Annotated in this window: 46 protein-coding genes; 30 read left to right on the top strand and 16 right to left on the bottom strand. The window is 65.6% G+C overall.

The window, feature by feature from the left end; genetic code table 11:
• A partial coding sequence (locus QTH97_RS33255) for an aldehyde dehydrogenase family protein (protein ID WP_286572862.1) occupies positions 1–145 on the top strand: 145 nt, incomplete at its 5' end.
• 21 nt (positions 146–166) lie between these two features.
• Here the strand turns inward: QTH97_RS33255 and QTH97_RS33250 are convergent.
• Both QTH97_RS33250 and QTH97_RS33245 read right to left on the bottom strand, forming a co-directional pair.
• The gene (locus QTH97_RS33250; protein ID WP_286572860.1) at positions 167–469 is read right to left on the bottom strand and encodes a hypothetical protein; all 303 of its coding nucleotides are present in this window, start codon (positions 467–469) and stop codon (positions 167–169) included.
• Between the two features lie 161 nt (positions 470–630).
• Positions 631–1,608, bottom strand: a complete 978-nt coding sequence (locus QTH97_RS33245; protein WP_286572859.1) for a Bug family tripartite tricarboxylate transporter substrate binding protein — start codon at positions 1,606–1,608, stop codon at positions 631–633.
• Between the two features lie 256 nt (positions 1,609–1,864).
• On the opposite strand from QTH97_RS33245, the gene QTH97_RS33240 reads away from it, so the two are divergent.
• Complete coding sequence (locus QTH97_RS33240; protein ID WP_286572858.1) at positions 1,865–2,131, top strand: hypothetical protein; 267 nt, start codon at positions 1,865–1,867, stop codon at positions 2,129–2,131.
• A gap of 36 nt (positions 2,132–2,167) precedes the next feature.
• A complete protein-coding gene (locus tag QTH97_RS33235; RefSeq protein ID WP_286572857.1) occupies positions 2,168–3,478 on the top strand; it encodes an NAD(P)-binding domain-containing protein in 1,311 nt (436 codons plus the stop codon).
• Between the two features lie 51 nt (positions 3,479–3,529).
• Here QTH97_RS33235 and QTH97_RS33230 read toward each other — a convergent pair whose 3' ends face one another.
• The 3 genes from QTH97_RS33230 to QTH97_RS33220 all read right to left on the bottom strand — a co-directional run bounded on the left by QTH97_RS33230 (position 3,530) and on the right by QTH97_RS33220 (position 7,531).
• Positions 3,530–3,928: a cupin domain-containing protein gene (locus QTH97_RS33230; protein ID WP_286572856.1), complete on the bottom strand. Its 399-nt coding sequence runs from the start codon at positions 3,926–3,928 to the stop codon at positions 3,530–3,532.
• A 180-nt stretch (positions 3,929–4,108) separates the two neighbouring features.
• Complete coding sequence (locus QTH97_RS33225) at positions 4,109–6,484, bottom strand: arylsulfatase (RefSeq protein ID WP_286572855.1); 2,376 nt, start codon at positions 6,482–6,484, stop codon at positions 4,109–4,111.
• A 69-nt stretch (positions 6,485–6,553) separates the two neighbouring features.
• Positions 6,554–7,531, bottom strand: a complete 978-nt coding sequence (locus QTH97_RS33220) for a tripartite tricarboxylate transporter substrate-binding protein (RefSeq protein WP_286572854.1) — start codon at positions 7,529–7,531, stop codon at positions 6,554–6,556.
• 146 nt (positions 7,532–7,677) lie between these two features.
• Here QTH97_RS33220 and QTH97_RS33215 point away from each other — a divergent pair, with 146 nt between their 5' ends.
• Positions 7,678–9,522, top strand: coding sequence for a GAF domain-containing sensor histidine kinase (locus QTH97_RS33215; protein WP_286572853.1), 1,845 nt, complete (start codon positions 7,678–7,680; stop codon positions 9,520–9,522).
• On the opposite strand, the gene QTH97_RS33210 is transcribed toward QTH97_RS33215, so the two are convergent.
• On the bottom strand, positions 9,519–10,274 hold the full coding sequence (locus tag QTH97_RS33210; RefSeq protein ID WP_286572852.1) for an ABC transporter substrate-binding protein: 756 nt from the start codon (positions 10,272–10,274) through the stop codon (positions 9,519–9,521). The genes QTH97_RS33215 and QTH97_RS33210 overlap by 4 nt on opposite strands.
• Before the next feature lie 413 nt (positions 10,275–10,687).
• Here QTH97_RS33210 and QTH97_RS33205 point away from each other — a divergent pair, with 413 nt between their 5' ends.
• The 8 genes from QTH97_RS33205 (at position 10,688) to QTH97_RS33170 (ending at position 16,219) form a co-directional block, all read left to right on the top strand.
• Complete coding sequence (locus QTH97_RS33205) at positions 10,688–11,011, top strand: cell envelope biogenesis protein TolA (RefSeq protein WP_286572851.1); 324 nt, start codon at positions 10,688–10,690, stop codon at positions 11,009–11,011.
• Positions 11,012–11,023: 12 nt separating this feature from the next.
• On the top strand, positions 11,024–11,437 hold the full coding sequence (locus QTH97_RS33200; RefSeq protein ID WP_286572850.1) for a hypothetical protein: 414 nt from the start codon (positions 11,024–11,026) through the stop codon (positions 11,435–11,437).
• A 36-nt stretch (positions 11,438–11,473) separates the two neighbouring features.
• A complete protein-coding gene (locus tag QTH97_RS33195) occupies positions 11,474–12,322 on the top strand; it encodes a DUF2092 domain-containing protein (protein ID WP_286572849.1) in 849 nt (282 codons plus the stop codon).
• Between the two features lie 20 nt (positions 12,323–12,342).
• Positions 12,343–12,942 (top strand): hypothetical protein, encoded by a 600-nt coding sequence (locus tag QTH97_RS33190; RefSeq protein WP_286572848.1) that lies wholly within the window; start codon positions 12,343–12,345, stop codon positions 12,940–12,942.
• Positions 12,943–12,950: 8 nt separating this feature from the next.
• Entirely contained in the window at positions 12,951–13,367 is a 417-nt protein-coding gene (locus QTH97_RS33185; RefSeq protein WP_286572847.1) for a YidH family protein, read from the top strand.
• Positions 13,368–13,377: 10 nt separating this feature from the next.
• Positions 13,378–13,776 carry a hypothetical protein gene (locus tag QTH97_RS33180; protein WP_286572846.1) on the top strand — a complete coding sequence of 133 codons (399 nt, stop codon included), beginning with the start codon at positions 13,378–13,380 and terminating at the stop codon, positions 13,774–13,776.
• A gap of 61 nt (positions 13,777–13,837) precedes the next feature.
• Positions 13,838–15,328, top strand: coding sequence for an arylsulfatase (locus QTH97_RS33175; RefSeq protein ID WP_286572845.1), 1,491 nt, complete (start codon positions 13,838–13,840; stop codon positions 15,326–15,328).
• A 69-nt stretch (positions 15,329–15,397) separates the two neighbouring features.
• On the top strand, positions 15,398–16,219 hold the full coding sequence (locus tag QTH97_RS33170; protein ID WP_286572844.1) for a transporter family protein: 822 nt from the start codon (positions 15,398–15,400) through the stop codon (positions 16,217–16,219).
• Between the two features lie 30 nt (positions 16,220–16,249).
• On the opposite strand, the gene QTH97_RS33165 is transcribed toward QTH97_RS33170, so the two are convergent.
• Positions 16,250–16,837 (bottom strand): hypothetical protein, encoded by a 588-nt coding sequence (locus tag QTH97_RS33165; protein WP_286572843.1) that lies wholly within the window; start codon positions 16,835–16,837, stop codon positions 16,250–16,252.
• A 325-nt stretch (positions 16,838–17,162) separates the two neighbouring features.
• Between QTH97_RS33165 and QTH97_RS33160 the strand changes: the two genes are divergently transcribed.
• A complete protein-coding gene (locus QTH97_RS33160; protein ID WP_286572842.1) occupies positions 17,163–17,915 on the top strand; it encodes a hypothetical protein in 753 nt (250 codons plus the stop codon).
• Positions 17,916–17,958: 43 nt separating this feature from the next.
• Here the strand turns inward: QTH97_RS33160 and QTH97_RS33155 are convergent, their stop codons facing one another.
• Together QTH97_RS33155 and QTH97_RS33150 are read right to left on the bottom strand one after the other, a co-directional pair.
• The gene (locus QTH97_RS33155) at positions 17,959–18,354 is read right to left on the bottom strand and encodes a tautomerase family protein (protein WP_286572841.1); all 396 of its coding nucleotides are present in this window, start codon (positions 18,352–18,354) and stop codon (positions 17,959–17,961) included.
• A 148-nt stretch (positions 18,355–18,502) separates the two neighbouring features.
• Positions 18,503–19,606, bottom strand: coding sequence for a substrate-binding domain-containing protein (locus tag QTH97_RS33150; RefSeq protein ID WP_286572840.1), 1,104 nt, complete (start codon positions 19,604–19,606; stop codon positions 18,503–18,505).
• A gap of 138 nt (positions 19,607–19,744) precedes the next feature.
• On the opposite strand from QTH97_RS33150, the gene QTH97_RS33145 reads away from it, so the two are divergent.
• From QTH97_RS33145 to QTH97_RS33125, 5 genes are read left to right on the top strand one after another with little or no spacing between them, the layout of a single operon-like run.
• Positions 19,745–20,227: a formate dehydrogenase subunit gamma gene (locus QTH97_RS33145; protein WP_286572839.1), complete on the top strand. Its 483-nt coding sequence runs from the start codon at positions 19,745–19,747 to the stop codon at positions 20,225–20,227.
• A complete protein-coding gene (locus QTH97_RS33140) occupies positions 20,224–21,804 on the top strand; it encodes a formate dehydrogenase beta subunit (protein ID WP_286572838.1) in 1,581 nt (526 codons plus the stop codon). The genes QTH97_RS33145 and QTH97_RS33140 overlap by 4 nt, the downstream gene beginning before the upstream one ends.
• A 9-nt stretch (positions 21,805–21,813) precedes the next feature.
• Positions 21,814–24,678: a formate dehydrogenase subunit alpha gene (fdhF, locus tag QTH97_RS33135; RefSeq protein WP_286572837.1), complete on the top strand. Its 2,865-nt coding sequence runs from the start codon at positions 21,814–21,816 to the stop codon at positions 24,676–24,678.
• Positions 24,679–24,698: 20 nt separating this feature from the next.
• On the top strand, positions 24,699–25,502 hold the full coding sequence (fdhD, locus tag QTH97_RS33130; protein ID WP_444813506.1) for a formate dehydrogenase accessory sulfurtransferase FdhD: 804 nt from the start codon (positions 24,699–24,701) through the stop codon (positions 25,500–25,502).
• A 14-nt stretch (positions 25,503–25,516) separates the two neighbouring features.
• Entirely contained in the window at positions 25,517–25,729 is a 213-nt protein-coding gene (locus tag QTH97_RS33125) for a formate dehydrogenase subunit delta (RefSeq protein WP_286572835.1), read from the top strand.
• A 42-nt stretch (positions 25,730–25,771) separates the two neighbouring features.
• Here the strand turns inward: QTH97_RS33125 and QTH97_RS33120 are convergent, their stop codons facing one another.
• The 4 genes from QTH97_RS33120 to QTH97_RS33105 form a co-directional block, all read right to left on the bottom strand.
• A complete protein-coding gene (locus QTH97_RS33120; RefSeq protein WP_286572834.1) occupies positions 25,772–26,374 on the bottom strand; it encodes a sugar transferase in 603 nt (200 codons plus the stop codon).
• A gap of 53 nt (positions 26,375–26,427) precedes the next feature.
• Positions 26,428–27,231, bottom strand: a complete 804-nt coding sequence (locus tag QTH97_RS33115) for a hypothetical protein (protein ID WP_286572833.1) — start codon at positions 27,229–27,231, stop codon at positions 26,428–26,430.
• 1,130 nt (positions 27,232–28,361) lie between these two features.
• A complete protein-coding gene (locus QTH97_RS33110) occupies positions 28,362–28,706 on the bottom strand; it encodes a hypothetical protein (protein WP_286572832.1) in 345 nt (114 codons plus the stop codon).
• On the bottom strand, positions 28,703–29,035 hold the full coding sequence (locus tag QTH97_RS33105; RefSeq protein ID WP_286572831.1) for a hypothetical protein: 333 nt from the start codon (positions 29,033–29,035) through the stop codon (positions 28,703–28,705). Before QTH97_RS33105 ends, QTH97_RS33110 begins: the two co-directional genes overlap by 4 nt.
• A gap of 160 nt (positions 29,036–29,195) precedes the next feature.
• Between QTH97_RS33105 and QTH97_RS33100 the strand changes: the two genes are divergently transcribed.
• The 8 genes from QTH97_RS33100 to QTH97_RS33065 all read left to right on the top strand — a co-directional run bounded on the left by QTH97_RS33100 (position 29,196) and on the right by QTH97_RS33065 (position 37,218).
• Positions 29,196–29,393, top strand: coding sequence for a hypothetical protein (locus QTH97_RS33100; RefSeq protein ID WP_286572830.1), 198 nt, complete (start codon positions 29,196–29,198; stop codon positions 29,391–29,393).
• Positions 29,353–30,279 carry a DUF6502 family protein gene (locus QTH97_RS33095; RefSeq protein WP_353655691.1) on the top strand — a complete coding sequence of 309 codons (927 nt, stop codon included), beginning with the start codon at positions 29,353–29,355 and terminating at the stop codon, positions 30,277–30,279. The genes QTH97_RS33100 and QTH97_RS33095 overlap by 41 nt, the downstream gene beginning before the upstream one ends.
• The gene (locus QTH97_RS33090; protein ID WP_286572829.1) at positions 30,276–31,613 is read left to right on the top strand and encodes a DUF5666 domain-containing protein; all 1,338 of its coding nucleotides are present in this window, start codon (positions 30,276–30,278) and stop codon (positions 31,611–31,613) included. The genes QTH97_RS33095 and QTH97_RS33090 overlap by 4 nt, the downstream gene beginning before the upstream one ends.
• A gap of 17 nt (positions 31,614–31,630) precedes the next feature.
• Entirely contained in the window at positions 31,631–31,912 is a 282-nt protein-coding gene (locus QTH97_RS33085) for a hypothetical protein (protein WP_286572828.1), read from the top strand.
• Between the two features lie 368 nt (positions 31,913–32,280).
• Complete coding sequence (locus QTH97_RS33080; protein ID WP_286572827.1) at positions 32,281–32,595, top strand: hypothetical protein; 315 nt, start codon at positions 32,281–32,283, stop codon at positions 32,593–32,595.
• A 180-nt stretch (positions 32,596–32,775) separates the two neighbouring features.
• The gene (locus tag QTH97_RS33075) at positions 32,776–33,648 is read left to right on the top strand and encodes a hypothetical protein (protein ID WP_286572826.1); all 873 of its coding nucleotides are present in this window, start codon (positions 32,776–32,778) and stop codon (positions 33,646–33,648) included.
• Between the two features lie 41 nt (positions 33,649–33,689).
• Entirely contained in the window at positions 33,690–35,606 is a 1,917-nt protein-coding gene (locus QTH97_RS33070; protein WP_286572825.1) for a coiled-coil domain-containing protein, read from the top strand.
• A gap of 136 nt (positions 35,607–35,742) precedes the next feature.
• Positions 35,743–37,218 carry a DUF1254 domain-containing protein gene (locus QTH97_RS33065; protein WP_286572824.1) on the top strand — a complete coding sequence of 492 codons (1,476 nt, stop codon included), beginning with the start codon at positions 35,743–35,745 and terminating at the stop codon, positions 37,216–37,218.
• A gap of 25 nt (positions 37,219–37,243) precedes the next feature.
• Here the strand turns inward: QTH97_RS33065 and QTH97_RS33060 are convergent, their stop codons facing one another.
• Entirely contained in the window at positions 37,244–38,929 is a 1,686-nt protein-coding gene (locus QTH97_RS33060) for an AMP-binding protein (protein WP_286572823.1), read from the bottom strand.
• A 161-nt stretch (positions 38,930–39,090) separates the two neighbouring features.
• Between QTH97_RS33060 and QTH97_RS33055 the strand changes: the two genes are divergently transcribed.
• On the top strand, positions 39,091–39,627 hold the full coding sequence (locus QTH97_RS33055; RefSeq protein ID WP_286572822.1) for a GrpB family protein: 537 nt from the start codon (positions 39,091–39,093) through the stop codon (positions 39,625–39,627).
• Positions 39,628–39,649: 22 nt separating this feature from the next.
• Here QTH97_RS33055 and QTH97_RS33050 read toward each other — a convergent pair whose 3' ends face one another.
• A complete protein-coding gene (locus QTH97_RS33050; protein ID WP_286572821.1) occupies positions 39,650–40,963 on the bottom strand; it encodes an ABC transporter substrate-binding protein in 1,314 nt (437 codons plus the stop codon).
• A gap of 215 nt (positions 40,964–41,178) precedes the next feature.
• Here QTH97_RS33050 and QTH97_RS33045 point away from each other — a divergent pair, with 215 nt between their 5' ends.
• Positions 41,179–42,486, top strand: a complete 1,308-nt coding sequence (locus tag QTH97_RS33045; RefSeq protein WP_286572820.1) for a ClC family H(+)/Cl(-) exchange transporter — start codon at positions 41,179–41,181, stop codon at positions 42,484–42,486.
• 12 nt (positions 42,487–42,498) lie between these two features.
• Here QTH97_RS33045 and QTH97_RS33040 read toward each other — a convergent pair whose 3' ends face one another.
• Positions 42,499–43,890, bottom strand: coding sequence for a patatin-like phospholipase family protein (locus tag QTH97_RS33040; RefSeq protein ID WP_286572819.1), 1,392 nt, complete (start codon positions 43,888–43,890; stop codon positions 42,499–42,501).
• 177 nt (positions 43,891–44,067) lie between these two features.
• Here QTH97_RS33040 and QTH97_RS33035 point away from each other — a divergent pair, with 177 nt between their 5' ends.
• Positions 44,068–45,549, top strand: coding sequence for an MBL fold metallo-hydrolase (locus QTH97_RS33035; protein WP_286572818.1), 1,482 nt, complete (start codon positions 44,068–44,070; stop codon positions 45,547–45,549).
• Between the two features lie 200 nt (positions 45,550–45,749).
• Positions 45,750–46,233, top strand: a 484-nt coding sequence (locus QTH97_RS33030; protein WP_286572817.1) for a hypothetical protein, incomplete at its 3' end; no start/stop codon positions are given.

The following is a 46,233-nucleotide window of genomic DNA, read 5'->3' as shown; positions in this document are numbered from 1 at the left end:
GATGGTGAACCTGCCGACGGCGGGGGTGGACTACCACGTGCCCTTCGGCGGCCGCAAGGGATCGAGCTACGGCCCGCGCGAGCAGGGCAGGTACGCCCAGGAGTTCTTCACTGTCGTGAAGACGGCCTACACGTTCGCCGGTTGAGCCCTCGGCCGAAGAGGCGTGTCACGGCACGCGCTGATAAGTGCCCTTCGGCAGGCACTTGTTGGCGCCGGTGACGTCGAGCCTGGAAAACTCGAAGTCGGACTTGATCGCGTAGTCCTTGCCCGTATGCGAATGGCTCGGGCGGGCCCGGGGGCGGAACTTCTTGTCGGGACAAAGACTGGACACGAACTCGTTGCCCAAACGCCCACCGGCACGCCATTCGATGGTGACTGCGCCATTCACGTACTTTCCTTCGAAGTCGTCGAAGGCCAGTGCGCCGGACGACGCACCGCAGAGAACCACCGCAAGGATCGACTTGTTCATGAGCTTCCTCGAGCAAGGCATTGGGGGGAGCGCGGGCCGCAAGTCTGCCACGCTGAAGGCGAAACGTCTTGCGGCTTCACCGGATCACGCATCCGCAGCCGAGACCCGAAGAGGCCATCGCATGGCCCGACCGGCGGGGACGCTCCGTCCAGAACTCGTCGCTATTGCGGCACCAGCCCGGCGGCTTTCACCAGCTCGGCATGGATGCGGGTCTCCTCCGCGATGACCTGCCCGAGGGGCTTGGTGTCGTCGATCGCCGGCTCCATGCCCACCTCCAGCAGCCGGGCCTTGACGTCGCCGCGAAGCAAGGTCTTCACGGACTTGTCGAGCCGATCCAGGATCGGTTGCGGAGTCTTGGCTGGTGCCAGCAGTCCGATCCATGCCGACAGCACCACGTTGTCGACGCCGCCTTCGCGCAGCGTCGGGATGTCCGGCGCCGAAACCGATCGCTTCTCGCTCAACACGCCGACCGGGTGCAGCTTGCCGGCCTTGATATGCGGCAGGGCCTCCGGCAACGGCGCGAACACCATGTCCACGACGCCGCCCATCAGGTCGGTGATCGCCGGCGCGCCGCCCTTGTACGGGATGTGCATCAGCCGCGCGCCGGTACGGCTCTCGAACATGAGGCCCGCCAGATGCTGCGGGCTCCCGTCGCCCGACGACGCGTAGGTCAGCTTGCCGGGATTGGCCTTGGCCGCCGCCAGCACGTCGGCCACGCTTGCGAACCGCGACTTGTCGCGCACCACCAGCACCATGGACTGGTTGACCAGCTTGGTGACCGGCGCGAAGTCGGTTTCGGGGTTGTACGGCAGCGTCTTGAAGATGCTCTTGTTGGTGGTCAGGAAGGATGCGGGCGACACCATGATGGTGTAGCCGTCCGGTGCCGCCCGCGACACCAGCGGCGTGCCGATCTGGCCGGAGGCGCCCGCCTTGTTGTCGACCACGAAGGGCTGCCCCAGGTCGGCCGCCAATTGCTGGCTGACCAGCCGCGCCACCATGTCCACGCTGCCACCTGCCGGCAGCGCGACGATGACCTTGACCGGACGGCTCGGATAGCTGTCCTGCGCCGAGGACGGAGCGACCGCGATCAGGCCGGACGCGGCGCCAAGCGCCAAGAGGATGGATCGGGCAAGGGCCATGGGTGACGGATCGCTTTCATGCTTGGGAAGATGCCCCGGCGCTGCCGGGGTGCCGCGTTCGGCGGAGTCTGCCACGCCGGAAGTGAGCCGTCTTGCAGGTTTTGTGCCGGTCGAACCGGTCCGCAGATGCGCTCCGGCGCTCCCTGGCGCGAATGTCAATGAATGTGACGGCAGGCCGGACTGTGAATTTGTCACTTCCCATTCCCCTCGTTGGGGAGTTCAATGCCTAACTTCGCAACACCCAGGAGCGGCCGCGATGACAAAGGAACTGCAACTGATCGTGGACCAGCCCTGCGCAGGGCACTTCTACTGGACGATCGTTTATCTGGGCGCGCGCGGCGAGGACCACTCCGTCGTCGATTACTCGCGCGGCCCGCTGCCGACTCGCAGTTCGGCAATGGATGCCGGCATGACGGCACTTGCCGGGCACCAACGGGCAGGCAGCCCCTGGCTGGGACAGACCTCGGGCGCCCGGTTCGGCTGGAACCTGGATACGGTCCCCGGCACGCTCCTGCAGGCCTAGCCATTCGGGCATGACGCCGCTTTTTCCGGCCTCCGAATGAACGCGCAAGCGCCTTCGACCGACGAGCCGCTGGACCTCCTCATCATCGGCGCAGGCATCGGCGGTGTCCTGAGCCTCTACTACGCGCGCAAGGCCGGCCTGAATGCGTTGCTGCTGGAGCGCCAAGCCGTGGTCGGCGGCCTCTGGGCGACGCTTCCGCCGTGGCAGGACATCCAGTTCGGCCGTTGCGACTGGACCCTGGGCGACCTGCCGATCGCCGGCGAGGACCAGGCCAGCATCCGCGACAACATCCAGGCATGGGTCGACCGCTTCGGCCTGGCGAGCTCGATGCGGCTCGGCACCGAAGTCACGCGCGCCATCCGCATCGGTGGGGAATGGGTCGTCGAGACGGCGGACCACACTTTCCGCGCGAGGCACCTGATCAGCGCGACCGGCGCCCACAACCGTCCCTTCATCCCCGAGCCCGAGCGCGAATCCGTCGCATTGCGCGAGCTGCATTCATCGCAGTTGCGCGAAGCGTCGGATCTTCGAGGACGCGACGTGGTGGTGGTCGGCGGCGGTGCGTCCGCCTATGACTTGCTCGACCTGTGCTTCGAGCACGAGGCCCGCCGCGTCATCTGGGCCTACCGGCACCCGCGCTGGATGATGCCGAGCCTCAGGCCGAAGAGCGAAGCGGGCAGCCCGCGCAGAATGGCCAAGGCCCAGATGGAGGGCGCCAGCGTCGACCAGCTCAGCGTTGGCTTTCATGCGGAGCTCGTCGCCCGCTATGCCAAATTCGGTCTCCAGGACATCCAGCCGGAGGGCGCATTCGATCTGGGGCGTCATCAGCTGATCCCGGCGCGATGGCGAATGATCGGGAACTTCCCGAAGATCGAGCGCCATCGCGCCGAAGTGACACGGATTCAAGGCCGCTCCGTGACGCTCTCGACGGGCGCGACGGTGGATGCCGATCTGCTGCTCTGGGCCACGGGCTATGAGATCGACCTCGGCTTCTTCGCGAATGAAGCGCTGTCCGGCATCCGCCGGCACGAGGAACTGGTCGCGCAATGCGGCTGTGGCGTGCTCGCGATGGCCGAGCCCGGCCTCTACTTTCTGGCCGCGGGACTGGAATCGACCGGCGTCGCGCCCTGGGCCTACGCGATGATGATCCGCACGCTCATGTCGCACCTGCGCGGCGAGGCCACGCTGGAGCCGGTGCCGCTCACACGCAAGATCAACCACTTCCACTACGTGCCGTTCCTGGCCGCACGCGATCCCGTGAATTTTCCGGAGGGGCGATGGGAGGAGGAGTTCCGGCAACTCGCGTCGGTGCATCCGCCGCTGGAGCCGCTGCCGATTCCGGCCTGAGGCCTTGATTGGAGATCGCGGCAGCTCGACCGCCGACGCCGCGGGAGAGCCTCAGTCGTTGACGGTCTCGTGGTCAGCGGGCATGAGGATTTCGAGCAGCTCGCAGTCGTCCGACCAGCCGATCACCGTGTGGCGAATGCCAGGGGGTTGCACCCAGCTCGATCCGGCGACCAGGCGTTGCGGCCCGATGCCTTCGAAGTTCGTCTCGAACCAGCCCCTCAAGCAGTAGACCATCTGGAACTGCACGTTGTGGTGATGCCGCTGGCTGAGTTCCGCGCGAAAGGGCGTGATCATGCGGATCACGTGGGCTTCAGCCAACCCGTTCGTCGCGGTTGCAACGCCCAGGTCGCGATAGGACGAGTAATCCCGCAAGCCATCGGTCCTGAAGGCGGCCTCGTCGTGGTGGCTGATGACGAAGCGCTGCGGTGCATCACGTAGCGAGAGTTCCATCGGATTCTCCGGAAAGAGGGTGGGACCGGCACTCTGATCCCTCGATTGGAATGGCGCAAGCGCGGCGCCGGGAAATCACCCGGTCGACTCAAAAGCGACGCGCAAGATGCGCGGCTCCGCACAGCGCGCAGATGCAGCGCGCAGATGCAGCGCGGAGAGGCGGGGCCGCAACCGACGCAGCTACTGCCGCGCCATCGCGATGCGGATCGCTTCGTCGGGCGAGACCAGGTGGTCCGCGCTGTCCGCGGCGTCGCCGATGGCGAGCAGCACTCCCCTGACGCGACCGTTGAACTCGTTGCCCAGGGGGCCGTAGTCCGGTGACACAGGTGCGCCGGTGTCCTGGCCCACGTCGCAGCCATCGTCGGCGGAGAACACCATGGCCTGCGTCATCGGTACGGACCCTTCGCCGACCTGCTTGCCGTCGACGAACAGCGTCACCTGCCCACCCTTGCCCAGACCGCCGCCGGCGTACGCGAACTCCATGCGCACCTGGTGCTCGCCTTGTGGAAGCGTCTCCGAGGCTTCGACGAAGTAGTGGTTCACGCCCGCCACGTTGTAGCAATACTTGAGCTTGCCGTTGAGGGCGTAGAGGCTCCAGCCGCCGATGTTCGCGCCCTGCGCGATGATCACGCCCTGCGCGCCCGAAGCTGGCACGTCGATCTCGGCGGTGACCGAGTGCGACTTGTTCTTGATGCTCAGGACGCAGTTCTCCGACAGCCGCCCCATTCCGCCGAACAGGAGTTGGCTCGTTCCCTTGATCAGCACCGGCCGTCCGGCCGTGTCCGGGTTCATCTTCTCGACGACCCGGTCGTCCAGCGGCAGCACCTTGTAGCGCGCCGCCTCGATCAGCCACAAGCGCTGCAACTCGTGAAGCTTCTCCGGCATCTGCTTCGACAGATCCTTGGCCTGGCTCCAGTCCTTGGTGGTGTCGTAGAGCTCCCAGACATCGTCGTCGAACGGGACGGTCTTGCGCCCTACGAGGATCCACGGCGTCCCATGCTTGGTGACCGCGGTCCAGCCCTTGTGATAAATGCCGCGATTGCCGAACATCTCGAAGTACTGCGTCTCGTGACGTTCCGCCGCGCTCGCGTCGTTGAATGTGTAGAGCATGCTGACGCCTTCCAGCGGATCCTGCGCCACGCCATTGACCGAAGCCGGCTCGGGCAAGCCTGCCGCTTCGAGGATCGTCGGCGCGATGTCAATCACGTGATGGAACTGCGAGCGCAACTCCCCCTTGCCCTCGATGTGGCTTGGCCAGTGGACGATCGTGCCGTTGCGTGTGCCGCCCCAGTGGGAGGCGACCTGCTTGGTCCACTGATACGGCGTGTTCATCGCATGGGCCCAGCCCACTGCATAGTGGTTGTACGACTCCGGCCCGCCGAGCTTGTCGTACCGCTCCATGAGGAACTCGGGCGTCTCCAGCGCCGCCAGGCCGTTGAAGTTGGCCATCTCGTTGTATGCGCCGTTCAGCGTGCCCTCGGCGGATGCGCCGTTGTCGCCGACGATGTAGTACACGAGCGTGTCATCGAGGATCTTCAGGTTCCCGAGTTGATCCAGCAGGCGGCCGACGTGATGGTCGGTGTACTCCATGAAGCCCGCGTAGACCTCCATCTGCCGGCGCAGGATGGGCTTGAGCGCCTCCGGCATGGCGTCCCACGCCGGGATCTCCTCGTGGCGCGGGGTCAGCTCGCAGTCTTCCGGCACCACGCCCAGCGCCTTCTGGCGGGCCAGGGTCTCCACGCGGAGCTGGTCCCAGCCGCCGTCGAACTTGCCCTTGTACTTGTCGGCCCATTCCTTCGGCACGTGGTGGGGCGCGTGCGTCGCACCGGGCGCGAAGTAGGCGAAGAAGGGCTTGTCCGGTGCCAGGGCCTTCTGCTGGCCGATCCACGCGATGGCCTTGTCGGTCATGTCCTCCATCAGGTGGTATCCCTGCTCGGGCGTCTTCTTCGGCTCGACCGGCGTGGTCCCTTCATACAGGGTGGGATACCACTGGTTCGCCTCGCCGCCGATGAAGCCGTAGAAGTACTCGAAGCCGCCGCCGCCCGTGGGCCAGGCATCGAAGGGCCCGACCGAACTGGTCTCCCATACCGGCACCTCGTGGCACTTGCCGAACTGGGCCGTGGAGTAGCCGTTGAGCTTGAGGGTCCGCGCCAGCGGCGACATGGAGTTGGGCAGGACCGAGCTGTAGCCCGGCGCGCCGGTGGCGATCTCGGTGATGCCGCCCATGCCGCAGGAGTGGTGGTTGCGGCCGGTCAGGAGCGCCTGGCGTGTCGGCGAGCAGAGCGCGGTGGTGTGGAAGCGGTTGAACTTCAGCCCGCCCGCCGCGAGCTTCTCCGCGTTCGGAGTCTGGCAGGGGCCGCCGAACGCACTGCTCGAACCGAAGCCGGCGTCGTCGATGAGGATGATCAGCACGTTGGGCGCGCCCTTGGGCGGGCGAAGCTGGTCGATCGGCGGAAAGTGCGTGTCGGGGTCCTTGGCGTCGTAGGTGATGAGCCTGGGCCTCGATGTGTTTCGCATCGGGAGATGCGTACGAATCGGCTTGTCTTGACTGTTCATGAGCGCCTCCTCGGTGAAACCGGGCGAGGAGCGTACTCCGAACGCTTCCGGTGTGCCACTGCCGGCCGATCAATCGCCGCGGAACCCGGACGCCTTCACGATCGGCCCCCAGCGTGCAATGTCGGCGGCCAGGATGTCGCCGAACTCGCGCTGGGACGTGCCGGTCGGCGCCAGGCCGAAGGAGATCAGGAGGTCCCTCAACTCCGGAGCGCGAACGGCGCCGACGAGGGCGGCGTTCCACTGGTCGACGATCGGCGCTGGCGTCCGCGCGGGCGCGAAGACGCCCGTCCATCCCCGGGCCACGATGCCGGGCAGGCCCTGCTCGCTGAAGGTCGGGACATCGGGCAACTGCTCGATGCGCTTCGAATCCGACGTGGCAAGGACGCGGATCCGTCCCGCCTTGTGGAATTCGATGAAGTCCGACAAGCCTCCAATGCCGGCGGGGATGGTTCCTCCGGCCAGCTCCAATGCCATGGCATTGCCGCCCTTGTAGCCGACATGCGTCATCTCGACGCCGGTCTCCTTCACGATCACCAGGCCCAGGAAATGGGGCAGGCTCCCGGCGGCGCCAGTGCCGAAGAAGGACTTGCCGGGATTCGCCTTCGCCCACTGGATGAATTCCGGCATCGTCCGGGCCGGATGGTTGGCGGGTACGGCGAGGCCATAGGCATAGGTGGCGACCTGGCAGACCGGCACGAAATCCCTGATCGGGTCGTAGTTCACGTCCTTGAACACCAAGGGCGCCAGCACGGGCACGACGATCGGCAGCAGCGCCACCGTCGAGCCGTCGGCCGGCGCATTCTTCAGGATGACCGCCGCGATGCGTCCGCTCGCGCCCAGCCTTTCCTCGACGACCACGGGACGGTTCATCCGCACCCGGGCGCCCTCGGCAAGTTGCCGTGCCACAGCGTGGGTGGCGCCATCACCCAGCGAAATGAGCAGCCTGGCGGGCTCCGTGCCGCCGACCTGGGCAATGGCTTCGGCCCAGCCTCTCGCACCCGCATGGATCACAAGGGCGGATACCAGCATTCTTCTGGACACGCGCATGCATCACCTCCTCGGCCGGAGCTGGCGGCGGGCCAGCATACGCAGGACGCGCCGCGACTGGAATATGCCAATGGGCATGCGCCGCGGGCTTCCTGCCGGGGGACCCGAGCGGTATGCTCGCGGCGTCTTCCACCCTCGATTCCTCCATGCGGCGGACCCAGGATCCTGAATCCAGCGGAGACGAGTCCTCGCCTCTTTCCGCTGCCGATCTGCTGGGGTTCGAGCGGCTGCTGCTGCAGTTGTCGGTCCGGTTCATCAACCTGCCGGTGTCCGAGATCGAGGACGCCATCGGCGAGAGCCTCTCGCAAGTCGTCAAGGCACTCCATATCGACCGGTCCACGCTGACGCGCCTGGTTCCGAACCTGGGCTTGTTCGAGGCAGCCTACTCGTGGGCGGTCGAAGGGGTTTCTCCGGTCCGAAGGCGGTTCGTCAGCGAGGATTCGCCGTGGTCCATCGCCATGGCGCGTGCCCGGAAGCCGGTCGTCTTCGATTGCCTGGCCGACCTGCCCCCCGAGGCGCACATCGACAAGATGTCGTACCAGCTCATGGGGCTGAAATCGCACGTGAACATGCCCATCGTCGTGGGCGGGCAACTCTACGGTGGACTGAGCTTCGGCTGCGTTCGGCAGGAGCGCCACTGGACGCCCGACATCCTGTCCAGGATGCGCCTCCTGGGCGACATCTTTGCCAGCGCACTGGCCCGCAAGCTGGCGAAGGAAGAACTGGACCTGGCGATGGGCCTGGAGCGGGTGGCGAGCTCGACGCTCGCATCGCTTGCGCTGGCGGAGCGACCCGGCAGCGAGACGATCGAGGCGGGCCTGCGGCAGATCGCCGAGTTCGCGGGCGTCGAGTACGTGGGGATCTGGCAGGGAGTGGGCACAGGCAGCGAACTCGCCGAAACAGGGCATTGGCTGGCGCAAGGCTTCCTGGCGCGTCGCACGGCCGACTTCATCCAGCACCTGCCGTGGCTCCATGCCCGGGTGCTGGGCGGCGAGGTCGTGCGGCTTCACCGCGTGGAGGATCTGCCGGCGGACGCGCAGACGGATCGCGCCACGCTCATGCGCCACGGCATCCGCTCGATCTTCGCCATGCCGATCTCCGCCGCCGGGCAGACGACCGCCGCCCTGGTGATGGCCAGCATCCTGATGGAACGCGAGTGGCCGGAGGCGCTCCTGCCCGGCACGAGCCTGCTCGCCGAGGTCTTCGCGCATGTGCATGCACGCCGCGTGATCGAGGAGCGAGGCCGCGCCGCGAACGATGAGGCGGCGCTGTGGCGGGAGCGGCTCGCGCTCCTGGTGCGCCTGGACACCATCGGCGAGATGTCGCTGGCGCTGTCCCACGAGCTCAAGCAGCCGGTGGGGGCGATCGAGAACTACGCCCTGGCCGCACTTCGGCGCCTGGGCGAAGGGACGGCGGACCTGCAACGGGTCAGCGACCTGGCCGAGAAGATCATCGGCCAGGTCACGCGCGCCAGCGAGATCGTGCTGCGAATGCGCGGCGTGGTCCAGGACCCCGAGCTCCACACGTCGAGCTTCGGCGTCATGCGCATGATCGGCGAGTGCATCGAGGCAGTGCGGCTGGATTGCATCGGCCGCCGGATCTCCATCCGCTCGCATGCCGCGGAAGACCTGCCGGAGGTGCGCGCCGATGAAGTGCATATCCAGCAGGTGATCCTCAACCTGCTGCGCAACGCCATCGAGGCGATCGACATGCATGCGGACGCGCGGCGAAGAGAGATCGTGGTCGAGGCCTCCCTGCACGACGATCGCGCCGTGCTCGTCAGCGTCGCCGACAGCGGCGTCGGCATTCCCGAGGACGAGATCGAACGCGTCTTCGAGGCCTTCTATTCGACCAAGTCAACAGGCCTCGGCGTCGGCCTTCCGATCTGTCGACGTCTGGCGGAGGCCAATGGCGGTTCGCTGTGGGCGGCCCGCAACCCCGAAGGAGGCGCCAGGTTCTTCCTCACGCTCCCGACGCGCGCGGTGCACTAGCCCTGCGCAGGGTCTGCGGAGGCAGCCGGCGCCACGGACGCGCCCTCGATGCCGTGGCGCTGCAAGGCGTCGGCGATGAAGCCGCTGGCCTTCATCTCTTCGACGAATGCACGGAGTTCGAGTGCGGCGCCGGCGCCTCTTGCCTTGGGCACGCCCATGGCTTGCTGGATCACCATGAAGCGCCCGGGCAACAGGCGGAGTCCGGCGTGCTTGCGGCAATCCGATTCCAACTGCTGCTTCACGCCCGCCGCCACGTCCAGTTGCTGCTCGATGAAGGTCTGGACGACCGTGGGCGAGGTCGGTGCCCGGACGATGTGCGCCTGCTTGAGTTCGCGCGTGAGGAAGAGGTCATAGGCACTTCCCTTGCCCACCGCGACCAGGCAGCCTTCGCGATCCACTTCCTCGTTGTCCTGCAACGGGGACTTGTCCCTGACGAGGTAGCTGCCCTCGATCAGCAAGTAGGCGGCGCTGAAGGCGATCTCCGCGCCACGGACCGGATCGATGGCGAAGAACCCGATGTCGGCCTCGTCGTTGGCCACCGCCTGCACCGACTTGCCGGCCGAGTCGAAGACGACGAAGTCGACGCCGACGCCCAGGCGTTGCGCGAACGCGCGCGCCAAGTCGATCGAAACGCCCGCCGGTTGGCCTGTCGCCTTGTCGGTGTTGGCGAGGATGGGATTGCCCAGGTTGATGGACGCGCGCAGCACGCCCCTGGGCGTGAGGGCCTGGATGACTTCGCGATCGGTGCTCATGGGGATGCCTCCTCGGACCCAGGGTGTTCGGGCCGCATGGACACGAATTGTCCGATCACTTCGCTGCCGTCGCCAGGCGCGCGCTGCCGCGACAGCGCCCATCGCTGTTCCTGGACCTGGAGGTGGCCGGAGGCGGGGAGCTCTTTCGGGGCACGCGCGACGTGCGCCCGCTCGACCGCGATTCTGGAACCGGCGGCTCCGGCGGCAAATCCCGGTAGCTACGTAGGCCACGTACGTGGGATAGGTGGCCGCTCGTCTGGATTTGCCGCAGTGCCGCTTCCAGAATGATTTCCGCCAGGCCATCGCGCATGTACCGAACTGGCGCAAGGCAACGCCCCTGGGGGCCGGACCCCTGAAAGGGATCTCTCCACGGCCAAAGAGGCGCTTCAATTCATTCACCGAGGAACACGCAAATGAGCAAACTTCTCGCAGCCATGATCGCCGGCCTGTTCGCCGCCGGCGCCTACGCGCAAAACCCGCCGGGCACGACGTCGCAGGAACAGGTGATCACCAACAGCAAGCCGCAGCAACGCGCGCAGGACAAGGCCAATGCGCGCCCGCAGGACAAGGTGAAGAAGCCGACCGGCGACTGGGCGAAGTCGCCCGAGAACGATGCCATCGGCACAGGCAAGGCCGCCGCCGCCGGTCAGGCACGCGTCGACACGCGGGACGAAAAGCATCCCAACAGGAAGCAATCGAGGCAGGGCGGCACGCCCGACATGCCCGGCGCCAAGTAAGCCCGCACGACCATGAAGCACCTGCCTGATCTCTCGAAGAAGGTTGCCGCGGCCGCGCTGATCGCGTTGGCCGCGGGCTGTGCCACTACCGACACGCTCAACAACGACAACCTTGCGATCGCTGCCGGCTTCAAGGTCATCACGCCCAAGAAGCCGGATCAGCAGGCGATCCTCGCCAAGCTGCCCAAGGACAAGGTCTCCCCCGTCACCTACCAGGGCTCCACCTACTACGTCCTGCCGGACTCGATGAACAACCTGGCCTATGTGGGCGGCCCTGCGCAATACCAGGACTACCAGCGGCTGCGCGTCGCCAAGCAGTTGAGCAACAACAACCTCGAGGCGGCGCAGATGAACGAGATGGATTCCATGGACTGGGGCGGCTGGGGCGGTTGGGGTGGTCCTGCGTTCATCGGTTTCCGCCGCTAGCCACGAGCCGAAGTACAGCGACGGAAGGAGATCCCAGTGAATCGCCCATGCCAAATCCTCTCCAAGGCCTTGCTGGTGGCCATGAGCCTGGCCTTCGTCGCCGAAGCGAGCGCCCAGCGCGCGCCTGCCGCCGCTTCCGCACCGAAGAGCAAGGCAGCCAGGCCCGCGCCGCAGCTCGAAGCCAGGGCGATGGAACTGCTGCGGGCGATGAGCAGCGCCCTCACCGCGTCGTCGTCGATGGCGTTCACCGCCGTCGCGACCTATGAGAGCCCCACCAGCATCGGCCCGCCGCTGGCCTTCACGACGACCTCCGAAGTCCTGGTGCAGCGGCCGAACAAGCTGCGCGTGATCACGGGCGGCGACGGCAAGCGGGCGGAGTACTACTACGACGGCAAGACCTTCACTGCCTTCGCGCCTTCCGAGAATCTGGTCGCCGTGGCACCCGCGCCACCGACCATCGATGCCGTGCTGGAAGCGGCGTTCAAGAATGCCGCGATCTACTTCCCCTTCGCCGATGTGCTGGGCGCCGACCCCTTCAAGAACATCACCGAGGGCCTGACCAAGGCCTTCTACGTCGGCGACTCGAAGGCGGTCGGCGGCACGACGACCGACGTGATCGCCGTCGTCACCGACGAGCTGTTCATGCAGATCTGGATCGGCGCCGACGACAAGCTGCCGCGCCGGTTGCGTGCCACCTATCGCGGTGATCCGCTCCTGCTGCGCCACCAGGTCGACCTGTCGAACTGGAAGCTCGACCCCGTCGTGGCCGCGGAGGCCTTCGCATCGGTCAATGCGGCCAACGCGAGGAAGATTCCGTTCGCCGCGCCGCCCGCGCCCCCGGCTGCCGCCCGGGCACGCAGCGTCAAGGCGAGCAAGGCGCCATGAGGCGCGCGGAAGGACTCGACATGAAAACGATGAAAGCCATCCTTCCCCTGCTCGCCGCGGCCCTGCTGGGCACGGGATTCCATACATCCGCCTCGGCCTGGGCGCGTGCGAACGGCTGGGGCGGCCACACGACGGGCGGGTTCGGTGGCTTCACCCACGACAACGCCTACGGCGGCAGCACCACGCACAGCTGGTACGGCGGCACCAGCCATACCAACCGCTACGGGGGAACCACCACCGGCGCCTACGGCATGGGAGCCGTGCACACCACCGCCGGCGGCTTCACCACCTACCACCCGCCGGGCTACGGATACGGGGGCTACGCGCCTTACTACCGGCCCGTGGGCGTGCCCTACTACCACCCGGGCTGCTACGACTGCGGCGCTGCCGTCGCGGCGGGCGCCGCCGTCGGACTCGCGGCGGGCGCGGTGGCGGGTGCCGCGGTCGCCCAGGCCAACACGATTCCCGCCTACCCGCTGGGCACCAGCTTCTCCACGCTGCCGACGGGCGCGGTCTATGTGGATCGCGCAGGCGTCACCTACTACCAGGTCGGCACCTCGTGGTTCAGACCCTCCTTCGGCGCCAACGGCGTGTACTACAGCGTCGTGCCGGCACCTTGAGTGCGCACATGAACGACAGTCCACCCGCGCCGCCGCCAAAGACATCCAGCGAGCTGGCGCAGCTCAACACCGACCTGGCGATCGACCGGACGGTGATGGCCGCGGACCGGTCGCTCATGGCGTGGGTGAGGACGGCACTCTCCATGATCAGCTTCGGCTTCACCATCTACAAGATCATCGAGGGCTTCCAGCACGAAGCGGCGGCCCACACCATGAAGGCCGAGATGCCGCGCAACATGGGCCTCTTCCTCACCGGCCTGGGCACCGTGGCCATGGTGATGGGAACGATCGAGTACTGGCTGCGGCTCAAGCATCTGCGCGAGAACAAGCACATGCGCGTCATGCAGCCTTCGTTCGTGATGGCGCTGATCATGTCCGTGGCGGGGCTGTTCATCTTCGCCGGCATCGCCTTCAGGTTGCTTTGAAGGGGCGGCCATGATGGACATGATGCTGGACGTCTGGATCCGTATCTGGGACGACATCACGAGCGGCCGCCATGCGCCGCTGGCCTTCCGCTTCATTCTCCAGCCGGCGGTGGCGGCCTTCTTCGCCTACAAGGCCGGCAGGCAGGACGCACGCGACGGCCGGCCGCTCTACCTGTGGGCACTCGTGCGCGACCGTGCGCAACGCAGGGCGTTGCTGCGCGAAGGCTGGCAGCACATCGGCAAGGTCTTCATCGTGGCCATCGTCATGGATGCCGTCTACCAGTTCATCTCGGTGCGATGGTTCTATCCGGGCGAGGCCGTGATCGTCGCGGTGGTCCTCGCGGTGCTGCCCTACCTGGTGTTTCGCAGCCTGGTCAATCGCATCCTGCGCCGCCGACCGCACGCCTGAGTCATATCCCCAGGGCAAGTTCCGAGGTGACCTGGCACCTCATCAACGTTGAGGAAGAACCATGACGACGAAGAAGCCCAACATCCTGATTCTTTGGGGCGATGACGTGGGCTGGTGGAACATCAGCTACAACAGCCGGGGCCAGATGGGCTATCGCACGCCCCATATCGATCGCATTGCCAATGAAGGCGTCGCGTTCACCGACTACTACGCACAGCAGAGCTGCACCGCGGGCCGGGCGGCATTCATCACCGGCCAGAACCCCATCCGGACCGGCCTGACCAAGGTCGGCATGCCCGGTGCCGATGTCGGCCTGCAGAAGGAGGACCCGACCCTCGCCGAGCTGTTGAAGCCGCACGGCTACGCATGCGGGCAGTTCGGCAAGAACCACCTAGGCGACAAGGACGAGTACCTGCCGACCATGCACGGCTTCGACGAGTTCTTCGGCAACCTCTACCACCTGAATGCCGAGGAGGAGCCCGAGGATCCGGACTACCCGAAGGATCCCGCATTCAAGAAGCGCTTCGGTCCGCGCGGCGTGCTGCATTGCCTGGCCGACGGCAAGGGCGGGCAGAAGATCGAGGACACCGGCGCATTGACGAAGAAGCGCATGGAAACGATCGACGACGAGACGACCGAGAAGGCGCTCAAGTTCATCGACAAGTGCCACGCGGACGGCACGCCGTTCTTCCTCTGGTACAACACCACGGCCATGCACTTCAGGACGCACTGCGCGGAGAAGCACAAGGGCAAGAGCGGCGGGCAGGGCGACTACAACGACGTGATGGTCGCGCACGACGAGCACATCGGCGAGATGCTCGACAAGCTCGACCAGCTCGGCATCGCCGACGACACGATCGTCATGTACTCGACCGACAACGGTCCCCACTACAACAGCTGGCCCGATGCGGGCATCACGCCGTTCCGGGCCGAGAAGAACACCAACTGGGAAGGCGGCTGGCGGGTACCGTGCTTCGTTCGCTGGCCCGGCAAGTTCAAGGCCGGCACGGTCATCAACGGCATCGTGTCCCACCAGGACTGGGTGCCGACGCTGCTGGCTGCCGCCGGCGAGGAAGACATCAAGGAGAAGCTCCTCAAGGGCTGCAAGGTCGGCGAGAAGGACTTCAAGGTGCACCTCGACGGCTACAACATGCTGCCCTACCTGAGCGGGCAGGCAAAGGAGAGCCCGAGGGAGTCGTTCTTCTACATCAGCGATGACGGCGACATCATGGCCATCCGCATGAAGGACTGGAAGGTGGTGCTGATGGAGCAGCGCGCGAAGACCCTGCAATGCTGGTTCGAGCCCTTTGTCAGGTTCCGGGCGCCGAAGATGTTCAACCTGCGGCGCGATCCGTTCGAGCGGGCCGACGAGAACTCGAACACCTACTGGGACTGGGTCATCTCGCACGCCTACATCGTCTACGCGATGCAGGGCGCGGTGTCGCAGCAGATCGATGCGTTCGTGAAGTTCCCGCCGCGCCAGAAGCCGGCGGCGTTCAACCTCGACGAGGTGATGCGGAAGTTGCAGGAATCATCCAGCGCCGCCCATTGAAACCCCCGAGGCGCCTGCGGCGCCTCCCCCTCAAGGGGGCGATGCGATGAATCCGACCGGAGAAACTCCATGCACCACCCCGCCCCGATCCAGGTGTTCGCGCTGTCCGGCTTGGCCGCGGCCCTCTTCGCCGCACTGCCGGCGCGCGCGGAGATGAGCGCCGAAGAACTCGCGAAGCTCGCGCAGAATCCGGTCGGCAACATGATCAGCGTGCCGTTCCAGAACAACACCAATCTCAACTACGGGCCGGAGAGAGGAACGCAGAACATCCTGAACATCCAGCCCGTGATCCCGATCTCGGTGAACAAGGACTGGAACATCATCACGCGGACGATCGTGCCGGTCATCTGGATGCCGTCGCTGGGCCCGGGCATCGGTAGCACCAGCGGCGTCGGCGACACCGTGCTCACCGCCTTCCTCTCGCCCGCCAACCCCGGCAAGTGGATCTGGGGCGCGGGCCCCGTGGTCCAGATCCCCACCAACAGCAGCTCGGAGCTGGGCAACAAGAACTGGGGGCTGGGCCCGTCGGCTGTCGTGCTGCACCTCGACCACGACAGCCCGTGGGTCTACGGCGCGCTGTTCAACAACATCTGGTCGGTGAGCAGCAGCAAGCAGGGCGGGTCGTACAACACCTTCCTGCTGCAGCCCTTCATCAACTACAACTTCGCGGGCGGCTTCTATCTCACCACCGCGCCGATCATCACGGCCGACTGGAAGGCCGACAGCAGCCAGCGATGGACGGTGCCGCTCGGTGGCGGCATCGGCAAGATCTTCCACCTGGGGAAGCTGCCGGTGAACACGCAGCTCTCGGCCTACTACAACGTCGTGAAGCCGGACAACGGCGCCAACTGGCAGATCCGGGTCCAGGCGCAGTTCATGTTCCCCAAGTGATCGGGGACCGACTGCGCGCCCCCTCCGCTGCTAGCCTTTTCTCACCACCGAGGTGGCGATGGCCTGCGTGATGGTCATCTTCATCTGGTCGCCGACCTTGACGCCGCCGAGCATGGCCGGGTCCTTCACCTTCACCTCGGTGAAGTGACCGAACGGACCCCGGACCATCACCGTGCCCTTGGCCTGGTCGATCGCCCAGATGTTCGACACCAGCGTGGTCTGCTTCATCGCAGCACCGCCGGGAAGCTGCCCGGCCTGGGCACGGTCCATGGCACGCGTCTGCGTGGCCATGCGGATCCCGTCTCCCTTCTGGAAGTCGAGCGCCACGGCCTGGATGTAGGTGGCTTCCACCATGTCGCCCACCTTGACCTGGGCGAAGTTCTTGACGCGCTGATCGACCAGCACGGCGAATTCATTGCCTTCCGGTCCCTTCAGCGTCGCGATGCGGTTCTTCGGGTCGATCGCGGTCACCTGCGCGGAGATCGTGACCTCCTTCATCATTTCGCGAAGATCGAGCACCGTGGGATTGGCCGAAGGCGTGTTCGGTTGCGCCAGGGCCGGCGCGGTGAATGCCAGCGCCGAAGTCAGGGCGAGTATTGCGTAGTGGGTTGATTTCATTTCGCGCTCACTTTCAGATGGATCAGGCACACGTCAAGCGCTCGCTACCAGGCATCTCCTGCACTGATTGCGCGCACCCCGGGTCGCTGATTCTCGACATTGCAGCGCAGTGCGCCATCCGAACGCCTACGCATGGACACGTACGTGACGGGGGCTCGATCCGGCCGCACGTCGAGCCGCCAGGCTGGACCCGCTTCGTTGCTGTGGCGGGATAACCTTTTTGACGATGCCGTTGACTGGATAGCTCTCGCCATTCCGATCAAACGATGCCAATGTCCTGCCGACACACGCACGGGGAGGTCGTACCCAGTTGAGGAGATGAACCATGATGCCTGTTCTTGCTGCCGTGTTGTTGGCAGGCTTCCTCGCCGGTTGTGGAGGAGGGGGCGATGGAGGCGCGGGGAATGCCGCACTTGTCACTGTCGGCCAGTCTGTCGCAACGCCTGCGGCAGATTCCGCGAAGGGGCAGGATGCCGCGACCCTCGGCAAGCCTGCCGAAGATCCATCCCTTTGCACGGTCGAGATCTATGGCGACTCGATCATGGGCTTCAACGGGACCTCGGTCATTCCGTCCATGATGCTGCAAGTCGTCCGGCCCAACCTGCTGGTGGTGGCCGATCATTCGGTCGCAAACATGAGGCTTGCCGACCTGGCACCCTTCTTTCCCGGCCTGCCGCGCAGCGGGCACTTCGTGATCATCGAGAACGGCGTCATCGATGCGTGGGAAGGGAAAGACATCAACACGTTCATCAACGAGTACTACGCCATCATCCAGAGGGTGCGGGATGAAGGCCGCGTTCCGGTGTTGACCGGTTTTTCCCAACAGGCCCTGGGGGGACAACTCGGCTACTTCGATCTCCTGCGCCGGGACTTCTACGACAGGATCGTTCAGGCGATCGCAATCAACACGAACACGACCTTTGCCGACTGGGGAAGGGTGCCGTTCTATGGCGCATGGGATCTGGTCGACTTCGTGCATCCCAACAAGAACTACAGCGACCGTCTGATCGGGCGACTCGCGATGACACTCGACCCGCTCGCGACGAACTGCACGAACATTCTGGCTCCTCAGGGCTGAACGACTCGCCTGCGGATGCTTCTTGCAAGGCTCCCCGCGTCTGTCACGCCTCGCCGGGCTTCCAGTCCGGACTGTAGCCACCCAGCGCGGGGTGGTACATCTCGTCCCCGTCATGTTGAGTGAACTCGACGTTGAGTCGGTTCTCCTGCAGGCCGAGAATGTCCACGCAGTGCTGGCAGAGCGCCTTCGCCAGTTCCATCCGCAACTCGGCGGGGCGACCTCTGCGGATGTCCAGCATGAGCATCGAGACGGGCGTCGGCTCGTCTCCCATTTCCGGAATGCGCCACACCCCGCCGGCGCCCAGCTCACGGATGGCGACGCTGATTCGTCGAATGTCCACGGACATCATCCGCGCGTAGGTCTCGCTCATCGCCGCGGCCAGCCGCTTCTTGTCGCTGTCGGAAAAGCTGCGGGTCACGTCCAGCTGTAGGTAGGGCATAACGACTCCATTCGACGAAACCGGCGATTCTCCGATTCTGGACGACTCCCGTCTGCGACGCAGCCAAGTCCAACGACCCCTTCCGAGCCCGATGATCCGCTGCGGCGAGCTGCCGCCCTGTGCACGCTGGTCGAGGCCGCACGCACGCCTAGGCCCGACGCGCGCGACCACGCAACTTCGGAAGCGTCGGAAACGTCGCCGGCAGGTCGGTCACCATCCCCGTCTGGTCATTGGCCTGGTAGCCGGCCAGCCGGTTCACCGTCGCCTTGAAGTCGTCGCCGCGGATGATGGCGAGCATCTCGCGCACGCCGGGCGATTCGAGCGCCTTGTCCTCGCACAGCAGGAAGTAGCGCTCGGTCTGTACCGGCACGAAGTCCAGCTTGAAGTGCCTTGCCGGCGTCTCCACACCGAAGCCGACGTCGGCCATGCCGCTGGCGACGTAGGCCGCCACCGCCGCGTGCGTGAGTTCGCACTGCTCGTAGCCGTGCACCTTCGCCGGGTCCACGCCATCCTTGCGCAGCAGCAGGTCCAGCAGGAAGCGCGTGCCCGAACCCGATTGGCGGTTGATGAAGCGGATATCGGGCCGCGCGAGGTCGCGGATGCCATAGACCTTCTTCGGATCGCCCTTCGCCACCATGAGGCCGAGACGCCGCGTCGCGACGCCGATCAGCTTCTGCGTGGCGGGCTTGAGCCATTGCGCGTAGTGCGCCACCGACTCCGCTTCGAACTCGCCGACCGGCACATGGAAGCCTGCGACCTCGCATCCGCCCATGTCCAGCGATGCCACCGCTTCGGTGCTGCCGCAATAGCGCAGCTCGGTCTCGATGCCTGCACGGCCCAGCGCGTCGTGCAGCGCCTCGACCGCGAAGCCGTGGCTCGCATGCATGCGCAGCAGCGGTGCGACGGTCATCAGCACGCGGTCGATCTCGGCCTGCAGCTCCGACGCGAGCGAATCCAGCATCGGCGACAGGCGAGCCGAGATGCGCCGGTCGGCCCACACCAGCTTCTCCGCCAGCGGGCTCAGGGCCGAGCCCTTGCCGCGCTCCATGTGCAGCAACGGTGCGCCGAGCAAGGCCTCGCCCTCGCGAATGAGTTGCCATGCGTGCCGGTACGACACCTGCATCGCCTGGCAGGCCTTGAGCAGGCTGCCGTGCTCGGCCACGCCGACCAGCAAGGCGACAGTGCGCTCCGCGAGGTGCGCGCCGCCGGGACCGCTGATCGTCCACTGGGGCTTGATGCTGACTGGGTGCATCGGGGTCAATCCTTATGCCGTGAAGAGCCTATGAGGTTGGCCCGTTTCATCATATTGCGCGATGTTATGCGCCTGCCTACATTGGCCGCATACCGAGTCACCCTTATGCCGTCGAGCGCTTATATGGAGACCAGAACAATGACCCCCACGCCCTCCGATGTCGCCCAGGCCGTCCTGGCACGGCACGCCGACGAGCCCGGCGCCTTGCTGCCCATCCTCCATGAGGTGCAGGACGCGCTCGGCTACATCCCGCGCGAGGTCGTGCCGCAGATCGCCGAAGGGCTCAATCTGTCTCGCGCCGAGGTGCACGGCGTCGTCACCTACTACCACCATTTCCGCAGCGAGCCGCCAGGCCGCATCGTCGTGCAGGTGTGCCGTGCCGAGGCCTGCCAGGCGATGGGTGCAGATGCGCTGATGGCTCACGCGGAGCACACGCTCGGGTGCAAGACGCACGGCGGCCATGGCAGCACCAGCGCCGACGGCCGATTCACGCTGAACCCCGTCTATTGCCTGGGCTTGTGCGCCTCGTCGCCCGCAGTGGTGGTGAACGACAAGCTGCTCGCGCGCATGACGCCCGAGCGACTCGACCGCGCGGTCCACCAGTTGGCGGAGCCGGCATGAGCACGGCGAACCCCATCACGGTCCATGTGCCGCGCGACTCGGCCGCAGTCGCGGTCGGCGCCGACGAGGTCGCGGCGGCCCTGCAGGCGGAATGCGCGCGCCGCGGCATCGCGCTGAACCTGGTGCGCAACGGCTCACGCGGCATGTTCTGGCTGGAGCCGCTGGTCGAGGTGGCCACGCCGCAAGGGCGCGTCGCTTATGGCCCGGTCACGCCGGATGAGGTGCCTGCGCTGCTCGACAGCGGCATGCTCGCCGGGAGCGAGCACGCGCTGTTCCACGGCCCGACCGAGCAGATCCCCTACCTCGCGAAGCAGCAGCGCCTGACTTTCGCACGCATGGGTGTCATCGACCCGCTGTCGATTGCCGACTATGAAGCACATGAAGGCTATGCGGGCCTGCGCGCCGCGCTGGCGATGCCTTCGGATGCCATCGTCCAGCAGGTGCTCCGCGCCGGCTTGCGCGGCCGGGGTGGCGCGGCCTTTCCCACGGGCATCAAGTGGGCGACCGTGGCCTCCGCGCAGGCCGGGCAGAAGTACGTCGTCTGCAATGCCGACGAAGGCGACTCGGGCACCTTCTCCGACCGCATGACGATGGAAGGCGATCCCTTCATGCTGATCGAAGGCATGACCATCGCCGGCCTCGCCGTGGGCGCCACGCGTGGCTACGTCTACATCCGTTCCGAGTACCCGGATGCGGTCGCCACGATGACCGAGGCCGTGCGGCGCGCGACCGCGGCGGGCTACCTGGGGCCGGACATCCTCGGCTCCGGCCGCGCGTTCCACCTCGACATCCGCAAGGCCGCCGGCGCCTACGTGTGCGGAGAGGAAACGGCGATGCTGGAGAGCCTCGAAGGCAAGCGCGGCATCGTGCGCGCGAAGCCGCCGCTGCCGGCCATCGAAGGGCTGTTCGGCCAGCCGACCATCATCAACAACGTCATCAGCTTCGCCAGCGTACCGGTGATCCTCTCGCGCGGCGCGGACAAGTACCGCGACCATGGAATGGGCCGCTCGCGCGGCACGCTGCCGATGCAGCTCGCCGGCAACATCAGCCACGGCGGCCTGGTCGAGATGGCCTTCGGCGTGACGCTGCGGGAGTTGATGTTCGACTTCGGCGGCGGCAGCGCCTCGGGCCGGCCGATCAAGGCGGTGCAGGTCGGCGGGCCGCTGGGTGCCTACGTGCCCGAGTCCCAGTGGGACATTCCGATGGACTACGAAGCCTACGCGGCCGTCGGTGCCGTACTGGGCCATGGCGGCATCGTCGTGCATGACGATACGGCAGACCTGTCGAAGCTGGCCCGCTATGCGATGGAGTTCTGCGCCATCGAGTCCTGCGGCAAGTGCACCCCTTGCCGGATCGGCTCGACGCGCGGCGTCGAAGTCATCGACAGGATCATGGCGCCCCCGTTGACCAAGCACAACAAGCCCCAGCAGGTGCAACTGCTGCGTGACCTGTGCGACACGATGGTCCACGGCAGCCTTTGCGCCATGGGCGGCATGACGCCGTTCCCGGTGCTCTCGGCACTGAACCACTACCCGCAGGACTTCGGCCTCGCGACACCGGACCGCGAAGCGGCCTAGGAGACATTCATGCTCGACCACCTCAAGGAAACCGACTACGGCACCCCACGGCGCGAATCCGAAGCGGAAGTGACGCTGGAGATCGACGGCAACGAAGTCACCGTGCCCAAGGGCACCTCGCTGATGCGTGCCGCAGTCGACGCCGGCATCCAGGTGCCCAAGCTGTGCGCGACCGACAGCCTGGAGCCCTTCGGCTCGTGCCGGCTGTGCCTGGTCGAGATCGACGGCCGGAAGGGCTACCCGGCCTCGTGCACCACACCGGCCGAAGCCGGCATGAAGGTGCGCACCCAGTCGCCCAAGCTGCAGGAGTTGCGCAAGGGCGTGATGGAGCTCTACATCTCCGACCATCCGCTCGACTGCCTGACCTGCAGCGCGAACGGCAACTGCGAGTTGCAGGACATGGCCGGCGTGACCGGCCTGCGCAATGTGCGCTACGGCTTCGATGGCGCCAACCACCTCGACTGCGTCAAGGACGAGTCGAACCCGTACTTCAGCTACGACGCCTCGAAGTGCATCGTGTGCAACCGCTGCGTCCGCGCCTGCGAGGAAACGCAGGGCACCTTTGCGCTGACGATCTCCGGGCGCGGCTTCGAATCGCGCGTGTCGCCGGGCATGGACGAGCCCTTCATGGAGTCCGAATGCGTGAGCTGCGGCGCCTGCGTCGAAGCCTGCCCCACGGCCACCTTGCAGGAGAAGTCCGTCATCTGGCTCGGCCAGCCCGAGCACAGCGCCATCACGACTTGCGCCTACTGCGGCGTCGGCTGCGGCTTCAAGGCCGAGATGAAGGGCAACGAGGTCGTCCGCATGGTGCCTTGGAAGGACGGCAAGGCCAACGACGGCCACAGTTGCGTGAAGGGCCGCTTCGCGTGGGGCTACGCGACGCACAAGGACCGCATCACCACGCCGATGATCCGCAAGAAGATCACCGACCCGTGGCAGGTGGTGAGCTGGGAAGAGGCGATCGGCCATGCCGCATCGGAGTTCAAGCGCATCCAGGCCGAGCATGGGCGCGATTCGATCGGCGGCATCGTCTCGTCGCGTTGCACCAACGAAGAAGGCTACCTGGTGCAGAAGCTGGTGCGCGCGGCCTTCGGCAACAACAACGTCGACACCTGCGCCCGCGTATGCCATTCGCCGACCGGCTACGGCCTGAAGCAGACGCTGGGTGAATCGGCCGGCACGCAGACCTTCAGGTCGGTCGAGAAAGCCGACGTGATCCTGGTCATGGGCGCGAATCCGACGGACGGCCATCCGGTGTTCGCCTCGCGGATGAAGAAGCGGCTGCGCCAGGGCGCGAAGCTGATCGTGATCGACCCGCGCCGCATCGACATCGTCAAGTCGCCGCATATCCGGGCGGCCCATCACCTGCAGTTGCGGCCGGGCACCAACGTGGCGGTCGTCACGGCGCTGGCGCACGTGATCGTCACCGAGTCGCTGACCGCCAGGGACTTCATCGCGCAGCGCTGCGACGACAAGTCTTTCAGCGACTGGTGCGACTTCGTCTCTCGTCCCGAGAACTCGCCGGAGGCCACCGAGTCGGTCAGCGGCGTGCCGGCGGGCGAGCTTCGCGCCGCCGCGCGCCTCTACGCGACGGGCGGCAACGCGGCCATCTACTACGGTCTCGGCGTGACCGAGCACAGCCAGGGTTCGACCACCGTGATGGGCATCGCCAACCTCGCCATGGCGACCGGCAACGTCGGCCGCGAGGGCGTCGGCGTCAACCCGCTGCGCGGCCAGAACAACGTGCAGGGTTCGTGCGACATCGGCTCCTTCCCGCACGAGCTGCCGGGCTACCGGCATGTGTCGGACAGCACCGTGCGCGGCGAGTTCGAGGCCGCCTGGGGCGTTTCGCTGCAAAGCGAGCCGGGCCTGCGCATCCCGAACATGTTCGACGCGGCGCTCGACGGCAGCTTCAAGGGCCTGTACTGCGAGGGCGAGGACATCGTGCAGTCCGATCCCGACACGCAGCACGTCGCGCACGCGCTCGAAGCGATGGAGTGCATCGTGGTGCAGGACCTGTTCCTCAACGAGACCGCGAAATACGCGCACGTCTTCCTGCCGGGCTCGTCCTTCCTGGAAAAGGACGGCACCTTCACCAACGCCGAGCGCCGCATCTCGCGCGTGCGCAAGGTGATGCCGCCGAAGGCGAAGTACGCCGACTGGGAAGTGACCATGCTGCTGTCGAACGCGCTCGGCTATCCGATGAACTACAGGCACCCGGAAGAAATCATGGCCGAGATCGCTGCGCTGACGCCCACCTTCTCGGGTGTCAGCTACGCGCTGCTGGAGCGGCTCGGCAGCGTGCAGTGGCCCTGCAATGCCACCGCGCCGGAAGGCACGCCGACGATGCACGTCGACCAGTTCGTGCGCGGCAAGGGCAAGTTCATCATCACGAAGTACGTCGCCACCGACGAGAAGGTCACGCGCAAGTTCCCGCTGCTGCTCACCACCGGCCGCATCCTGTCGCAGTACAACGTCGGCGCGCAGACGCGGCGCACCGAGAACAACCAGTGGCACAGCGAGGACCGGCTGGAGATCCACCCGCACGACGCGGAGGATCGCGGCATCCTCGATGGCGACTGGGTCGGCATCCAGAGCCGCGCCGGGGATACCGTGCTGCGCGCGGTCATCAGCGAGCGGATGCAACCGGGCGTGGTCTACACGACATTCCACTTCCCGGAGTCCGGCGCGAACGTGATCACGACCGACAGCTCCGACTGGGCCACCAACTGCCCCGAGTACAAGGTGACGGCGGTCCAGGTCATGCCGGTGACGCAGCCGTCGCAATGGCAGCGCGAGCAAAGCCGCTTCGACCGGATGCAGGCGGAGTTGCTGGAGCGGCGCTTCGCGAACGAGACGGTGGCGTCCAAGTGAAGCGCGACGACTTCGCGCCGATGCCGCCCGAGGGCGCGCGCCTGGCACCGGTGGTGCGCTGGCGCGACGGCCGGCGCAGCGAGATCGACGACTGGCTGACCGAGGAAGTGCCGGTCGCGCTGGAGTTCAACGGCATCTCGCATGCCGTGATGCTGGCGACGCCTGCGGACCTTGGCGACTTCGCGCTCGGCTTCGGATTGAGCGAAGGCATCTTCGCGTCGGCCGCCGACCTGTACGACTACGAAGTGAGCCATTCGCCAAAGGGCACCACCGTGCGCATGGAAGTGTCGGCCCGAAGCTTCGCCGGCTTGAAGGATCGGCGCCGCACGCTCGCAGGGCGCACCGGCTGCGGCGTGTGCGGCACCGAGAGCCTGGACCAGGTGCTGCGGCCCGTTCCGGCCGTGGCCTCATCCGTTTCGGTGCACGCCCGCGCCGTGGCGCGAGCGATGCGCGAGATGCAGACACGTCAGGCGCTGTGCGGGGCGACCGGCGCGGTGCACGCGGCCGCGTGGTGCTCGGCGGACGGGGCGGTGCACATCGTGCGCGAGGACGTGGGCCGCCACAACGCGCTCGACAAGCTGGTCGGCGCGATGGCAGGCGCCGCGATCGACAGCGGCACCGGCTTCATTGCAGTGACCAGCCGGGCCAGCGTCGAGATGGTCCAGAAAGCCGCTGCGGTCGGTGCATCGATGCTCGCCGCGGTCTCGGCGCCGACCCTGCTCGCGGTCCATTCGGCGCAGGCGGCGGGGATGAGCCTGATCGGCCTGGCGCGGCAAGGCAACCTGGTGGTGTATTCGCACGCCGATTGCGTCGTGCTCGACTGAAGAGATCATCGAAGATGAAGATCGACAACCTGATCCGCATGGCCAATCGCATCGGCGCGTTCTTCGAGGCGATGCCCGACCGGCCGCAGGCCATCGCCGACATTGCGCTGCACATCCAGCGCTTCTGGGAGCCGCGCATGCGCCGGCAGTTGCTGGCGCATGTGGAGGAACATGAGGGCGCGGGCGTCGAGCCACTGGTGCTCGATGCGTTGAAGCAAGTGCGGTGAACGCCAGGCTCCGAAGCTCGTGTGCCGACGACCTGGGCGCGATCAGGCCGATCCGTCGCCGCTCAGAACGACGCGGAAAGTGCGCGCGAGAATCTTTGCATCCAGTCGCAGTGACCACTCCGATGCATACCGGGCGTCGAGCGCGACGCGGTGCGCATACGGAAGGCGATTGCGACCGCTCACCTGCCACAGGCCTGTGATGCCGGGCCGCATCTGGCAGTAGTGGGCCCAACTGCGACCGTACAGGCTGCGCTGGCGAACCATGCAGGGACGAGGACCGACGAGGCTCATGTCGCCCTTCAGCACATTGAAGAACTGCGGGAGCTCGTCGAGACTGAGCTTTCTGATCACGCGGCCGACGGGCGTGATGCGTGGATCGTCGTCCAGTTTCTGGAACTCCTGCCAGCGAGTGCGCGCGGCCGTGTCGTTCTGCAGATGCTGCTCGAGGACCTGGTCCGCTCCTTCCACCATCGAGCGAAACTTGTAGCAACGAAAGGGCCGGCCGCCCTGGCCCAGGCGGGTCTGCCCATAGTGGACCGGTCCGCCCGTTCCAACGAGCACGGCCGCGGCGACAAGCAGGTAGAGCGGCCCAAGGAACACGAAGAAGCTCAATGCTCCCATGATGTCCACCGAGCGTTTCAGCACGCGCTGAGGTCCTGTGAGGCGGTACGGTTCCAAGGTCGAATCCTTGCGTCTCGTCAATCAGCGGCCGGGGCCACCGCCACCACCGGGGCCACCGCCACCGCCGGGGCCACCGCCACCGCCGGGGCCACCGCCACCGCCGGGGCCACCGCCACCACCGCCGGGGCCACCACCACCGCCGCCGGGGCCACCACCACCGCCGCCGGGCCCACCACCACCGCCGCCGGGGCCACCACCACCGCCACCGGGGCCACCACCACCGCCGCCGGGGCCACCGCCGCCGCCGCCGGGGCCACCACCGCCGCCGCCGGGGCCACCACCAGCGCCACCTCCAGCGCCACCACCAGCGCCACCTCCAGCGCCACCACCAGCGCCACCTCCAGCGCCACCACCAGCGCCACCTCCAGCGCCACCACCAGCGCCACCACCAGCGCCACCTCCAGCGCCGCCACCAGCGCCACCACCAGCGCCACCACCAGCGCCACCACCAGCGCCACCACCAGCGCCACCACCAGCGCCACCACCAGCGCCACCACCAGCGCCACCGCCAGCGCCACCGCCAGCGCCACCGCCAGCACCACCACCAGCGCCGCCGCCAGCGCCACCACCAGCGCCACCACCAGCGCCACCGCCAGCGCCACCGCCAGCGCCACCGCCAGCACCACCACCAGCACCACCACCAGCACCACCACCAGCACCACCACCAGCACCACCACCGCTAGCAGCGCCAGCGGCGCCAGCAGCACCGCCTGCACCGCCACCAGACCCATTCCCGCCACCGGGGCTGCTGCCGCCCGGATCGGCAGCACTGTTGGCGACTGCGAACCCGCCGATCGGGATCGAGCCTTTGGATACGGCACTCCCAGTCACGGGTTGACCGATCGACGAGCCGGAAACCGCGGCGTTAGACGAGCTGGCCGCTTGCGTTCCCGCCACGGGAGCGGTGACACAGATCGCTTCGCCAAAGGGGTTGTACCGGTCGCAGCGTGTCGTGCTGCCCGCCGTGCGAACTGTGCCGGCCTGAACCGGCGCGGTCGGGCGCACCACCGCGGCGGGGCTGTCGGTGCGCGGCGGTTCCGTTCGGATGGAGCGCTGGACAGCGACGACGGGCTCCACTGCCTTTGGGCGGCTGACTGCGACGGCGCGCGACGCGGCACCGGCTCTCGCCGTGCTGTTGTCGCGTCGCAGCGTCCCGCCGCGAGCCCGCTGCGGCTCTGCCAGCGCTTGCCGGGTCGGCGCCTGGGGAGGCTGTGCGTCCGGAACCTGCGACGCCTCCGCCTGGGATGCATTGGAAGGCTGTTCCGCCGGAGAAGCTTCCGACGCCGCGACCTGCGGTTCGGCGGACGCGGACGCGATGGCCGGCGTTTCAGGCTGCGGCTCTGCCGGCGGAGGCACCGGCTCGACGCGCTGTTCGATGATCGGTGCGACCGCCACGGGCGCAGCCGATGGTCGCGACTCCGGCACTGGCACCGGCACAGGCCCCGGCCCCGGCCCCGGCGCCGCCACTGGCGTGGGCGGCAACGCAGCCTGCAACTCGGAGCGTTGCCAATGAATCGCTGCCGCCTCGCGAGGCGGTGCCGCGTTGCGTTCCACAGTGCGGTTCCAGTACCAGAACACGAACGCGACAATCGACAGGAAGACGGCCACCAGCAACAGCACGACGGGCCCGTCGAGCCCACCGGGAAGAGCGGGCCGCCTGGCGAGTTCCCGCTTTTCGGTGCTGCGCGAGACGACGAACAAGTCGTTCGCCACCGCCGCCGGCATGCGTGCGGCCGCCATCGTCGGCACGGGCAATGGCGGCACCCTGGGCATCCTTGGGGCTCTGGCAGCCCTTCCCTCGGGCAAGGACCCGGCGGAGACATTCGCTGCCGTGCGAATTCCGGAGAACCTGCCCGCGCAGCCGCGACAGTACCTCGCACGGTCCCTGTTCGCCGTGTGGCAGGACTCGCAGAACTTGGTCATGGCGATGGCAGCGAGAGAGGACGGGGACTCAGGGAATCGGTATCGATGCAGTGATCACCACAAGCAGATTGATCACCACCGCAAAGGCCACGAAGTCCATCGCGGACGCGCGGTCCGGCATGGTCAGCGAGTGCCAGGGCAACATGTTGCCGCGCTCGACTTTCGCGTTGTCCTTGGTGGGCGCATAGAACGCCGGCAGCTTGTGCGAGCAGCATTTGCAGTAGCGTGCCGAGCCCATGTTGATGGTGTTGCACGCATCGCAGATCTCGGCGGAAGGCGTGCCCACTTGCAGCCTCGCCAGATCGACGAGACTTCCGAAAGCGACCGTGCGCTGCGTGCCGCCAGCTTCGCCGAGGTGAATGGCGGCGGTCATGGACGCTCTCCCTGATCAGGCAGCGTCGCGCGATTGAACGGAGCCGGCGTGCCGACGCAAGGCCAGAGGACCTTGGCTCTGCCGACGCCACGCTTCAATCGTCGCTCCGCAACGGCGAGCCTTGCAAACATCTGCAGGTCGAAGTCCGTTGGCCCGGGCCCGGCACCCGCGATGTCGCGGCCGAATGCGCTGACGATGCGCGACTGCATCGCCTCCCTGGCATGCGCAGCGGCAACCCACGCCTTGCGTGCGCTCATTGCGTGCGGAGGCAGCGAAGGCCTCGGGCTTCGATTCACCGCATTCGTGTTGCGCGTGTCGGGTCTTGTCATCGCACTCTCCCGGAGTAGAGAAACAATTAATGTGAAACTTTCACATCTGTAGTGCTGTTGTCTTATAGTGACCGGGACGAACTTGTAAGACAGCGGCTGATGTCGCTGTCCCGTTGGTAACTGGTGGTTAACGCCTCCCTCCGCAACAAGGAGCCACGCGGTGGACAAGACCTTGCGAGTGCTGATCGAGATCAGGTTGCGTCGTTCAGACAAGGTTCAGGATGCGCTCACCGACGAACGTCACGGCCTGTGGATTCCGGACATCCCTTCCAACCGTGCGAAGCTGGCCCAGGCCGCTGAGGTCGCCAACCAACGCCATGGCCACGAAACACACTGGATCGAAGAACGCCAAGCATGAACGGGGCCGGGGAGCGCTCCGGCAACGCATGGCGCAGGGCAGGGAAGGCCAGTTGGCGTGGGTCGTCGAGGCCTGCGCCCGCGTGCTGCGGCCGCTGGTCCGGCTCGCACTTGCCTTCGGCGTCAAGCATGCGCACCTGGAGGAATTGCTTCGTGACATCCTGGTCGACGAAGCACGTCGCGCGTGGATCGACAAAGGCACCGAACCCAACATCAGCCAGTTGTCGGTAACCACGGGGCTGAACCGCAAAGTCGTCACCACGAGGGTGCGCGAAGAGGCAGGCTCATTGCCCCAGACGGAGATGTCGGCTGAAGCCAGGACCTTGACGCTATGGCTGCAGATGTTCGCGGACAACCCGGCGAATCGCACGCTGCAGATCGTGTCCGAAGACGAATCGGTGCCATCCTTCGAGGCTGTCGCGCGACGCGCCAGCAGAGGCAACGTGCACCACAGGGCCATCCTCGACGAACTGGTGCGGCTTCACATGGTTACCGAGCGCGACGGCACGACCGAGCTCGCCGTGGCGGGCTTCGTGCCGGCGAGCGACTTGAAAGGGATGCTCGCGTTCCTGGGCGACAACTCGCGTGATCACCTCCTGGCGGGCGTGTCGAACACCATCGGCGAGAAGGCTCCCATGCTGGAGCGTTCGGTGTTCGCGGCCGGCATATCGCTCGAGGAATGCGAGCGCATTCACCAGCTCGCGCGCGAACGCTGGGGCGGTCTTCATGACGAGCTGGCGCGCGAGATGAGACGCGCCTATGAGGGCGCGGACAAGACGGCTTCGGGGCGCATCCGGGTCGGCATCTACACCTACTACGAAGACGCCCGGGCCGAGCACCTTGCCGCGCCCGCGGGACCCTCCAAATCATCGGGAAAGAAAGCATGAACAGAAACCTGCTTCGCAATGTCCTTCTGTCGCTGTGGATCGCCTTGCTTCTGTCCTGCGGAGGCGGCGGTGGCGGAGGCGGCGCGATGGTGCCCGTCGGCACATCGGCATCGGGGACTTCCGGCGTCGCAAGCCCCGTCGGCTCCATTGGCGATACGAGCCCGAGCGGTGCAAGCGACGGTATCGGCGGCATTGCAGCCAATGATGGAAGTTCGACAACGGCCGCGAGTGGTGACGACGGTTCGGGCGTCGGCTCCGGCGGCACCGGCGTGAGCACCGCCGATGCGACGGGCGTCGGCGCGGTCGATGGCGCGGGAAGCATCATCGTCAACGGACTGCGCTACGACACGACGACCGCCATCGGAAACGTCCAGGACGCGCCCACGGGTCTGCAACTGGGCATGACCGCGAAAGTCACGGGGCCGGTCAACGCAAGCTTCACGAGTGGCATCGCCCGTCGGGTCGATTCGGCCGCCGACATTCGCGGTCCCGTGGGATCGGTCGACCTGTCGCAAGGCAGCTTCGTCATCCTCGGTACGACGGTGACGACCGACGAGGCCACCGTGTGGGCGGATGCATCCGGTCTCGCGGCCATTCCGGCAGGACGCACATTGCAGGTCTGGGGCTTGCCGGGCGCACCGGGCATGCTGCGAGCGACGCGCGTGGAACAGCGTGAGCCTTCTCCCGCCATCCTCACCGGCACGGTGCAGAACCTCGACGCGGCAGCGCACACCTTCACGCTCGGCGGACTCGTGGTCGACTACGGCCGGGCAGTCCTGAGCGGAAGCCTGGACGGCCGACCGCTCGCCAACGGAACCATCGTGCGAGTGCGCGCCGACACCTTCTCTGCGAGCGGGATGGTCGCCACGCTCGTGCAGTGGTGGTATCCCTTGCCGACCACAGACGCCACGACGGCGCAATTCGCGGGCATCGTCACCGACTACGCGGGAGTCGGTTCGCTGCGTGTGCTCGGCTTCCCTGTCGACGCATCCTCGGCGCAAGTCACCGGCGGACCGGCGCGCGCCGTGGGCAACGGCGTGAAGGTGGAAGTCGGTGGCGTCGTTTCCCGCGGCGTCCTCAAGGCCACCAAGCTCAAGATCCGGCACGTACCGGGCACCGGCGGGCCTGCCTCCTTCGACCTGATCGGCACCGTCGGCGCCTTCAACTCGCCCGCCGACTTCCGCGTGAAGGGGCAGCCCATCGATGCAGGCGGGCCCGGCGTCCTGTTCCCCAACGGCACGGCTGCGAACCTGCGCAACGGTGTGAAGGTGAACATTCATGGAAACCAGGTCGTCGACGGCGTGCTCAAAGCACAGACCGTCATCTTCGAATGACCGCGCTCGCCTCGACCATGGAAAAAACAGATCGCGACCTCGACGAAGCCTTGTCACCGGATACGGACTTCGAGTACCGGGGATGGCTGGTGCGACTCGAAACCACACGTGCGGACGACGTCTGGTCGGGGCATGCCGATCTGCTCTATGCCGACGTGCACCGATGCAGGGTCGTCCTGGCGACCTCCCGCCTGGATCTTCCGAGCGCACGACTCGCGCTCTGTGCGAGGGCTCGCGACTTCATCGACGACTGGTCCACACGGGATCACTCGGGGAACACGGCTTTCCTGGAGTTCTGACGCAGAAAGCTCGCCGCCGAGCTTCCCCGGCTCCACGCTTCCGCACCGTCCGCCGGATGCGGGACCTGTCGCATTCCTCGACTTCAACCGGCGACGCGCCGCGTCCAGCAGAGCGTCGGGTAGTAATTTAGGATTACTTTAAGCGTCCCGGAGTTCAAGCAAGTAATTGAGAACGGGACCGGATATTACTTAAGGAATGTTGCGGCGGCAGCCAATTCTCGATAGGCAAGAAAAGCAGGTTTTGATCGAAAGAAAAATCGCCGGCGCAGGCTGTTGACAGGTGCGCACGGCAGATCTATAAACCTCTCCCTGCGTAAAAATAACAATTACGCAGCTGCTCTCGACCTGTTTATTCGAGGAGTATTTCCATGGCTGACGTCGGCTTGATCATCAATTCGTTGAATATCATTGCCAATGCACAGTACCAGGGACGCGCACAAAGCCGAAAATCCCTTCATCAAATAGCCTTCGAGAGGCTGCAAGGATCGGCACAGCAGGTTGCCGCGATTCTCACGCAGAATCCAGCTCCCAATGCGGATACGCGGGAAAACCTGCAAAGTCAATTCGACGCAATGCAAAAGGATGTGAATTCCTATTGCACGAACACGGACGGCACCCACGACATTGTCCGCGCATTCAACAATGCCAGCGTCGAGTGGGAATTGCTCGCCAGCGGCAGGTAGCCCTGCAGAAATCCAACCCGTAGAGTACGCAGGGCGCCTTATCCAGGTCGACCTTCGCCCTGAGCATTCCAGCTTGGCCGTGGCCCGAGCTCCGCCCGCATCGTCAGTTTTGCAGATGGTCTTGAATAGGGGGAAGCTGTGAGGCCTTTTGGAACCCTGATCCGCGGAACAGCATTTGGCATGTTCCTCCTCAGCGCCGTCGCATTCGATCTCGGCGCGCAAACCCAAGACCCGTACGACACGCAAATAGCGGCATTCAAGTCGAAACTCCAGGCGGTCGAGAATTCACAGGCGGACATTAACCGGCGAGTGGCGTGTCTCAGCCAACGGGACTCCCAGCTCACTTCGCAGCGCAAGGACAAGGAAATCGCTCTCGGAAAACTCCGCACCCAGGAACAGGAATTGACCCGCAATATCGGGACGCAACAGGCCGCCTACGACGGATTCAACGAAAGCTTCCGTTCGGAACAAGGGAAACTGAGCAATTTGCAGCGCGAACTCCGTCAACTCGAAGCGCAAAAGCGCTGGCAAGAGGATTGGATCCGACAGTGTCAGGCGGAAAAAGACTGGAAACGCCTTTGGGGCTTGACTTGCGAAGCCGACATGAACATAGCGAAGACTTTCGGCCAGATCAAGAGTTATGAAGGCGACATCGCCGCCGCCGCAAAAAAAGAGCAAATCGCACGCGAAAGCATGGATTTCGCGAAATCCAAACTGGATGCCAGTGAAAAGGATCTCACGGAAACCAGGCAACGTGCGCGGGAGACTGATGCGGCGATCACCCAGACCGAGGCAGTGCTTCGCACTACAAGCAAGGTGCTCTCCGAAGTCCGTGCATTGATGCAGCCCTTCAAGATCCTGATCAGCGACTTCACCGTGGCGCTCAACGAAGCCAAAGAGGTCAATCTCGAAGACAAGCGCAGACGTACCTTGAATTCACTTTCTTTCTTCGGGAAGGAGGCCGATGCCGCCATCAACAAACACTCCATTGCCGTCTCGCAAACCGAAAAGACTCTCGGCCAGGGATGGATGAGCGATTGCGTCACGCAATAGCCGTCCTGAAAAATTTGCAACAACCATGAATAGGAAACGCCATGGCAAGCATAGCTGTATTTGAAAGCCGCGAAGCGAAGCTCAACAAGGACATATCGACCCAGGTCGACAAGATTCTCGCCGCAACGCCCATCAAGCTCCCCGAGCCCGATGCGGAAATCTCCAAGCTCTACGTGAAGAAAATCGAGGGCACCTACAACGTCGATCGCGCAAAGACGGATACGGACCATGCGATCGATCTTCTATACATCGCCTACAACACGACTCCCCAGAAGGAAGGAGCAATTCGCGTAAAAATCGGCGACATCATGAATAGCCTCATCACGGCACAGCAAGACAGCGAAGTCGCGATGTCGAACGCGATGAAGGTCTCCGACTTCGTCATCGGCAAGCTCGGCAACATCCATGCGGATTGGCTTGACGTCAGAAAAGTCGACAGCGCCGAAAACACAAAAGGCGTGGAGGAAATCAAGGAGTTCCTCAAAAGCGACATTCTCGACCTGGCCACCAACATCAAGACAAAAGCGCTAGGCGTCAAAAAGGAACTGGACGGCATTGCAGCCACGTATGCCGGCATTATCAAAAGAACCGTCGAAGCGACATCGACCAGCGAGAAGGCCTTGTCAAGCGAGCTGAAAGACAAGGCTGCAATCGAAAAAGAGATCAACGAGTCGACTGCCAAGCGCGAGCAACTCGATGCATTGGTGAAGGACTTGCAGCTCGAGGTGGAAAAATACGACAAGAAGGCGCGTGACTACGAAGGCCGGGCGAATACCGCAGAGGAGCGCGCGTTCATCATGTCGATCGTGCAGATCGGCGCGCAGATGCTGGCGGGGGCGCTTCCGGCGATTGTCACTGCGGTGACGGCCTCGGCCACCGGCGGTGCATCTATCGTCGCATCGGCGGCCGCAAGCACGGTCAACCGCACGCTCGGGGACAAGAATGCCGACGTGAAGCCTGACGCGAGCGCCGACGAGCAGATCATCAGCAAGAAGAAAGAGCTATCGCAAAAACAGGCCGAGGCCGACGTGGCGGAAAAGAAGATCACCGCGCTGAAGGGGGATATCAAAGGTCTCGACAACGAATTGAAAAAAGAAGAGGCGAAGGACAAGGCTCCAAAGGAAAAAGATCCGAAGGACAAAGAAGCTGCTGCCGCGGAGCCGGACAAGAAGGAAGAGTCCGAAACCGCCAAAGAGCTCAAAGGTCGAATCAAGGAAAAGAAGGAGGAGTTGAAAACCGAGGAAGACAAGTACGCAGTGCTCATTGGCGTCCTGTCCGGCCTTCAGGCTTCTCTCACGGCGTTGGACAAGGGCCTGGGGAAAATGACGGAAAAGCTCGAAAACACCGCGGCCGGTCTGCGCGAGATGCAGATGAAGATGCTGGACAAGGTCGAGACCTACGAAAAGGAAAGGCGCACCCAAAACGCGGAGCTGGTCAAGATCAATGCGTTGCTCAAGGGCAAGCGGGACGATCAGGAGACCATCAAGCTCACCATCCGCTCGCTCAATCTGAGTATCAGTGCGCTGAAGCGAGCGAAGGAAATCATCGAGGAGATCGCGTTCTTCTTCAAGTCGTTCGCTGATTTCATGGACCGGATCAGCCAGGAAACCGAACTCGATATCGCGTTGTTCAACGAGTTCGCCAAGAAGGAGAAAATTCGGGAGAACTACTTCAAGAATCTCATCCAGGGTGGCGACAAGTTCTTTGTCAGAGAGCAGGCCGAGTGGAATGCCGTACGCATCGTGTGCGACAGGTTCTGCAAGAGCTTTGCCGATGGCTGGTCGAAGCTCAACAAGCTCAGCGGAAGGTATATCGAGGGGAAAGAACTGGACGCGTATTTCGTCACGGCCTCGGCAAAGCTGGAGCAGATCGTGAGTGAACGCGAGGCCGCCGCCAAGCAGAAGATTCTGGATCTCGACGGCTATCGCAAGGAACTGCGCGACAGCGCGATGGCCTAGGGATGCAAGGTCCTTTGCACCAAAGGGCCGTTGCGGGCGGCATGCCGCGCTCCTAGCATGTCGCTTCCCCTGGAGCACGCGTTCTCGGACCAGGCGGTGCCGTGCAAACCAGCGTGAAGTCCTCTTGGAGTCGACCATGACCTCGCCTTACACCGTCAGGGCCCTCACACCCGCGCACGCCGATCTCGCCAACGCGGCCGGCGTCCCCGCGCAATTGGCGAATGCGAAGTACGTCGAATCGCTCGCCCGCATCGTCTATTACTGGGGCTATCCGGCGGTCGATACCTTCGGCCGCACGAGTTCGTGGCAGCTCATGAAGGAACCCGGTGCCACGCTGGGGCTGTTTCCGGGTGCGCCGAAGAATCGCATGGGCTACCTCGCGGACTACTTGCCACCGTCGCAACGCAAGGTGGTTACGCCCAACAACGACACGATCTACGGCGTGTGCCTGTTCGACCTGGCGAGCGACAGCGTGGTGATCCAGACACCGACCGATGTGCCGAAGGGCCACTACTGGACGATTCAGATCGTCGATCTCTTCACCAATGTGACGCACCAGCTGGGCTCGGCATCGGGCACGCCGGGCGGCAAGCTGCTGCTGGTGGGGCCGGGCTGGGAGGGCGAGAAGCCGGCCGGCTTCATCGACGTGCTGCGTTCGCCGACCAACGTGGGCGGCGCGTTCGGCCGGAGCTTCGCCGCGCATGCGCCCGAGGCCAAGGCTCGCGCACGCGCCGTGCTCAACCAGATCGGCATCGTGCCGCTGAGCCAGGACCGGCCGGGCCGCCTCGCTTTCGACTGCGAAGCCAGCGCGCGCAACAAGGTCTTCCCGCCGGGGCTCACGGCCGAGATGGTGGCCGCCGACCCCGATTTGTTGCGCGGTCGACCGGTGAACGTCAGGACCTTCTGGGACGACCTGAAGAAGGCGCTCGACGCGAACCCGACCGTCGGCGCTGACGACGCACCCATGGCTGAACAGGCGCGCACGCTGTTCGCGCTGAGAGAGACGAACCAGGCATGGAAGACGCTGCTCGACCAGGTGGCGCTCGAAGCCGATGCCGAGCTGCACGACGGTGCCAAGTACCACCAGGTCGGCGTCGATGCCAGCGGCAATGGCTGGCAGCGACAGGAGAATGGCGGCGCGTGGGGCACCGACTGGTTCGGCCGCGCGCAGGCGGCGGTGATCTACATCTTCGTCAACGACTATCGCGAGGCGATCTACTGGATACGGGGCACCGACGCCGGCGGCGCGCTGCTGTACGGCCGATACGACTACACGATGAGCTTCCCGAAGGGTGCGCTGCCACCTGTCGATCGCGACAAGGGCGGCTTCTGGTCGCTCTCGATGTACGACCAGGACTACTACATGCTGCCCGCGAGCCCGAACGGCCGCCACAACATCGGGACGGTGAACCTCGATGCCGACGAGCTGGAGTTCAACGCCGACGGCTCGCTCACGCTGCACCTGTCGCACCGGCCGCCCACGGACGAGACCGCGAAGGCCAATTGGCTGCCGGCACCCGAAGGCCAGTTTGCGCTCATCGTGCGCACCTACGTGCCGACGCAGCCGCTGCTCGACGGTAGCTACAAGCTGCCGGACGTGCAGCGCGCGTGAGGCGGGGCCAGGAGGCGGGGTCGGGCTAGGCGACGTCCCGCAACTCGCGCCGGAGGATCTTGCCCACTGTGGACTTGGGAAGGGCCTCGACGATACGTACGAGCCTGGGCACCTTGTAGCCGGTCAACGATGCGCGGCAGTGGTCGATGACGTCCTGCTCGCTCAGCGTCGCGCCCGGCGCCTTCACGACGAAAAGGCGCAGGGCCTCGCCGGTCTTCTCGTCTGGCGCGCCCACGCACGCGCACTCCGCCACGCCGGGACATGCGGTCGCGACTGCTTCGATCTCGTTCGGGTACACATTGAATCCGGAGACGATGATCATGTCCTTGATGCGATCGACGATCTTCAGGAATCCCTGCTCGTCCAGCACGCCGACATCGCCGGTGCGGAAGTACCCGTCCGCCGTGAAGGCGGCCGCGTTGGCCTCGGGTTGTTGCCAGTAGCCGCTCATCACCTGCGGTCCGCGAGCGCAGATCTCGCCGGGCTGGCCCAGCGAGACCTCGCGGCCCTCGTCGTCGACCAGCTTGATGTCCGTGGAAGGCACCGGCAGCCCGGTCGTGTGGGTGAACCTGCCGACGGACGGCGGGTTGATCGAAAGCACCGGGCTCGTTTCCGACAGCCCGTAGCCCTCGAGGATCAGGCAGCCCGTGACCTCCTTCCAGCGTGCGGCGGTGGCTTCGATCACCGCAGCGCCGCCGCCGGCGGACAGGCGCAGGTTCGTGAAGTCCACTTCCTTGAGGCGTGGGTGCGCAGCCAGGCCCGCGTAGAGCGTGTTGACGCCCGCGAACACCGTCAAGCGGGACTGCTTGAACGTGTCGATCAGGCCGTCCAAGTCGCGCGGATTGGCCACCAGCCAGTTCTCCGCCCCGACGGAGAAGTAGCTGATGAAGTTCACCATCAGCGCAAAGATGTGATACAGCGGCAAGGCAGTCACCACCACCTCATCGCCCGGCCGAATGGTCGAGTGCATGAAGGCCTTGTACTGCTCGGTGTTGGCCACCAGGTTGCGGTGCGACAGGCAGGCGCCTTTCGACAGGCCGGTCGTGCCGCCGGTGTACTGCAGGAACAGCAGGTCGTCGCCGGTGAGCGCCGGGGCCTGGTAGCCGGACGGCTTGTCCTCGCGCAGGATCTCCGACAGGGGCATGACGGCACCCAGCCTTGCATCGGGCACGGGGCCGGGGAGCGGCTTCGGCAATGCGTCGCCGGGGGCGACCCCGATGATGTGCTCGACGGGGCTTTCCTTGACCGCCTCGGCGAGCGTCGGCGTGGAGCCGTTGAACACGACGATGATCTTCACGCCCGCATCGGCGAGCTGGTGCGCGAGCTCGCGCGGGGTGTAGAGCGGGTTGACATTGACCTGCACCGCACCCAGCCGCGCGATGCCCAGGAAGACCACGGGGAAGGCCGCCAGGTTGGGCATCATCACCGCGATGCGGTCGCCCTTGCGGACGCCAAGCTCGCGTTGCAGGCAGCTGGCGAAGCGCGCCGACAGCCGGTCGACGTCGCGAAAGCTCAGGCTCTGGCCGAACGAGCGGAAGGCTGTCTTGTCGGCGTATTGCACCATCGCCTGCTCGAGCAACTCGACGATCGAGCCGTAGGCATCGGGATCGATGTGCGGCGCGATGTCGCCGTACGACTGGACCCAGGGCCGCCGAGTCGTTGCTGTCTCTTCCAAGGCGTTGCCGTGCAACGCATCCATGCTGTCGATCATGTTGTCTCCAGTGACTTGCTGGCGCTCAGGTCGGCGCCGCATCGTTGGAGATCGAATGTAGGCATCTGTCGGATTCGAGCCTAGGTCGCATTTCGACAGATTTGGGTGGGAATCTGCCAATCGGAGCGGGCGGCGCGCAGAATCGGGCGCCGAAGTGACGCATGAAAATCGAACCGTTCGACGAAGGCCTTGAGCATCGGAACATCGTTCCGTACGACCCCATCTACGCCGACGTCTTTGGCAAGGTCAGGGCTTATGCGCTGGCCCGTCTCGCAGACGTCGAACTCATGCACATCGGCAGTACCGCCGTGGCAGAGCTGCGCGGCAAGCCGATGATCGACATTGCGGCCATCACCAATGAGTCGAATCTGCGAGAGAAGCAGGTTGAGTTCGAACTCGCCGGCTTCCATCGTCGGCCGGTCTGGGTAGACAAGGATGAGAAGCCGTATGTCTGCGCCTCGGTCCTGCATCAGGGAAGGCGATTCAACATCAACATCCACATCTGCCACCGGGGCGATCCGGTTCACAAGGACTCTCTGGCCTTCATCGGGATCCTCCAACGCCGTCCGGACTTGCGTCGGAAGTACGAGGAAGCGAAAGATCGAGCGCACGCCATCGATCCTGCCAACCCTCAGATCTACAACCGGGAGAAGGAAGCCGTGATCAAGGAGATCGAGGCGCTGATTCCGGGCCGATAGGCTCGGCGCGTCATTCGCAGGTTCACTCGATCACTTCGTCCGCACCCAGCAGCACCCTTTGCGGGACCGTGAGCCCCAGCGCCTTCGCGGCCTTCAGGTTGATGACCATATCGAGCTTGGTCACCTGCTCGAACGCAATGTCGCCCGGCTTCGTGCCCTTGAGGATCTTGTCGACCAGCGCGGCCGCGCGGTGGAACATTGCCGGGAAGCTGCCCTGGTACGAGGCCACGCCCCAGCTTCCCAGGTAGTCCTTGTGGCCCCAGACGGAAGCCATCCGGTGTTTCACGCACAGCTCGCCGAGCCTGGCACGGTGGACGAAGAACGTAGGGTCGGCGAGGATCGCGACCGCGTCGACCTCTTCGCTCGCCATTCTTGCGAAAACGGCGTCGTAGTCGTCCGGACCACGCGCCCCGAGGACCCGTACCGGCACCGCGAGCACGCGTTCGTAGCTCGCGACATCTTTCTCGATGCCGCCTTGCGTTGCAGTGTCCGGGTTGAACAGCACGGCAAACTTGCGCGCCGACGGCACGATGTCCTTCATCAACTGAAAGCGCTTGGCGAGGATTCCCGAGAATGCGCCAGAGATCCCGGTGAAGTTGCCGCCGGGGCGGGCGATGCTTGCTGCAAGTCCCATTTGCACGGGATCATCCACAAGCACGGCCACCACCGGCAGCGTGCTGGTCGCTTGCTTGGCCACCATGGGCGGGCCAATCCCGGTCGTCACGAGCACGGCGATTTCGAGGCGCAGCAGTTCGGCCAACAACTCGGGCAGCCGTTCTGCCTTGCCGTCGGCCCAGCGGAACTCGATGACAAGGTTCCGCCCCTCCACATAGCCCAATTCGCGCATGCCGCGTGTGAACGGCTCGACCATGCCCTGCGTGGGACCGGGGCCAAGGGTGGCGCCGCTGAGAAAGCCGATCCGGGCCTGGCGTGCAGAAGGCTGAGCCTGCGCGCGCCACGGCGCCGCGACGAACGTCACCGCGGTGCCAATGAAGGCCCGCCGCACAACGTCGGACCGATCCGTCGCCCGGTGAAGCGCTCTCATGGATACCCCCTTTCGGACGGCTCTCCCTTCCTCCATTCTGTGACTTTCTACACGCTCCAACTTGGACGACATGTCAAAGTACGTACCAAAGTAGTACCGCCCTCTCGAAGAATCGACACCTGCGACCTCGCCGTTTTTGGCTGCGTCAACGATTCCAGATTCAAGACGGGATATGGCGAAGAAAATCCGACTCAACAACGACCAGTGGAACAGGCTGCAGAGGCTGGCAAACCAGAATGGAAAGAGCGCCCCGAACGAACCGGCCGACGTGTCGCATCGGCTGTGGTCCAACGGCCTGGTGGCATCGGACCGAAAGGGCTGCGAATACCTGACTGATCAAGGGGCCCGTCGGTTGAGTCAGGGTCGGTAGCTGACGGGCATGCATTCGCACGCGGCTCATCCGCAGTCGCGCAGTCGCTGCGAAAGATGCCGCCGTCGAACGCATGTGTGGCAACATCCGGCGCCAGGATGAAGGTGCTGGGGGCCGCCCGTCGGGTGACATCTAAATGGCGCGAAATCTCGATCAGGACGACAGCAGGGCCGGCACGCTGGTTCTCGCGCTGCTGTCGCTGCTCGTGGGATGTGTCACGGGTCTCGTCTGCGCCGTATTCCGGCTCCTGCTTGAAAGGGCCGATGCCCTCCGAGGCGACTTCATTGGCTGGGCGCATCAGCAGGGCGCGGCTGGCCTTCTGCTCGTCGTCGCGAGCGCCGCTGCAGCCACTGCGCTTGCCGCAGCACTGGTAAGCAGGTTTTCCCCGAACGCGGCAGGCAGCGGCATACCGGAGGTCGAGGCCGCGATCAACGGCGGCGACCCGGGCAGACCCGTGCGCACTGCGATCGTCAAGTTCTTCGGCGGCGTGCTCGCCATCGGCTCCGGCCTCGCGCTCGGTCGCGAAGGACCCAGTGTGCAGATGGGACACTCGATCGCCGACGTGATCGGCCGGCTGTTCCGGCGCGGTCAGGTCGATGCCCGAGTGCTGTTCGCCGCGGGCGCGGGAGCGGGTCTCGCCACCGCCTTCAACGCCCCGATCGCCGGCGCGGTGTTCGTGCTGGAGGAACTGCTGCGGCGTTTTGATACGCGCACCGCTGCCGCGGCACTGGGCGCGTCGGCGGGCGCGATCGCGGTCGCGCGCGTGTTCGTGGGCGTGGAGCCGGATTTCACCGTGCCGGCGCAAGCCTTCCCGGGCTTCGCGACGGTGCCGGTCCATGTGGCCCTCGGTGTCATTGCCGCGCTCGTGGCTGCCGCCTACACACGCGCCGTCATGGGCGCACTGGCGATCGCCGACCGGGCCGGCGGGCTCCCGGTCGCGGCTCGGGCAGCGCTGATCGGCGGCGGGGTCGGCCTCCTGGGTTGGCTGGCACCCCAGTGGGTCGGCGGCGGAGACGCGATCACGCAGCAGACCCTGCTCGATGCCGGATCGCTGTCCACGATCGCCTTGATATTCGTCATCCGCTTCGCGCTCGGTCCGCTTTCCTATGCGGCCGGCACGCCCGGCGGCTTGTTCGCGCCGATGCTGGTCCTCGGCGCGCAGATCGGCCTCGTGTTCGGGCGGCTGTGCGGGCAGTCGCTTCCGGACGTCGGATCGCCGACCGCCTATGCCGTGGTCGGCCTGGCGGCATTTTTCACGGCGGTCGTCCGTGCGCCGCTGACGGGCATCTGCCTGGCCGTCGAGATGACGGGCAGCGTCAATCTGCTGCTGCCGATGCTGGCCGCCTGCTTCGGCGCCATGGTCGTGATGAACCTGCTCGGCATTCCGCCGATCTACGACCTGCTGCGCGACCGGGCCGAACGCAAACTGCGCTCCGCCGGATAGCGCGGGTCGAGATCAGGGCGCGGCGGGGGATTTCGGAACGACCTTGTCTGCGCGCAGGCCGGCCAGCAGACGCTGATAGTCCGGATTGTTGCGAAGCAACTCGCGGCCGGTGGCGATCAGTCGTGCCACCTGCTCCTTGTCCAGGACGAAGCTGGTCGGAATCTCGTTCAGGAAGCGGCGCAGCGGAACATCCGGCACGTCTTCGAAGCTCAGGCGTACGAAGTACGAACTCACGGGCCGTTCGGGTGTCGTGAGTTCACGCGTCCAGCCATCGAGGCTTTGCTGCATCTGCTGAAGCGTCGCCACGTTGTAGCGATGCAATTGGACATTGGTGACGGCACTCATCGTCTGCTCGAAGGTCGGCTGCCGACTGCTCTCGCCGATGCCCCCGGGCGCGTCGGCCGCTGCGTTGACCGAAATGATGGCGATGCGGCGCGGCGTCGCGATGCCGAGCGACTGGATGTACTTTTCCGCACCACCGGCCAGATCGACCGCGTCCAGCAATGCGCGAAGGCCCAGGTTGTCGGTGATCCCGCCATCGACCAATTGGGCGTACTTGTGCGTGACCTTGTTCTGGTACGAGAGGTCGTCCTGCACGACCATGCTCAAGTACGCGTCGTCCGTGTCGCGCTTCCTGGCAGCCTCGAGCCAAGGCGGCATGCCGCGCGCGCAGCCGCCGTAGTTCTCCAGTACCACCGGCCCGAACAGCACCGGCACGGCGCTCGAGGCAGTGACGGCCCGGGCCAGCGGGAAGCGGCTGAGGTCCGAGCACATCAGGTTGAAGTATTCCTGGACGAACGAAAAGCGCCCGCCCGAGCTGAGGTCGGAACTGTTGATCAGGATCAACGGGGCATCACGCCTGACCAGATCGCCGAAAGTCGCATCGCCGAAAAGCGCCTGCTGGTAGTAGGACACCGCCACCTCGGTGCGGCCGTGGCTGCTGAACCATCGCGCGGGATTCATCAGGCCGCGCAACAGAGCGCCTTCGACGTCGCTGCGCAGGAATCGCTCTTCGAAGTCGACGAAGATGCGATTGCCGTAGAGGCCGTAATAGGCCGATGTGAAACTTCCACCGGAAACCGAACTGATGACGGTGATCGCATCGAGCAGGCTCTGGTCCTTGCCATTCATCTGCACATGGGTGTCGCGCAGCTCCTGCATGACGCCGTAGGACAAGGCTGCGGCTCGCGTGCCGCCACCCGAGAAAGCGACAGCCAGAATCAACTCGTCGGAACGGCGACGGTGATTCTCGACAAAGCCCCCCAACGAATAGACAGGACCATGAGGGGCCGGCGTCAGCGGCACGTTCTCGACCACCCCGTAGGTGGTGCAGGCGCCGAGCGCTAGCGCCATGCCCAGCAGCATCGCTCGTCGTCGGACGCTGCCGGTCGAAGAAGCTCTCATGTTCCTTCAGAAATTCGCGAGGCCTCGGCTTCGCAATGGCGTGGGCAACACGCCTGCATGCACCGCCTGACACGCTAGTGCGCGCCCTCGGTCGAGTCAAGCCCCGCACCTTCGCTCCCTTGGGAAGTAGCACAATCTGGCGCGGCGAACTCGGGTTCGCCGACAACAGGAGACACGATGATGCGATTCGCCTTGACACGCACCGGCGCATTCCGTTCGGCTTTCGTGATCGGCATGGCCTGTTGGCTGGCCGCCTGCGCCTCCAGGTCGGACAACGCCGCCGACGTCCTCGCCCGTTCTGCGGCGACCATGGGCGCTTCCAACGCCCAGAGCCTGCGCTACACGGCCGAGGGCACCGGCCATACCTTCGGCCAGGCGTACAAGCCCGGCGGGACCTGGCCGCGCATCACTCTGCATTCGTTCACCCGCACCATCGACTACGACAAGGGCGCGATGCGCGATGAGGTCGTGTTGAGCCGCGCCGAGCCAACGGGCGGTGGTGGCTATCCGCTCGCCGGCCAGCAGCGCAATGACCAGTCGTTGAGCGGCGACGTGGCGTGGAACCAGACGCCCAACGGCGCCGTACCGGTGCCGCGCCTGGTCTCCGATCGCATGCATCAGCTCTGGATCACGCCGCACGGCGTGCTCAAGGCAGCGGCGCGGAACAACGCGGAAGCGGTCCGCGGCGCGGACGGCGGCGCCATGCTGAAGTTCGTCGAACCGGGCCGCTTCAGCGCGACCGCCCAGCTCAATGGCGAGGGGCTCGTCACACAGGTGGACTCCGTCTTTCCCGATCCGGTGCTGGGTGACACCCGCACGGTCACGTCCTATTCCGATTACCGCGACATCGCCGGCATCAAGTTCCCGATGCGAATCAGGCAGACCATGGGCGGCTTTGAGGTGCTGGACCTCACGGTCAAGGACGTCCAGGCCCATGCCGACACCGCAGCACTGCAAATTCCTGATGCGGCCCGCAACCAGGGGGAACGCGTCACCGCCGAGAAGGTGGCCGAAGGCGTGTGGTTCCTCGGCGGCGGCTCGCACAACAGCGTGGCGATCGAGACGAGGGACCACCTCGTCCTGGTCGAGACGCCGCTCAACGACGCCCGCACCCAGGCGGTGTTCGCACAGGCCAGGACCCTCGCGCCGGGCAAGCCGGTCCGCTTCGCGATCAACAGCCATGCGCACTTCGACCATGCGGGCGGTGTGCGCACGGCCGTGGCCGAAGGCGCGACCATCGTCACGCAGGCAGCCAACGTCTCCTATTTCGAGAGCGCCTTCGCGCAGCCGAACCGCGTGAGACCCGACCGCATGGCGCAGGAAGGCAGGCGCCCGGACATCGTTGCCGTCGGCGACCAACTGGCCATGGGCGACGCCTCGCGCCCGATCGAGGTGCACCGCATCACGGGCAGCGTCCACAGTGACAGCTTCCTGATGGTCTATCTGCCCAACGAGAAGGTGTTGATTCAGGCGGATGCATTCACGCCGTCCGCACCGAACACGCCGCCGCCGGCAGTGCCGAATGCCAACAATGTCAACCTGATCGCCAACATGGAGCGGCTCGGCCTCAAGGTCGACCGCATTCTGCCGCTCCACGGCCGCGTGGTTCCCGTGTCGGAACTCTACGCAACGGCCGGCAAGCCATTGCCGGTGCGTTGAGTCGACCGTATCGAACGAGGGAGGCTACGGCCGATTGGCCGCCGAGATCACGATCTCGACGCGGCGGTTCTTCGCCTTGCCCTGTGGCGTGCTGTTGGGAACGGGGTCCGAGGGCAAAGCGATTGCCCCAAAGGGCAAGTGGACTTGCGGGTGGGTTGCGCGGATCATCCAGATCCCGACACTTGCAATGTGATCGAACGATGGGCATCGACAGTGGACGCTGGCCTGGGTGGCTCGTCGCGATCTGCTGCGTGCTGATCGCCCCGGCAGGCATGGCCGCCGACGTCCGGCACGTGCTGGTGCTCTATTCCAATGGCCGCCTCGTGCCGGCCAACGTCGATGTCGAGCGCGGCCTGAGAGGTGCGATCCGGGACACCGCCGCCAGGCCGGTGGAGGTCTTTACCGAGTTCCTCGACTATCCCGACTTCGTCGGAGACGACTACGAAGACACCGTCGCGACCTATCTGCGGCGCAAGTACGCCGCAAGGCCGCCCGATGTCGTCATTGCCGTGGCAAGGCAGTCGCTCGACTTCCTTCTGCGCCAGCGCGCGCGCCTGTTCCCAGGGGCTCCCGTCGTCCACACGGCCGCGTTCAGGGCGTACCCCCAGCCGTTTCCCGCGCTCCCCGCCGACGTGGTCGGCGTACCGGTCGAGTACGACCCCGCCGGCACCATCGAGCAGGCGC

Origin of the sequence: Variovorax gracilis (genome assembly GCF_030317115.1) — a bacterium.
GTDB lineage: Bacteria > Pseudomonadota > Gammaproteobacteria > Burkholderiales > Burkholderiaceae_C > Variovorax > Variovorax gracilis.
Note: the sequence above shows the minus strand (reverse complement) of the source record. Positions and strands in the feature narration are given on the sequence as shown.

Coding starts and splice junctions, on each gene's coding strand:
- QTH97_RS33065 (WP_286572824.1), top strand. CDS start 35,743: ATGACCTCGCCTTACACCGTCAGGGCCCTCACACCCGCGCACGCCGAT.
- QTH97_RS33040 (WP_286572819.1), bottom strand. CDS start 43,890: ATGAGAGCTTCTTCGACCGGCAGCGTCCGACGACGAGCGATGCTGCTG.
- QTH97_RS33080 (WP_286572827.1), top strand. CDS start 32,281: ATGGCTGACGTCGGCTTGATCATCAATTCGTTGAATATCATTGCCAAT.
- QTH97_RS33060 (WP_286572823.1), bottom strand. CDS start 38,929: ATGATCGACAGCATGGATGCGTTGCACGGCAACGCCTTGGAAGAGACA.
- QTH97_RS33090 (WP_286572829.1), top strand. CDS start 30,276: ATGAACAGAAACCTGCTTCGCAATGTCCTTCTGTCGCTGTGGATCGCC.
- QTH97_RS33075 (WP_286572826.1), top strand. CDS start 32,776: ATGTTCCTCCTCAGCGCCGTCGCATTCGATCTCGGCGCGCAAACCCAA.
- QTH97_RS33085 (WP_286572828.1), top strand. CDS start 31,631: ATGGAAAAAACAGATCGCGACCTCGACGAAGCCTTGTCACCGGATACG.
- QTH97_RS33245 (WP_286572859.1), bottom strand. CDS start 1,608: ATGGCCCTTGCCCGATCCATCCTCTTGGCGCTTGGCGCCGCGTCCGGC.
- QTH97_RS33055 (WP_286572822.1), top strand. CDS start 39,091: ATGAAAATCGAACCGTTCGACGAAGGCCTTGAGCATCGGAACATCGTT.
- QTH97_RS33160 (WP_286572842.1), top strand. CDS start 17,163: ATGATGCCTGTTCTTGCTGCCGTGTTGTTGGCAGGCTTCCTCGCCGGT.
- fdhD (WP_444813506.1), top strand. CDS start 24,699: ATGCCGCCCGAGGGCGCGCGCCTGGCACCGGTGGTGCGCTGGCGCGAC.
- QTH97_RS33235 (WP_286572857.1), top strand. CDS start 2,168: ATGAACGCGCAAGCGCCTTCGACCGACGAGCCGCTGGACCTCCTCATC.
- QTH97_RS33230 (WP_286572856.1), bottom strand. CDS start 3,928: ATGGAACTCTCGCTACGTGATGCACCGCAGCGCTTCGTCATCAGCCAC.
- QTH97_RS33180 (WP_286572846.1), top strand. CDS start 13,378: ATGATGGACATGATGCTGGACGTCTGGATCCGTATCTGGGACGACATC.
- QTH97_RS33140 (WP_286572838.1), top strand. CDS start 20,224: ATGAGCACGGCGAACCCCATCACGGTCCATGTGCCGCGCGACTCGGCC.
- QTH97_RS33210 (WP_286572852.1), bottom strand. CDS start 10,274: ATGAGCACCGATCGCGAAGTCATCCAGGCCCTCACGCCCAGGGGCGTG.
- QTH97_RS33110 (WP_286572832.1), bottom strand. CDS start 28,706: ATGACCGCCGCCATTCACCTCGGCGAAGCTGGCGGCACGCAGCGCACG.
- QTH97_RS33185 (WP_286572847.1), top strand. CDS start 12,951: ATGAACGACAGTCCACCCGCGCCGCCGCCAAAGACATCCAGCGAGCTG.
- QTH97_RS33045 (WP_286572820.1), top strand. CDS start 41,179: ATGGCGCGAAATCTCGATCAGGACGACAGCAGGGCCGGCACGCTGGTT.
- QTH97_RS33175 (WP_286572845.1), top strand. CDS start 13,838: ATGACGACGAAGAAGCCCAACATCCTGATTCTTTGGGGCGATGACGTG.
- QTH97_RS33165 (WP_286572843.1), bottom strand. CDS start 16,837: ATGAAATCAACCCACTACGCAATACTCGCCCTGACTTCGGCGCTGGCA.
- QTH97_RS33095 (WP_353655691.1), top strand. CDS start 29,353: ATGGCCACGAAACACACTGGATCGAAGAACGCCAAGCATGAACGGGGC.
- QTH97_RS33145 (WP_286572839.1), top strand. CDS start 19,745: ATGACCCCCACGCCCTCCGATGTCGCCCAGGCCGTCCTGGCACGGCAC.
- QTH97_RS33250 (WP_286572860.1), bottom strand. CDS start 469: ATGAACAAGTCGATCCTTGCGGTGGTTCTCTGCGGTGCGTCGTCCGGC.
- fdhF (WP_286572837.1), top strand. CDS start 21,814: ATGCTCGACCACCTCAAGGAAACCGACTACGGCACCCCACGGCGCGAA.
- QTH97_RS33215 (WP_286572853.1), top strand. CDS start 7,678: ATGCGGCGGACCCAGGATCCTGAATCCAGCGGAGACGAGTCCTCGCCT.
- QTH97_RS33220 (WP_286572854.1), bottom strand. CDS start 7,531: ATGCGCGTGTCCAGAAGAATGCTGGTATCCGCCCTTGTGATCCATGCG.
- QTH97_RS33035 (WP_286572818.1), top strand. CDS start 44,068: ATGATGCGATTCGCCTTGACACGCACCGGCGCATTCCGTTCGGCTTTC.
- QTH97_RS33150 (WP_286572840.1), bottom strand. CDS start 19,606: ATGCACCCAGTCAGCATCAAGCCCCAGTGGACGATCAGCGGTCCCGGC.
- QTH97_RS33155 (WP_286572841.1), bottom strand. CDS start 18,354: ATGCCCTACCTACAGCTGGACGTGACCCGCAGCTTTTCCGACAGCGAC.
- QTH97_RS33200 (WP_286572850.1), top strand. CDS start 11,024: ATGAAGCACCTGCCTGATCTCTCGAAGAAGGTTGCCGCGGCCGCGCTG.
- QTH97_RS33070 (WP_286572825.1), top strand. CDS start 33,690: ATGGCAAGCATAGCTGTATTTGAAAGCCGCGAAGCGAAGCTCAACAAG.
- QTH97_RS33170 (WP_286572844.1), top strand. CDS start 15,398: ATGCACCACCCCGCCCCGATCCAGGTGTTCGCGCTGTCCGGCTTGGCC.
- QTH97_RS33105 (WP_286572831.1), bottom strand. CDS start 29,035: ATGACAAGACCCGACACGCGCAACACGAATGCGGTGAATCGAAGCCCG.
- QTH97_RS33240 (WP_286572858.1), top strand. CDS start 1,865: ATGACAAAGGAACTGCAACTGATCGTGGACCAGCCCTGCGCAGGGCAC.
- QTH97_RS33125 (WP_286572835.1), top strand. CDS start 25,517: ATGAAGATCGACAACCTGATCCGCATGGCCAATCGCATCGGCGCGTTC.
- QTH97_RS33190 (WP_286572848.1), top strand. CDS start 12,343: ATGAAAACGATGAAAGCCATCCTTCCCCTGCTCGCCGCGGCCCTGCTG.
- QTH97_RS33225 (WP_286572855.1), bottom strand. CDS start 6,484: ATGAACAGTCAAGACAAGCCGATTCGTACGCATCTCCCGATGCGAAAC.
- QTH97_RS33205 (WP_286572851.1), top strand. CDS start 10,688: ATGAGCAAACTTCTCGCAGCCATGATCGCCGGCCTGTTCGCCGCCGGC.